The organism is Desulfonatronospira thiodismutans ASO3-1 (assembly GCF_000174435.1).
Classification (GTDB): domain Bacteria; phylum Desulfobacterota; class Desulfovibrionia; order Desulfovibrionales; family Desulfonatronovibrionaceae; genus Desulfonatronospira; species Desulfonatronospira thiodismutans.
In genome coordinates, this window is sequence record NZ_ACJN02000001.1 from 600161 (window position 1) to 657831 (window position 57671).

General features: G+C 50.6%; 47 protein-coding genes (1 of these 47 cut by a window edge). 30 read left to right on the plus strand and 17 right to left on the minus strand.

From position 1 onward, the window contains the following. The 7 genes from prfB to DTHIO_RS02820 form a co-directional block, all read left to right on the plus strand. The gene (prfB, locus tag DTHIO_RS02790) for a peptide chain release factor 2 (RefSeq protein ID WP_144311463.1) occupies positions 1-107 on the plus strand (it extends 998 nt beyond the left edge of the window). Within the gene, positions 1-107 belong to an annotated coding region that runs on past the window's edge; the region does not span the whole gene. Further along, on the plus strand, positions 100-948 hold the full coding sequence (locus DTHIO_RS02795) for a GGDEF domain-containing protein (protein WP_008868836.1): 849 nt from the start codon (positions 100-102) through the stop codon (positions 946-948). Before prfB ends, DTHIO_RS02795 begins: the two co-directional genes overlap by 8 nt. A 78-nt stretch (positions 949-1026) precedes the next feature. Further along, positions 1027-1845: a MinD/ParA family protein gene (locus tag DTHIO_RS02800; protein WP_008868837.1), complete on the plus strand. Its 819-nt coding sequence runs from the start codon at positions 1027-1029 to the stop codon at positions 1843-1845. Between the two features lie 117 nt (positions 1846-1962). After that, positions 1963-2238, plus strand: a complete 276-nt coding sequence (locus DTHIO_RS02805; protein ID WP_008868838.1) for an HU family DNA-binding protein — start codon at positions 1963-1965, stop codon at positions 2236-2238. A 209-nt stretch (positions 2239-2447) separates the two neighbouring features. Continuing rightward, positions 2448-3302 (plus strand): diaminopimelate epimerase, encoded by an 855-nt coding sequence (gene dapF / locus DTHIO_RS02810; RefSeq protein WP_008868839.1) that lies wholly within the window; start codon positions 2448-2450, stop codon positions 3300-3302. Positions 3303-3444: 142 nt separating this feature from the next. Then, on the plus strand, positions 3445-4323 hold the full coding sequence (gene dapA / locus DTHIO_RS02815; RefSeq protein WP_008868840.1) for a 4-hydroxy-tetrahydrodipicolinate synthase: 879 nt from the start codon (positions 3445-3447) through the stop codon (positions 4321-4323). Between the two features lie 10 nt (positions 4324-4333). After that, positions 4334-5356 (plus strand): alpha-hydroxy-acid oxidizing protein, encoded by a 1023-nt coding sequence (locus DTHIO_RS02820; protein WP_008868841.1) that lies wholly within the window; start codon positions 4334-4336, stop codon positions 5354-5356. A gap of 101 nt (positions 5357-5457) precedes the next feature. Here the strand turns inward: DTHIO_RS02820 and pyrR are convergent, their stop codons facing one another. Next, positions 5458-6006: a bifunctional pyr operon transcriptional regulator/uracil phosphoribosyltransferase PyrR gene (gene pyrR, locus DTHIO_RS02825; RefSeq protein ID WP_008868842.1), complete on the minus strand. Its 549-nt coding sequence runs from the start codon at positions 6004-6006 to the stop codon at positions 5458-5460. A gap of 332 nt (positions 6007-6338) precedes the next feature. Between pyrR and DTHIO_RS02830 the strand changes: the two genes are divergently transcribed. Further along, entirely contained in the window at positions 6339-8867 is a 2529-nt protein-coding gene (locus tag DTHIO_RS02830; protein ID WP_008868843.1) for a heavy metal translocating P-type ATPase, read from the plus strand. Positions 8868-9034: 167 nt separating this feature from the next. Beyond that, on the plus strand, positions 9035-9289 hold the full coding sequence (gene rbp, locus DTHIO_RS02835; RefSeq protein ID WP_008868844.1) for an RNA-binding regulator: 255 nt from the start codon (positions 9035-9037) through the stop codon (positions 9287-9289). Between the two features lie 111 nt (positions 9290-9400). On the opposite strand, the gene DTHIO_RS02840 is transcribed toward rbp, so the two are convergent. Continuing rightward, entirely contained in the window at positions 9401-9613 is a 213-nt protein-coding gene (locus DTHIO_RS02840; protein ID WP_008868845.1) for a hypothetical protein, read from the minus strand. A 210-nt stretch (positions 9614-9823) separates the two neighbouring features. On the opposite strand from DTHIO_RS02840, the gene DTHIO_RS02845 reads away from it, so the two are divergent. From DTHIO_RS02845 to rpsT, 9 genes are all read left to right on the plus strand, one after another. Beyond that, a complete protein-coding gene (locus tag DTHIO_RS02845; RefSeq protein WP_008868846.1) occupies positions 9824-10300 on the plus strand; it encodes a chemotaxis protein CheW in 477 nt (158 codons plus the stop codon). A gap of 30 nt (positions 10301-10330) precedes the next feature. Beyond that, on the plus strand, positions 10331-13765 hold the full coding sequence (gene mfd / locus DTHIO_RS02850) for a transcription-repair coupling factor (protein WP_008868847.1): 3435 nt from the start codon (positions 10331-10333) through the stop codon (positions 13763-13765). 18 nt (positions 13766-13783) lie between these two features. Further along, entirely contained in the window at positions 13784-14722 is a 939-nt protein-coding gene (locus DTHIO_RS02855) for a SurA N-terminal domain-containing protein (protein WP_008868848.1), read from the plus strand. A 289-nt stretch (positions 14723-15011) separates the two neighbouring features. After that, positions 15012-15992 (plus strand): SurA N-terminal domain-containing protein, encoded by a 981-nt coding sequence (locus DTHIO_RS02860; protein ID WP_008868849.1) that lies wholly within the window; start codon positions 15012-15014, stop codon positions 15990-15992. 23 nt (positions 15993-16015) lie between these two features. Further along, positions 16016-16909 (plus strand): helix-turn-helix domain-containing protein, encoded by an 894-nt coding sequence (locus DTHIO_RS02865; RefSeq protein WP_008868850.1) that lies wholly within the window; start codon positions 16016-16018, stop codon positions 16907-16909. Between the two features lie 19 nt (positions 16910-16928). Further along, positions 16929-17642, plus strand: coding sequence for a DNA repair protein RecO (recO, locus tag DTHIO_RS02870; protein WP_008868851.1), 714 nt, complete (start codon positions 16929-16931; stop codon positions 17640-17642). A 131-nt stretch (positions 17643-17773) separates the two neighbouring features. Continuing rightward, positions 17774-18643 (plus strand): glycine--tRNA ligase subunit alpha, encoded by an 870-nt coding sequence (locus tag DTHIO_RS02875; protein ID WP_008868852.1) that lies wholly within the window; start codon positions 17774-17776, stop codon positions 18641-18643. A 56-nt stretch (positions 18644-18699) separates the two neighbouring features. Further along, positions 18700-20787 (plus strand): glycine--tRNA ligase subunit beta, encoded by a 2088-nt coding sequence (gene glyS / locus DTHIO_RS02880; protein WP_008868853.1) that lies wholly within the window; start codon positions 18700-18702, stop codon positions 20785-20787. A 178-nt stretch (positions 20788-20965) separates the two neighbouring features. Beyond that, positions 20966-21238, plus strand: coding sequence for a 30S ribosomal protein S20 (gene rpsT / locus DTHIO_RS02885; RefSeq protein ID WP_008868854.1), 273 nt, complete (start codon positions 20966-20968; stop codon positions 21236-21238). A 279-nt stretch (positions 21239-21517) separates the two neighbouring features. Here the strand turns inward: rpsT and DTHIO_RS02890 are convergent, their stop codons facing one another. Beyond that, positions 21518-22360: a menaquinone biosynthesis protein gene (locus tag DTHIO_RS02890; protein WP_008868855.1), complete on the minus strand. Its 843-nt coding sequence runs from the start codon at positions 22358-22360 to the stop codon at positions 21518-21520. Between the two features lie 80 nt (positions 22361-22440). Here DTHIO_RS02890 and DTHIO_RS02895 point away from each other — a divergent pair, with 80 nt between their 5' ends. Beyond that, positions 22441-23070, plus strand: a complete 630-nt coding sequence (locus tag DTHIO_RS02895) for a lysophospholipid acyltransferase family protein (protein ID WP_008868856.1) — start codon at positions 22441-22443, stop codon at positions 23068-23070. A gap of 2 nt (positions 23071-23072) precedes the next feature. Here DTHIO_RS02895 and DTHIO_RS02900 read toward each other — a convergent pair whose 3' ends face one another. The 3 genes from DTHIO_RS02900 to folK form a co-directional block, all read right to left on the minus strand. Continuing rightward, positions 23073-25091 (minus strand): tetratricopeptide repeat protein, encoded by a 2019-nt coding sequence (locus DTHIO_RS02900; RefSeq protein ID WP_008868857.1) that lies wholly within the window; start codon positions 25089-25091, stop codon positions 23073-23075. Positions 25092-25561: 470 nt separating this feature from the next. Beyond that, positions 25562-25822, minus strand: a complete 261-nt coding sequence (locus DTHIO_RS02905) for a YHS domain-containing protein (RefSeq protein ID WP_008868858.1) — start codon at positions 25820-25822, stop codon at positions 25562-25564. Between the two features lie 24 nt (positions 25823-25846). Continuing rightward, positions 25847-26368: a 2-amino-4-hydroxy-6-hydroxymethyldihydropteridine diphosphokinase gene (folK, locus tag DTHIO_RS02910; RefSeq protein WP_008868859.1), complete on the minus strand. Its 522-nt coding sequence runs from the start codon at positions 26366-26368 to the stop codon at positions 25847-25849. 614 nt (positions 26369-26982) lie between these two features. On the opposite strand from folK, the gene xerD reads away from it, so the two are divergent. After that, entirely contained in the window at positions 26983-27915 is a 933-nt protein-coding gene (gene xerD, locus DTHIO_RS02915; RefSeq protein ID WP_008868860.1) for a site-specific tyrosine recombinase XerD, read from the plus strand. Beyond that, on the plus strand, positions 27899-30595 hold the full coding sequence (locus DTHIO_RS02920) for a CBS domain-containing protein (protein WP_008868861.1): 2697 nt from the start codon (positions 27899-27901) through the stop codon (positions 30593-30595). Before xerD ends, DTHIO_RS02920 begins: the two co-directional genes overlap by 17 nt. Before the next feature lie 27 nt (positions 30596-30622). Here DTHIO_RS02920 and DTHIO_RS02925 read toward each other — a convergent pair whose 3' ends face one another. Further along, on the minus strand, positions 30623-32263 hold the full coding sequence (locus tag DTHIO_RS02925; protein ID WP_008868862.1) for a glutamate synthase-related protein: 1641 nt from the start codon (positions 32261-32263) through the stop codon (positions 30623-30625). A 495-nt stretch (positions 32264-32758) separates the two neighbouring features. Between DTHIO_RS02925 and DTHIO_RS02930 the strand changes: the two genes are divergently transcribed. After that, entirely contained in the window at positions 32759-33112 is a 354-nt protein-coding gene (locus DTHIO_RS02930) for a hypothetical protein (RefSeq protein WP_144311425.1), read from the plus strand. Between the two features lie 56 nt (positions 33113-33168). Here DTHIO_RS02930 and tgt read toward each other — a convergent pair whose 3' ends face one another. From tgt to xseB, 4 genes are read right to left on the minus strand one after another with little or no spacing between them, the layout of a single operon-like run. Further along, complete coding sequence (tgt, locus tag DTHIO_RS02935; protein ID WP_008868864.1) at positions 33169-34293, minus strand: tRNA guanosine(34) transglycosylase Tgt; 1125 nt, start codon at positions 34291-34293, stop codon at positions 33169-33171. A 13-nt stretch (positions 34294-34306) separates the two neighbouring features. Then, on the minus strand, positions 34307-34948 hold the full coding sequence (nth, locus tag DTHIO_RS02940) for an endonuclease III (protein ID WP_008868865.1): 642 nt from the start codon (positions 34946-34948) through the stop codon (positions 34307-34309). Positions 34949-34964: 16 nt separating this feature from the next. Beyond that, positions 34965-35861 carry a polyprenyl synthetase family protein gene (locus tag DTHIO_RS02945; RefSeq protein WP_008868866.1) on the minus strand — a complete coding sequence of 299 codons (897 nt, stop codon included), beginning with the start codon at positions 35859-35861 and terminating at the stop codon, positions 34965-34967. Further along, complete coding sequence (gene xseB / locus DTHIO_RS02950) at positions 35845-36072, minus strand: exodeoxyribonuclease VII small subunit (protein WP_008868867.1); 228 nt, start codon at positions 36070-36072, stop codon at positions 35845-35847. Before xseB ends, DTHIO_RS02945 begins: the two co-directional genes overlap by 17 nt. Before the next feature lie 204 nt (positions 36073-36276). Here xseB and DTHIO_RS02955 point away from each other — a divergent pair, with 204 nt between their 5' ends. Continuing rightward, positions 36277-37686, plus strand: a complete 1410-nt coding sequence (locus DTHIO_RS02955; protein WP_244156296.1) for a tetratricopeptide repeat protein — start codon at positions 36277-36279, stop codon at positions 37684-37686. Between the two features lie 98 nt (positions 37687-37784). Here the strand turns inward: DTHIO_RS02955 and larC are convergent, their stop codons facing one another. Next, positions 37785-38948 carry a nickel pincer cofactor biosynthesis protein LarC gene (gene larC / locus DTHIO_RS02960; RefSeq protein ID WP_008868869.1) on the minus strand — a complete coding sequence of 388 codons (1164 nt, stop codon included), beginning with the start codon at positions 38946-38948 and terminating at the stop codon, positions 37785-37787. 57 nt (positions 38949-39005) lie between these two features. On the opposite strand from larC, the gene DTHIO_RS02965 reads away from it, so the two are divergent. The 4 genes from DTHIO_RS02965 (at position 39006) to DTHIO_RS02980 (ending at position 45169) form a co-directional block, all read left to right on the plus strand. Then, on the plus strand, positions 39006-39437 hold the full coding sequence (locus DTHIO_RS02965; protein WP_008868870.1) for a PspC domain-containing protein: 432 nt from the start codon (positions 39006-39008) through the stop codon (positions 39435-39437). A 613-nt stretch (positions 39438-40050) separates the two neighbouring features. Then, entirely contained in the window at positions 40051-41988 is a 1938-nt protein-coding gene (locus tag DTHIO_RS02970; RefSeq protein WP_008868871.1) for a DUF294 nucleotidyltransferase-like domain-containing protein, read from the plus strand. A gap of 354 nt (positions 41989-42342) precedes the next feature. Continuing rightward, a complete protein-coding gene (locus tag DTHIO_RS02975; protein WP_008868872.1) occupies positions 42343-43092 on the plus strand; it encodes a 3'-5' exonuclease in 750 nt (249 codons plus the stop codon). A 295-nt stretch (positions 43093-43387) separates the two neighbouring features. Then, complete coding sequence (locus DTHIO_RS02980; RefSeq protein ID WP_008868873.1) at positions 43388-45169, plus strand: sodium:solute symporter family protein; 1782 nt, start codon at positions 43388-43390, stop codon at positions 45167-45169. A 192-nt stretch (positions 45170-45361) separates the two neighbouring features. Here the strand turns inward: DTHIO_RS02980 and DTHIO_RS02985 are convergent, their stop codons facing one another. Next, positions 45362-46648 carry a M48 family metallopeptidase gene (locus tag DTHIO_RS02985; protein ID WP_008868874.1) on the minus strand — a complete coding sequence of 429 codons (1287 nt, stop codon included), beginning with the start codon at positions 46646-46648 and terminating at the stop codon, positions 45362-45364. A 179-nt stretch (positions 46649-46827) separates the two neighbouring features. On the opposite strand from DTHIO_RS02985, the gene DTHIO_RS02990 reads away from it, so the two are divergent. After that, positions 46828-48321, plus strand: a complete 1494-nt coding sequence (locus DTHIO_RS02990) for an ABC1 kinase family protein (RefSeq protein ID WP_244156326.1) — start codon at positions 46828-46830, stop codon at positions 48319-48321. Positions 48322-48813: 492 nt separating this feature from the next. Here the strand turns inward: DTHIO_RS02990 and DTHIO_RS02995 are convergent, their stop codons facing one another. The 4 genes from DTHIO_RS02995 to DTHIO_RS19445 all read right to left on the minus strand — a co-directional run bounded on the left by DTHIO_RS02995 (position 48814) and on the right by DTHIO_RS19445 (position 54737). Then, on the minus strand, positions 48814-49110 hold the full coding sequence (locus DTHIO_RS02995) for a HigA family addiction module antitoxin (protein ID WP_008868876.1): 297 nt from the start codon (positions 49108-49110) through the stop codon (positions 48814-48816). Between the two features lie 4 nt (positions 49111-49114). After that, positions 49115-49402, minus strand: coding sequence for a type II toxin-antitoxin system RelE/ParE family toxin (locus tag DTHIO_RS03000; RefSeq protein ID WP_008868877.1), 288 nt, complete (start codon positions 49400-49402; stop codon positions 49115-49117). 135 nt (positions 49403-49537) lie between these two features. Beyond that, positions 49538-50638: a hybrid sensor histidine kinase/response regulator gene (locus DTHIO_RS03005; protein ID WP_008868878.1), complete on the minus strand. Its 1101-nt coding sequence runs from the start codon at positions 50636-50638 to the stop codon at positions 49538-49540. Between the two features lie 271 nt (positions 50639-50909). After that, positions 50910-54737, minus strand: coding sequence for an ATP-binding protein (locus tag DTHIO_RS19445; protein WP_050775115.1), 3828 nt, complete (start codon positions 54735-54737; stop codon positions 50910-50912). A 715-nt stretch (positions 54738-55452) separates the two neighbouring features. Here DTHIO_RS19445 and DTHIO_RS03015 point away from each other — a divergent pair. Continuing rightward, entirely contained in the window at positions 55453-56217 is a 765-nt protein-coding gene (locus DTHIO_RS03015; protein ID WP_008868880.1) for a hypothetical protein, read from the plus strand. Between the two features lie 470 nt (positions 56218-56687). Further along, the gene (locus DTHIO_RS03020; protein WP_008868881.1) at positions 56688-57140 is read left to right on the plus strand and encodes a DIP1984 family protein; all 453 of its coding nucleotides are present in this window, start codon (positions 56688-56690) and stop codon (positions 57138-57140) included. Positions 57141-57671 lie beyond the last annotated feature (531 nt).

The window sequence follows — 57671 nt, forward strand, 5'->3', positions numbered from 1 at the left end:
TGGTAAAGGATCACAGGAACAACACCGAGATCTATGATGTGGACAGCGTCCTGGACGGAAACATCGACACCTTGATCCGCAACTATCTCCTGTACAGACATGGATAACCCCACTTTCAAGAGTAAGCAGGACCAGGAAAAACTCGTGCAGGAACTGCTGGAACTGGAAAACCTCCTGCGTAAACAGGGTGGAAACCACAACCCCGGGGAAACCAGGGGAAGGATCGCTCTGGTTCGATTGCTCGACGATCTTGACCAGGAAGATTTAGAGGAACTAAAGCTTAAATCCAGGGTAGACCCCGCATGGCTCACCCTGGCCCTGGACCAGGAAAAGTTCCCCGCCCTCATGGAGATGCAGAAAAACATCGAAAATCTCACCCGGGCCAGGGACAGGGATGCATTGACAGGATTGTACAATCGGGGTTTTTTTCAGCGGATACTGGACAGGGAAGTGGAAAGGGCCTTCAGGTTCAAGCTGCCCCTGACCCTGGCCATGATGGATATTGATGATTTCAAGAAAATAAACGATACCTGCGGACATCCTTGCGGAGACAGGGTTCTACAGGATCTGGGCGGTATTATTCAGCAGGAAATACGGGCTGCTGATTATGCCGCACGCATTGGCGGAGAGGAGTTTGCCCTGATTCTGCCCGGAACAGGCAGATATAAATCCGAGCCCTTGTTCTGGCGCATCATGGACAGTATCCGCAGCAGGCAGGTTGAATGCCCTCACAGCAGGCACAAGGTGAGCTATACCGTTTCCATTGGTGCTGCTACATACAGAGGGAAAACCGAAATCACGGCTGAAAGGCTGATTTCAGAAGTGGACAGGCAGCTGTACAAGGTCAAAGAGCATGGTAAGGATTCGATCAGCGCCGAGATATTCCAGGATGCAGTCAACGAAGAAGCCCTGGTACAAAAGGCTGAAAAGAATTTTTTGCTGGGATAACGTGGATACCTGCATAGTTGCTGTGCAGATCAGATTGTGCAGATCTGGCTGTTAAAAATTCAAGTAAAGGTTTAGGAAATGAAACATCAAAACAGGACTCTCAGTCTGTCCATCGTCAGCGGTAAGGGCGGGGTGGGCAAGACTAATCTTTCCCTGAATCTGGCATATGCTCTTTTTCAGACTGCTCAGAACACCCTGCTGGTGGACTGCGATCTGGGCCTGGCCAACCTGGATGTTATGCTGGGCATTTCTCCTGAAAAAAACCTTAACGATATATTAGACAAAGAAGCCAGGGCCGAAGATATTGTTTACAGTCTGGAAGACAACGGCCTGGGACTGATTCCAGCAGCTTCCGGAGTAACGGACATCCTGGATCTGGACGAGGACCAGCAGATGCAGATTATCCAGCGCATGGAAAACCTGCTTTACAAATACAATTTCCTGCTCCTGGACGTGGGTGCAGGCATCAGCAGGACGGTCCGGGCTTTTTGCCAGATGACCCACAAACAGGTGGTTATAATTACTCCAGAGCCCACTTCCCTTACCGACGGCTACGCCCTGATAAAGGTTCTGCACACAAGGCAGAAAATCGATGATTTTCATATCCTGGTGAATATGGTGGATTCTGAAAAAGAGGCCAGGCTGGGATTTGAAAGAATTAGAGCCGCCTGCGCCAAGTTTTTGCAGCTTGAAGTAGGGTATCTGGGTCAAGTACAGAATGACCCGGCTGTACTCGACTCTGTGCGCAAGCAGACTCCTTTTTTCAAGCTTTCTCCGCGGTCCAGGGCATCCAGGGATATCATGAACGTGGCCGAGAAGCTGACCCAGCTACGTTCTGATGCCATGGAGAGTATTGCTTCGGTTCCTCCCCTGCGCATGGGAGAACCGGTTACTTGAGTCAGGCACGTCTGACACGATAAAAATCTCTTGATTTTACTTTCAATGTAAGCATATATTTTCATTTGCATTCATGATTAATATAGGTCCTTTGAATTATAAAACAGGAGCCAAGCCATGAACAAAAGTGAACTGATCAAGCGTCTGGCTGAAGAAAGGGATCTTTCTTTAGAGGAAGCTACGGAAATTGTGACCATTTTTTTCGATTCCATGAAGGAAGCCCTTCAAAACGGCGACAGGGTGGAAATAAGAGGGTTTGGAAGTTTTAAAATCAAAGAGTATGATGGGTATCAGGGCAGAAATCCCAAGACCGGAAAACCAGTCAATGTCAGTCCCAAAAGACTGCCGTTTTTCAGGGCCGGAAAAGAACTAAAGGAGTATTTGAATACTTGAGGTCTTCACAGAAAATACCCGTCTCTTTTCTCCTGAACTTTCCTGTTGTTTTTAGTGTTCACCATGATGGGCTGTACCTGTAAAGCAGGTTTTTTCAAACCTTCCTGTCTGTCCGGTGGACATGAAAAAACAATCTTGTCAAACATCCACGCCATGTGCATGACAGGGCGTACACAATTTATTATAACCTTGCTTGAAATGAGATTTTCATGAAACCTTTATCCTCGAATATGCAGCAGTTTTTTAAAATGCAGGGCAGCGGAAACGACTTTATCCTGTGGGACAATACCTCCCTTAATCTCCCCGGAGAACTGATGTCCCGGTGGGCAGAGACCCTGTGCCCCCGGGGATTCGGCATAGGTGCGGACGGGATGATATTTCTGGATAATCCCCGCACCCAGGGGCACGATTTTGACTGGCATTTTTTCAACGCCGACGGTTCCCGGGCTGAAATGTGCGGCAACGGCTCCCGTTGCGCAGCCAGACTGGCGCACAGGCTGGGCCTGGCCGGCAGGGAGCAGGTTTTCGGAACTGATGCGGGAGCCGTACGGGCCCAGGTCAAAGACAAGGGTAAGGTCAGGGTGCAGTTGACTCCGGCTGAGAACCTGCAGCTGCACAGTATTTTAAACTTTGAGGAAAGCAGCCCGGTCAATTTACATTCGGTGAATACAGGGGTGCCGCATGCCGTGATCATATGCGATGATGTGCACAAGGTGAATGTGTCCGGGCTTGGCAGGATGGTCCGCATGCATCCGGACTTTGCACCTGCAGGTACCAATGTTAACTTTATTCAGGTCAAGGACAGGGGACACATTTATCTGCGCACTTATGAAAGGGGGGTGGAGGATGAAACTTTTGCCTGCGGGACCGGTGCTGCCGCCTCGGTCGTCGTTGCCTCAGCCCTGGGTCTGTGTGCAAATTCTGTTCAGGTGGTTACGTCGGGCAAAGAACACCTGAATATTGACCTGCAAGAACAAGGTGTTTTTCTGACCGGAAAGGCAGATTTCATTTACCAGGGGATGCTCTTCCTGGACACCTTCGGTTTGAAAATCCCAGGGGACTAACACTACAGAGAAACTTATAAAATACAGCATGGTATCTCTATTGGGGACAGTCCCCGGAGGTCAATAAATAAGTTTCGCTGTAGTGCTAAAAAAATCATTCAAGTCCTGAAATATAAAAATCATGTCAAACAAAGGAGGATGTATGCAGTTCCGTGGCGCTTATACTGCCCTGGTAACTCCATTTAAAAACAATCAGCTGGATGAAGAGGCTTATCGCAATCTCATCGAGTGGCAGCTGGAGCAGGGTATAGATGGTGTAGTCCCTTGCGGCACCACCGGAGAGTCCGCTACTCTCTCCCATGAAGAGCACAAGCGTACCATCAGCGTATGCGTGGACCAGGTCAAGGGGAGGGTGCCTGTAATAGCCGGCGCAGGCTCCAACTGCACCAGCGAAGCCGTTGATCTTACCAGGTATGCCAAGGAAGCAGGTGCTGATGCGGCCCTGCTCATCACTCCCTATTACAACAAACCCACTCCTGACGGTCTTCTGGCGCATTTCAAGACCATAGCCAGGGAAGTACCCATACCGTTTTTTATCTACAACGTACCTGGCAGGACCGGCCTGAACGTACTGCCGGATACCGTGGCCAGGATTTTCAGGGAAGTACCTGAAGCCGTGGGTATCAAAGAAGCCACCGGCAATCTGACCCAGGTCTCTTCAGTTATCGAGGAATGCGGGCCGGATTTTACTGTTCTTTCCGGGGAGGATTCCATCGTGCTGCCCCTTATGGCTGTGGGTGGACATGGAGTAATATCTGTCAGTTCCAACATCGTCCCCAATATGATGCACTCTCTGTGCAAGGCATATATGGACAACGATCAGGAAAAAGCCAAAAAGCTGCACCTTGAAATGGCTCCCCTTTGCCGGGCCATGTTTTTCGAGACAAATCCCATACCCGTAAAGACTTCCCTGGCCCTCATGAAAAAAATCGAGCTGGAACTAAGGCTGCCCCTGGTACCCATGCAGGAAAAAAACCAGGCCAGACTCAAGGAAGTCCTGCAGAACAAAAAACTGATTTAAGGAAGGCTTTATGAACTGGAATGACATCACCAAAGAGGCCAAGGAAAAACTGAAGGGATACTGCCGGGTCTGCCCGGTGTGCGACGGCCGCATGTGTGCCGGTGAAGTGCCCGGAATGGGCGGAATGGGCACAGGCGAAGCGTTCAAGGTAAATCTTAAAGCACTGGCCCGCTACCGGCTGAGAATGCGCGCGGTACACGGAGTAAAAAAACCGGACACAGGCATCAGGCTGTGGGGCAGGGATTTCAAGACTCCCATTATGGCCGCTCCCATGACCGGAACCACTTACAATATGGGCGGACAGATCACCGAACAGGAGTTTATCGATCATATAATTTCCGGAAGCATTGATTCCGGAAGCATCGGCTTTTCCGGGGACGGAGCAGACCCGGCCATGTTCGACAGCGGAGTCCAGGCCATAAAAAACAACCAGGGGCAGGGCATACCCATCATCAAGCCCAGGGCCCAGGAAGAGATAGTAAAACGTATCAGAAGCGCTGAAGAGGCCGGGGCCATGGCTGTCGGAGTGGATATTGACGGAGCAGGCTTAGTGACCATGGCCCTCAAGGGCCAGGCAGTGGGACCCAAGGACAAGCACGAAATAAAAGAACTGGTTCAGTCTACTGATCTTCCCTTTGTACTCAAGGGAATCATGACCATTGACGATGCCCTGGACGCTCTGGAAGCAGGGGTTTCAACCATAGTGGTCTCCAATCACGGGGGAAGGGTCCTGGATCATACCCCTGGGGCCGCAGAAGTTCTGCCGGAAATATCCGAAATGGTCAGAGGACGCATGACGATTATTGCTGACGGCGGTGTACGTTCGGGATCGGATGTAATAAAGCTTCTGGCCCTGGGCGCGGATGCCGTACTTGTAGGAAGGCCGCTTATCACCGGAGCGTTTGGAGGAGGAAAGGAAGGGGTGTCTTTCGTTTTAAACAAGTACACGCAGGAACTTATCCAGGCCATGCTTCTCACCGGTGTGCCGGATGTGGAAAAAGTATGCCCCAGGATTCTGGACCACCGGGATTAAGTCGCTTTACAAAACATCTGCAAAGAAATCATGGAACCAGGAAGGGCAAAAAGCTGGAAATGCCCTTCCTGGCAACCAGATTTTTTTCAAATCATTGCGCTTCACTCTAATTCATTTTCAGCCTCCTGCAGCATCACTCTGTCATCGCCGTCTCTTTCCCGAAGCACAACATCCACTTGTTCCTTTCTGGAGGTGTTCACTTTTTTGCCCACAAAGTCCGCATGGATGGGCAATTCCCGGTGGCCGCGGTCAATGAGCACCAGAAGCTTGATGCACCCGGGACGTCCGAAATCCAGAAGGGCATCCAGAGCGCTTCTAATGGTCCGTCCAGTGTACAGCACATCGTCCACTAGTATCAGGGTTTTTCCGTCCACGGAAAAAGGTATTTTTGTACTGTTTATTACCGGGGTTGAAGTCATTTTTGTCCAGTCATCCCGGTAAAGATTTATATCTAACTTGCCCAGTCTTATTTCCTGTCCGGTCTTTTCTTCAAGCATTTTCTGCATCCTTGCGGCCAGATCCACTCCCCTGCGCTGAATTCCAATGAGCGCCGGGGTTTCAGTGTCGGCTGTCTGTTCCCACACCTGGGAAGCAAGCCTCTCCAGAGTTTTCTGCATCTGCTTGGCGTTTAGAATTACTCGTGATACCATTCAGCCCCCCTATCAATATTCTTGCAGGGAAATCATTTATCTGGTAAAGATACCTGTTCCCGCAAGTTGCTACCTCTAAACTCTTACCTTGTACAGCTTCGGTTCGACGATGCGTATCTGTTTAGCGTTGTTAAGGAAAGCAGGGGACAGGCACCCCCGCACTTATTTTTAAACCTCTCAATTATCCTTCACAAAAATCAGTGCGGGGAGAGCCAGTCCCCATGCCACATGCAAATCGCTAAACAGATACGACGATACCATGTCTGCCGGACATGCTTCGGCCTTTGGAAAAAACAAATTGAAATATATCTGCATTCTTGATCGGGGTAAAGATGTCTGAAGACAAAAAAACTTTCGGGCTGGACAAGCCTCCGGAGTCTTTGAAAGAAAACTCCGGCAAAAATAACCCTCCGGTTATCCTGAAAATCACCGGCATGTCCTGTGCCTCCTGCGTACGCCGAGTGGAAAAGGCCCTTACAGATATTGAAGGGGTAAGAACCGCTGAAGTCAACCTTTCCACAGAAAAGGCCACTGTCTTCCTTGAAGACCGGGTTTCTCTTGCAGAGTTGACAGAGGCCGTGGAAAGTATCGGTTTTGGTGCTCAACCCGTGGACCAGCACCAGGCGGTTCTGGATATTGAGGGCATGACCTGTGCCTCCTGCGTGCGCCGGGTGGAAAAGGCCCTGTCTGATGTTCCCGGAGTGCTGCAGGCAGAAGTTAATTTTGCCTCTGAGCGTGCACTGATCACATATACCGGAGGTCCGGAAACACTTGCTTCCCTTCAGAAAGCAGTGGAAGAAAGCGGTTACAAGGTGGTCCATGCCGGCACAGAACAGAAAGAAAGCGAGGACAGGGAACGTGAGGTCCGGGAAAAACAGATGAAACGCCTGGTCAGGGATGTTGTTTCCGGGGCGGCGGTAACCACTGTTGTCCTTATAGGCAGTATTCCCCACATGATGCCCATGTGGTCGGACTGGGTGCCTGCTTTCTTAAGCAATGTATATGTTCTCCTGATTCTCTCCACCTACGTACAGTTTGTTGCCGGGTGGCGTTTTTACCAGGGTGCATATGGGGCATTGCGGCATCTGACCGCGGATATGAACGTCCTGGTGGCCATGGGCACCACCTCGGCCTGGCTTTACAGCGCGGCCATGACCCTTTTCCCCGGTTTTCTGACCAACCTGGGTTTTCCTTATCAGCTTTATTACGACGTGGCCACGGTCATCACCACTCTTATCCTTGTGGGCCGGCTCATGGAGGCCCGGGCCAAGGGACGCACTTCCGAAGCCATTCGCCGGCTCATGGGCATGCAGGCCCGCAGTGCAAGGGTAAGACGAAACGGTGAAGACATTGAAATACCAGTGGAAGAAGTGCAGCTGGGGGATGTTGTCCTGGTCCGCCCCGGAGAAAGGGTTCCTGTGGACGGGGAGATAACATCCGGTTCCTCCACTGTTGACGAATCCATGCTCACCGGGGAAAGCATGCCTGTGACCAAGAAGCCCGGCCATGAAGTCATAGGCGGAACCATAAACAAGGTGGGAAGCTTTCAGTTCAGGGCTACAAAGATCGGCCGGGATACTGCTCTGGCCAGGATAATCCAGCTGGTGGAACAGGCCCAGGGATCCAAGGCCCCTATTCAGAAGATGGTGGACCAAATAGCGGCATACTTTGTGCCCGCAGTTCTAAGTGTAGCACTTCTGAGCTTTGTTTTCTGGTCCATTTACGGGCCTGAACCGCAGTTGACCTTTGCCCTGACCACCTTTATCGCTGTGCTTATAATAGCCTGCCCCTGCGCCCTGGGTCTGGCCACTCCCACGGCCATAATGGTGGGTATGGGCAGAGGTGCTGAAAACGGCATTCTCATCAAGAACGCCGAGACATTGCAGCTTACGCACAAGCTGCAGACAGTGGTCCTGGACAAAACCGGCACACTTACCCGTGGTGAGCCCCAGGTCATGGACCTGCTGCCGGAACAGGGCACTGAAGCCCATGATCTTCTGCGCCTGGCGGCATCCGTTGAACAGGGATCTGAACACCCCTTAGGAGAGGCTGTTGTGCGTCATGCAAGGGAACAGGGCCTGAACCTGGGTTCTGCAGAATCCTTTGACGCTGTTCCAGGGCAGGGGATAAAGGCCTTTATGGAGGGCACAGAGATCCTTGCCGGCAATCTTCGCCTTATGCAGCAGTTCAAGGTTTCTACCGGCCCCTGGGAGGAAAGGGCCATGGAACTGGCCCACGAAGGCAAGACTCCCATGTACGTGGCCAGGGACGGAAAAATGGCCGGGATGATCGCCGTGGCCGATCCCCTGAAGGATACATCCAGGGAAGCGGTACAGGACATGCGCAAAATGGGCCTGGAAGTGATCATGCTCACCGGGGACAATCAAGCCACCGCCCGGGCCATAGGGCGGCAGCTGGACATTGACCGGGTCTTTGCCGAGGTCCTTCCTCAGGACAAGGCTGATTATGTGACCAGTCTGCAGCAGGAAGGCAGACGCGTGGCGATGGTCGGAGACGGCATCAACGATGCCCCGGCCCTGGCCAGTGCCGACGTGGGCATAGCCATTGGCACTGGCACGGACGTGGCCATGGAAACAGCGGACGTAACCCTCATAAGCGGCGACCTGCGCGGTGTGCCCACGGCCATCTCCCTTTCCAGGGCAACTACCAGGACAATCCGCCAGAATCTTTTCTGGGCCTTTATCTACAATATTGTCCTGATACCCGTTGCTGCCGGCGTATTGTATCCCTTTTACGGAATCATACTCAATCCCATGCTGGCCGGAGCGGCCATGGCCGTAAGTTCCGTATCGGTGGTAACCAACAGTCTAAGACTACGTTCCTTTAAGCCGCGAAAGTAAAGGAAAATATTTTTCTATGAGTTTTTTTGTCAAAAAAAACTTGCTTTCGAAAAATGCCTGGAATATAGAGGGGGGCAGTATCTTTCACCGGTTTTTGTGGGCGGGTCGGATGGTTTGCGGCCTGGACCGGTGATTTCCCTGTTTTACTTTTTCAGGAGCGTTATCTTATGACCAATCTGTATGTGGGCAACCTGCCCTGGAGCACTACTGAGGCCCAACTCCGCGATCTTTTTGCTGAATATGGAGAGGTAAGCTCGGCAAAGATCATTGAGGACCGCGAAACCGGCCGTTCCCGGGGGTTTGGTTTTGTGGAAATGGAAAACGGTGCTGACGAGGCCATTGAAAGTCTCAACGGGACTGATTTCGGAGGCCGCAACATCAAGGTCAATGTGGCCAAGCCCAAACGTGAAGCTCGCTTCTAAATTTTATTTGCAAGATAAGCCAAAAAAAACCATCCCGGGGACTCCCGGGATGGTTTTTCTTGTTTAAGATTAGGTTTGATATGGCAAATCAACAGCAGCAGCCTGCAAAATCTAAACGATTTTCATGCAGGTTCTTATCTGCAGTTCCTTGAGGATGACCTCTTCGTAATTAATGCGCGGTCCCGGCGTCTTATAGGCTTCATCGTCATTGAATCTGTCCAGAAACTGGCTTTCCTCCCAGAAATCCAGAAGTTCTTCGTCACCCAGAATCTTTACTTGTTCTTCCAGAGGATAATTGTCAGGATTGCGTAGAAAATAGGCCATTATTGAATGAACCCTCCCATACTTGAGTTTAAAAAAATATCTCTTACTCCTTGATAACAGATATTAACCACAAGCTGGTTTTTTGGCAACATATTTTGACTTGATAAAATAAAGAAAAAGATTTAGCGCTGTTAACCAGAAAATTCATTATTGATTCCTCTTATAGTTATTGCCGGAAACAATTATTAAGAACTTACGCAGGAGATAACCATGGAAAATCACACCCAGAAAAAGGATGCCGACCTGCTGCAGATGGTCACTTTCAATATCGGCGGCGAAGAATTCGGTGTGGAGATTCTCACGGTTCAGGAAATCATCAGGATGATGCAGATTACCAAGGTGCCCAAAGCCCCTGATTTTGTAGAAGGGGTGATCAACCTCAGAGGCAAGGTGATACCGGTGATAGACCTGCGCAAGAGATTCGGCCTGGACTCCAGGGGCCATGACAAGAACACCCGGATTGTCGTTGTGGAGATCAACAAAATGATCGTAGGCTTTATTGTCGATTCCGTCTCAGAAGTTCTGAGAATCCCTGCAGATACTGTCGAACCTCCGCCTCCGGTGGTGGCCGGACTTGATTCGGAATATATAAGCGGTGTAGGCAAGCTTGAAGACAGGTTGCTCATTTTGCTGGACCTGGACAGGCTGCTAAGCCGGGAAGAAAAAAAGGTCTTGAGTCAGGTTTAAGCAAAACCGGATTGTAATTCGGAATCAAGATTGTTTGTAGATCCCAGCTTAAAAGAGAAGCTTCTGGATTCAGGCCGGCAATCCAGGCATATCCATATCCACAAGGCAGGTCCGGCTACTCAGATCTATCTTGCCGAATACCTGCGCCGTCAGGGACACGATGCTGTGCTGGTGCTCCCTCCCAACTCTGATGTAAAGCAGTACATGCAACTGGCTGAGATATTCAGCCGGACTTCTATGGAAAAGGATAAATTCTGGGAGTCATCCTGGTTTTTCCTTCCTTCACCAGGGCATTCCAGCAGACCTGCATGGGGCAGGATATGGGCCTCAATGTTCGGGCTTATGCAGCAAAAGGGCAAAGCAGCCGTTTTGACTGCGGATTCCATGCTGAACTATCTTCCGCCTCCTGACGTGGTCCGGGACGTGTTCCTTCTGCTTATGACCGGTGAGGAAACAAATCCTGGAGACATACTGGATAAGCTCGTTGAATGGGGTTATGTCAGGGTTTTTATGGTCACATCACCGGGAGAGGTGTCCCAGAGGGGAGATATTCTGGATATTTATGCCCCTGGTTATCCTCATCCCCTGCGCCTTGAATTCTTTGGAAACCACCTGGAAAGCATCCGAACCTTTGAGCCTGTATCTCAAAGGTCCATCCGCCAGCTTGAAGAATGCCTGATACTGCCCGTATCCCCGAGTCCAATGGAGGACCACCTGGTAAAACAGGCCAGGGACAAGGCGGATTATCTCAAGTCTACCGGTGAAATCAGCAGAGAACTTCGCCAGAGGCTGGAGTTCAAGCTGGAGGAAAAAGATCCGTTTTATCCTGCCGGTCTTTTCTATTCCAGTCCGGGGGAAATTTCGGAATTCCTGCCAGAGGATGCTCATTTTTTTCTGGTGGACACCGCGCGTCTTAGAACATCTCTCGAAGAAGAGGAATGGAAGCTCAAACAGTGGGCCGAAGCCGAGGGGTGGCCTGAAAAGCTTTTTTTTCAGCCTGAAGTCCGGGCCAGGACCATGTGGCACAACAGGCGGCAGGTGGTGTTTGAAAGGCTGGTTATGGGTCAGAAATCCAGGGGTGTTGATCTTGGTGAAAAAGAGATAAACAGCTTCTCGGATATTTTCTGGAAACCCCAGGACAACCGCAGGCCCTGGCCTGCATTTCTGCAGGCCCTGAAGGAATGGAAAAGGACAGCCAATCAGGTAATACTGAATTTCAATACGGCCAAGTCCAGGGACAAGTTCCTGGATGTAATCCAAAAGGAGGATATTGAACTAAAGACTTCTTTTGACCCTGAAGTCCGGGGACTTTACGCCGTGGTGGCGGGAACCGGCACCGGCATGCACATGTCCTGGAATCATATCTACATTCTGGGAGAGGACGTACTGCAGCCCGGAACCAGGCAGCGTACTGGCCCCACGGGAAGGTTCAAGGGCATTGCCAGGGTTGAGGATATTGAGCCCGGGGACATGCTGGTGCATCGTGATTACGGGCTGGGGCGGTTCGGCGGGCTGGAAAGGATAAGCACCGATACCCAGGCCAGTGATTACCTGGTTCTGTACTATGCCAATGATGACAAACTGTATGTCCCGGTGGACAGGTTTTCCCTGGTCCAGAAATACAAGGGACCGGACGGGGCGGACCCTGCCCTGGACAAGCTGGGAGGGGCCAACTGGAGCAAAACCAAGAACCGGGTGCGCAAGGCCATTCAAAAAATCGCCAAAGACCTGGTGGACATGTATGCCCAGCGCAAGGTGGTCAAGGGGTATTCCTACAGCCCCCCCGAAGAACTTTACCAGGAGTTTGCCAATACCTTTGGTTTCCAGGAGACCCCGGACCAGGAGCAGGCCATCCGGGAAGTCATGCAGGATATGGAGAGCGATGAACCCATGGATCGCCTGGTTTGCGGAGATGTGGGCTTCGGCAAGACCGAGGTGGCCATGCGGGCGGCCTTTAGAGCGGTTCAGGACGGCAAGCAGGTGGCCCTTTTATGTCCCACAACCGTACTGGCTGAACAGCATTATCAAAATTTTGTGCAGCGTATGCAGGATTTTGCCATAAATGTGCGCATGCTCAGCCGTTTTGTTCCCCGCAATCGGCAGAAAATCATCCTGGAGGGAGCCAGAAAAGGTGAGGTGGATATACTTATAGGTACACACCGAATTTTGTCCCAGGATGTGATTCTGCCCAGACTTTCTCTGATGATTCTGGACGAGGAGCAAAGATTCGGGGTCAGGCACAAGGAAAAACTAAAACAGTACCGGCAAAATATTGATGTCTTGACCCTGACCGCCACCCCCATCCCCAGGACCCTGCAGCTGTCCGTATCCGGAATTCGCACCTTGAGCGTAATTGAGACCCCTCCCCTGGACCGCAAGCCGGTGGAGAGCTCAATAATTGAAAGGGACAGGGATTTCCTGCGGCATGCCCTGCAAAGGGAACTGGACCGGCAGGGACAGGTGTTCTGGGTTTACAACCGGGTGCAGGGTCTGGAAAGCGTCATGGAGTATGTCCAGGATCTGATGCCCGAGGCCAGAGTGGACATGGCCCACGGTCAGATGCCCGAGCGCATCCTGGAGGAGAACATGCACAGATTCTGGCATCACGAAATCGATATACTTGTCTGTACTGCCATAATCGAGTCCGGGCTGGACTTTCCCCGGGCCAATACCCTGATTGTTGACCAGGCCCATATGTTCGGCCTCGGCCAGCTCTACCAGCTGCGAGGTAGGGTAGGCAGGTCGCAGGAGCAGGCTTATGCCTATTTCATTGTGCCCTCGGTCAGGGAGCTGGGAGAAAAATCCAGAAAACGCATGCAGATCATCCTGGATATGGATTACTTAGGCGCTGGTTTTCAGGTGGCCATGGAAGATTTAAGACTCAGGGGTGCAGGGAATATCCTGGGTGAAGTTCAGTCCGGTCAGATCGGAAAAGTTGGTCTGGACCTTTTTCTGGAGATGATGCAGGAAGAAGTAGGCAAGCTGAAAGGAGACACTTCTTACGGTTCCAGGGACCTGGAAATCAACATTGGTTTTTCGGCTTATATTCCAGAGGATTATATCCCCGATGCTGCAGAGAGGCTCAAATATTACCGCATGCTTTCAGGCGGCGCTCAACAGCAGGACTTTGACCAGCTCTCTCAGGAACTCCAGGATCTGTTTGGAAAACTGCCTGAAGAGTTGCATAATTTCATCAATGTGTTAAAAATAAAGCACGCCCTGAAAGCTCTGGGGCCACAGAAAGCGGATTTTATGGAAAACAGGCTGAGCATTGAATGGTCGGCGGAGACAGGTGAGCTGAACCCTGAAAAGCTGGTGCAGTGGATAGAAAAAAACAGCAGCATCGCCAGGCTTGTGCCGCCATCTAAGCTGGAGATCCGTTTGAACAGGGATTCAAATGTTCTGAACTTCCTCTATGAACTGCAGGATATTGTTCAGGATTTGACCGATCATCTTAAATCATGAGATAAGCACATTATATACATGCGCCACTGTTTTTTTGTCACTGCCCTTGTTTTTCTGGCTGTTCTGGCTTGGGGTTGCTCCCCGGACTCCCCCGAGGAAGGGGTGGTTGCCACAGTAAATGGTCAGCCCATATACCTGGATGAAGTGGAGTCCGGGTATGATGCCGATTATTTCAAATGGTCCAGGGGAGTGCCGCCTGATTTGAAGGAAATCAAATCATCCTATGGCAGAGTGCTGCTGGACCTGGTGGTTCAGAAGTTGATAGAACAGGAACTCAATTCTTCAGGGCATGCAGTTGATCCCGGGGAGGTGGCAAAAATCGAGCGGGAGATAAGACAGGATTATCCCGATGGAGGATTTGAAGAGGTGCTTATTGAGGAACATATAGATCTTGAATTCTGGAGAGCCAGTATTCTTAAGGATCTGATGTGGGACAAGTTCAAGAAGGAAGTATTAAGGCCCCGGATCAGCCTTGATGTGGAAGATGTCAAGGAATACTATCACTACCATATTGAAGATTTTTATATTCCGGAAAGAATTGTTTTTCTGCACCTTTCCTCCGGTAAAGAAGACAAGCTGCAGGAAGTCCTTGACACTTTCCAGGAAAGCGAAGACATATCCCGCATCCGGGAAAAATATCCTCAGGTCAATGTGGGGGAGTATGAAATGCGGGTGGACAGATTGCCTCTGGGACTGCAGGATGAATTGACCGGCCTGCAGAAGGGAGAAAAAAGCCAAATCCAGAAAAACAGGCAGGGACTTTATTACCGGGTGATGGTCATGGACCGCAAGGACAGCAAGCTTTTAAAGCCACACCAGGTATATGATATCATTGAAGAAAACCTGGTGCAGGAAAAAATGCACAAGGTTTTTTACAACTGGCTTGAAACAACCGTGGACGAGTCGGATATCAAGATAAATGCCAGGCTGCTGGAAACCGCTTTTATGGAAAATTAGCCGGAAAGGCTGCATCTGACTCAAGACTCTTTCTGAATCAAGGTAAGTTTTCACGGGGTACTCAGTTGTAGTTCCCGGCACCAGGCCCATGCCCGTGATCCCGGACAAAGATTTGCTCATGCCCGGAATAAAACAGTCCCGGTAACAGGCACCCAAGCCTCGCCTTCTGAAAATATTTCCTGCCATGCTTTCCTGCCGCGTGTCTCAGCGTGGTCAGCGTGGTTCTTGTTTTTGTGACAGGGATGCAAAATTAAATATTTGACACAACACTCTAATAAAGCGGCAACGTATGGTAAAAACAAATAAATCACTTTCATGCAGGGCGTATTTCTTTTTCAACAGATCACTTATACTGCTGGCGGCTGTATTGTTGGTCCTTGTTTCCTTCAGACCGGCTGAAGCTTCATCGGTAAACAGGATAGTGGCTCATGTAAATGGAGAAAGCATCACCCTTTTTGATCTGGAAAAAAGGGTGGAAATGTTTCTGGGTCTCTTCGAGGATATTTCCCTGGATGAACTGCCGCCGGTGCAGCAGGAAGAAACCAGAAGACATGTTCTGGAGCAGATGATAAATGACATTCTCATGCGCCAGGAGGCTGAAAGATACCAGATCGAGGTCCGGAACCGGGAAATCCAGGAACATATAGAAAGGGTGAAGCAGAACAACAACATGAACCAGGAAGAGTTTGAGCAGCATCTGCGTGCTCAGGGGCTCAGTCTGGAGGATTACAAGGATCAGATCAGGGACTCCATGCTCAGGCAGAGGGTCATGAACATCATGGTCCAGAGAAAAACCGTGGTCACCAGTGACCGCATCAAGGAATACTACGAGGACAATATCCAGGATTTTAAAAAGGAAAGAAAAGTCCATCTCAAAGTCCTGGTGGTACCCCGGGTGGAAGAGGCGGAAACCCTGCTGGATAAGATCAAAGAGGGTGAATACCAGTTTGCTGAAGCGGCTGAAAATTATTCCCAGGGTCCGGGGGCTTCGGAAGGCGGAGACATCGGTATGGTCCGCTGGGACAGGATGAGGCCTGAATGGAGAGAAGCCCTGAAGAACATGGAGGCCGGTGAAATCAGTGAACCCTTTGCAATGCAGGGGCAGGGCGTTTTGCTCCGTGTCGAGGAGATACATGATGAGGGAGCTGTTCCCTTAGAAGAGGTCGAAGAAGAGATTCGCGACGAACTCTTTGATAAAATGCTGGAAAAAAGATTTGATGAATATATCCAGGGACTGCGGGACAGGGCAGTAATAGATATCCGCTATTAGCCCGGCATCCCTTGGGAGAAATTATGGAAATGCAAGAGCTTGGCAGAAAGCTGTACGAAGAAAGAACTCGCCGGGGTTTGAGCCTGGAACAGGTCCAGGATGAAACCAAGATCAGTCTGAACTTTTTAAAGGCGCTGGAAGACGGGGACGTGGAGCAGCTGCCTCACCCGGTTTATGCCAAGGGCTTCATGCAGAACTATGCAAGGTTTCTGGGCCTGGACTGGCAAAGCATGGGGGAAGAGTTCTCCAAGATATACCATGCTGAAGAAGAAACTGAAAGCCTGGAAGAACTGCCCACGGTCCTTAAGGAACAAAAAGAGGCCAGGCTTTTTTCCTACACTGTCAAGGCATCAGTGATTATTCTGGCTTTGGTTATCATTGTCGGTTTCGGATGGTTTTTGTATTCTTCCTTCCAGGAAGAGCCTGCTCAAGAGGAACAGGCCGAACTGGCTGAAGAAATCCCCGAATACGATCATGTCCAGGAAGAGCCCCTGGAAGACGATATCCTGGAAGACAGGGCCGTCACTCCGGAAGAACCGGAAATTCCCGGAGACGCTGTACCGCAAGAAGATGTTTTGCTCCGGGAGGACGTAGATGAGCTTCAACCCCGGGTAACCCAGCTGGATCTGGAGGCCTTTGCAGTTGAGCCGGATGAGCCCGAGGAAGAAGAAATTCCTGACACAGTGCTGGTGCATATCGAGGCGCATGAAGAATGCTGGCTCATGTATGAGACCGATGACGAAAGCCGGGATCATTTTCTGCGTCCCGGTGACAGTATCGAGGTGGAATATACTGGCAGTATGAGTCTCAGGCTTGGCAACGCCGGCGGGGTAAGCATAAGTCTTAACGGCGAACCCTATGATCTTGACGCCGCCTCCGGCGAGGTAAAGACCCTGGAATTCAACGACACCCCTTAACAGCTTTCCGACTGTACCCATGTCGTTTTCGGAAAAAGTCCTTGTTTTGCGCACCGGGAGGTTCAAGGAGCATGACCTCTGGGTGCGCTTTCTGTCCCCGACCCGGGGGGTGCAGACAGGTTTTGCCTTCGGGGGGTGCCGCAGCAGAAGACGCTTCTGCGGGTGTCTGGACAGTCTGAACCTGGTCTTGTTCACCATTGGGTACAGTTCCGGTAAAAGATACCTGACCCTGCAGGAGGGAACCCTTGTCAGCGGGTTTCAGGAACTCAAGAACCAGCGTGACAAACTGGGGATGGCTGTAAACTGCCTGCGTTTTGTACAGAAAATCTGCCCCGAGGGTGATGATTCTTCCCGGATATATCCCCTGATCCTGGAAGTACTGGAAGTAATGGAGAACCATCCCGACATTCCCATATTTTTTCCGCTTCTGTTCAAAGCCAGGGCCGCATTTATCCACGGCTACGAACCGGTGCCGGCTGAATGCGCTGTTTGCGGACTCGGCGCAGAAAATATGCACCTGGGCTTTTTTTCCTTCAGTGATGGGCGAGTATTCTGCCCAGGCTGCATACGGGACCAAAAGGGAACTATTAAGACCGGAAGAGAGTCTCTTTTGTTTCTGGACAGGCTGCGAACATCCGGTCCAGGACAATGGCTCGATTGGAACCCGGAACCCGAGGTACTCCAGGACTGTTTCCGGGTAATTGATGCCTATGTCCAGTACCATCTGGACTAAATCTTTGCAAAACCGGAACAGTCCCACCCAAGCAACTTTTTACCCTGAAAGCTGCTTGCCTGCGCTGTGCGCAAAGTTTTGCTTTAGTGTACTTTTTTCATAGAATTATCATAACCAAACGGGAGACGTGGATGCATTTTCAGGATGTAATGCTCAATCTTCAGCGCTTCTGGAGCGATTACGGCTGTGTTTTGCACCAGCCGTACGATGTCGAGGTGGGTGCCGGGACATTCAATCCGGCTACTTTCCTGGCGGTAATTGGCCCTGAGCCCTGGAAAACCGCCTATGTTGAGCCTTCCAGGCGACCCACGGACGGAAGATACGGGGAAAATCCCAACCGGCTTCAGCACTATTACCAGTTCCAGGTGATACTAAAGCCCTCGCCGCGGGATATTCAGGATATATATTTAAAAAGCCTGGAGGCCCTGGGAATCGTGCCCCGGGAGCATGACATCCGTTTTGTGGAGGACGACTGGGAATCCCCGACCCTGGGTGCCTGGGGCCTGGGATGGGAAGTCTGGCTAAACGGCATGGAGATAACCCAGTTCACCTATTTTCAGCAGGTGGGGGGGATTGACCTGGATCCCGTAAGCGTGGAACTCACCTATGGACTGGAAAGGATCTGCATGTATCTGCAGGAGGTGGAATCTGTCTTTGACCTGGCCTGGAACCAGGAACTCACCTACGGCGATATTCACCTGCAGGGGGAAAGGGAACATTCCAGGTACAATTTTGAACTGAGCAACGCCGAGATGCTTCTGGGTCATTTCAACAATTTTGAACAGGAATGCATGAAGCTCTGTGAAAATAAACAGGTCATGCCCGCCTATGATTACTGTCTGAAATGCTCTCATACCTTCAATCTTCTTGAGGCCAGGGGGGCTTTGTCCATCACCGAAAGGACCGGGTATATAGGCAGGGTGCGCAACCTGGCCTCCAGGGTGGCTGCACTGTACCAGGAACAGCGCCAGGAAATGGGGCATCCATTGATGAACCGATAGCTGTGGTATTTTGTTTCATGACTATAAAGTTAAAGTTAAACTTGAGGAAATAGCAGATGCCTGATTTTGTACTGGAAATTGGATTCGAGGAAATGCCGGCCCGTTTTTTGAAGCAAATCACCATTGATTTCAGGCAGTCCCTGGACAAAGAACTGGAGACTCAAATGCTGGATCACGGACAGGTCCGGACCTGGTCCACGCCAAGAAGGCTTTGTGCTTATGTTTCGGGTCTTTCCGAAGTTCAGACCAGCAAGGAAGAGATTGTCACCGGCCCCCCGGTTGCCGTGGGGCTGGATGAACAGGGCGGGTACACCAAAGCTGGACAGGGGTTTGCACGCTCCCAGCAGGTGGATGTTCAGGAACTGATGATTCAGGAGACTGAAAAAGGACGCTACCTGGCTGTACAAAAAAAAGTCGGGGGCGCTCAGACCCGCGATATACTGCCGCAGATATGCACAGAAGCTGTCAACAGCCTGGGGTTTCCCAAAAAGATGCGCTGGTGGGACCGCTTTACCTTCGGTCGTCCCATCAGGTGGATCCTGGCCAAAATGGATGAGCAGGTAATTAATTTTCAGATAGCCGATGTAAAATCCGCGGATATGACTTACGGCCACAGGGTGCTTGGCCCGGGGCCATTCAGGGTGGATCAGGCAAAGGATTATTTCCGCATTATCAGGGAAGAGGCTGGAGTGATTCTGGACTTTCAGGAAAGAAAGGACATTATCACCAGTGAAGCCTCCAACCTGGCCCGGGAGATACAGGGCAAAGTTGTGGAAAACGAAAAACTTGCCAGTGAGAATGCCAATCTGGCCGAATTTCCCGGGCCTGTCCTGGGGAGTTTTGATCCAGGCTACTTAGAACTGCCCCGGGAAGTCCTTCTTACCAGCATGGAATCCCATCAGAAAAGTTTCGGTGTGGTGGACGATGAAGATCGGCTCCTGCCCAGTTTTGTGGCGGTCATAAACAACAGGCCCGACAGCAGGGGGCTTATCCGGAAAGGATGGGAAAGGGTCCTGAAGGCCCGCCTTGAGGATGCAAGGTTCTTCTGGAACTCGGACAAGGCCGCGTCTTTTGATGAATGGATGCAGAAGCTGGAAAAGGTCGTTTTCATGGCTCCTCTTGGTTCCATGGGGGAAAAGTCCAGACGCCTGGAGCGCATCAGCGGCTTTCTTTGCGACAGGCTGCAGTCTGCGGACAAGAAGGATGTTCAAAAGGCCGCCTTTATCTGCAAAGCGGACCTGGTTTCGGAAATGGTGGGGGAGTTTGCCGACCTGCAGGGCATCATGGGCGGCATTTACGCCAGCCATGCCGGGTATAACGATAATGTGGCCAGGGCTGTATACGAACATTACCTGCCCCTGGGCCCGGATTCGGATACACCTTCCACTCCCGAAGGAGCCCTGGTTTCCCTGGCGGACAAGATGGATAACCTGGTGGGCTGCTTCGGCCTGGACATGCTTCCCACCGGGGCGGCAGATCCGTATGCTCTGCGCAGGCAGGCCCTGGGGGTTATCCGGATTATAATCAAGCATGGCCTGCGCCTGGATATTGAAGAACTTATTTCCTTTACAGCCAAAAGCTATACCGGGGCAACCTGGAAACAGGACCCGGAACAGGCGCTGGAAAAACTTATGCAGTTTTTCGCCACAAGGCTCAAGGCCTACTGGCAGGGCCAGGGCTTTCAGGGAAAACTGGTTGATGCAGTGCTCCAGAGCGGATTTTCAGACATCTATGCAGCCCAGGGGCGTCTTGATGCCATCAGGGAGTTCAGCCTGGATGAAAATTTTGAGGCCGCGGTTTTGACCTATAAGCGCGTGGACAATATTATCCGCAAGCAGGCCGGAGACGCCGGGGTGAGTCTGAAGCAGGATTATGACCCCGGCCTGCTGCAGGAAGACCCTGAAATAAAACTGGACCGGGCTATCCGGGAAATCATGAACGACTGGGACACTTTGTGGCAAAATGAGGACTTCAGTTCACTGTTTAACAAGCTTAATGCGTTGAGACCCAGCGTGGATGACTTTTTTGACCATGTCATGGTCATGTGCCAGGACGAAAAGCTGAGACAGAACAGGCTTGGCCTCCTTAACTTTCTGTCCCTAAAGTTCAAGAAGCTGGCGGATTTTTCAGCCCTGCAGGTTTAAATAATAATTAATCTGCCAGGGTGCAGGCTGAATTTTTTGTCCACCGAAAAATGGTTTGCTGACCCAAATTGCTTCTTGACACAGACCAGGCATCAGGGCTAATAAATTAAGTTTGTCAACATCTGGCTATCAAAGCTTATTATAAATTAACTACAATAAATATCAGGAGGATTCGACTTTGCCCAACATTAGATCCGCAGCCAAGAGACACAGGCAGAATCTCAAAGCCAGGGAAAGAAACAAGGCTGTAAAGACCCGCATCAAAAACGTGACCAAGGCTGTTCACCAGGCAGTAAACCAGCAGGATGCGGATCAGGCTTCCCGGGCCATCCAGAAGGCAGCTTCCACTCTGGACAAGGCAGCCCAGAAGAGGGTCATCCACTGGAAAAAAGCCGCCCGCAAGATTTCCAGGCTCAACAGAATGGTCAATACGCTACAAAGTACCCACTGATTTAATCCAGCACCTTTTTCTACCCCGGGGGTACATTCCCTCTGAACCCCCGGGGTAAAAGTCGGACCGGCTTCTCATCTTCCCAACTGTTCACAGGTTTGATTCGTTCTTCTCTTACCCCGTTTTTTACGCAACCTGTCTTGATGCGCCTGCAAAAAGTCGGATTGCGAGCAATTTAGCAATAAAACAAGCTCATAACTCTTTGTTTTTATTGACTCCTGACCCCTGTCTCCTGACCCCTGCAACTGCAAAAAGGACTTCTTGCAGTTGCATCTGTCTTCAGCCTTCAAAAAAATCCAGGGCAGGCATGCCAGGAATTTCGTCCATGTCGCTCAGGTATCTGCCAAAGGCAGCCAGGGCCGCTTTATGTTCCTGTTCCAGCCCGTAATCCATTTTTTGCCAGTAGTCGGTGATCTGCTCCGGGGTAAACTCTGTGCCTGGGTAAAGCATGCTCAATTCATGGTATCTGCCCGGCATCGCCCGTCTGGCCTGCAGAAGCTCCCGGGCCAGGCGGGCGAGAACACTTCTCTGCCTGCCCTGCAGATCGCGCCTTAATATCCACAGGGCAAAAACAAAAGGCAGACCGGTCATTTTGTTCCATTCCCCGGCCAGGTCCAGGACATGCATATTTTGATGCGCATTGAGAAAAATACTCAGGGCATGATCCCCGATTTCCAGAAATGGTTTCCCTGTAGACAGGCCCTGGCCTGGATCCAGCATTCTCCATCTGGGAGAGGGAAGCTTCCAGTGGTAATGCCAGAGGATTTTCAAAAGAGCCCGGGATGTATCCGAGGCCCGGGTAAGAAAAATCTCCCCGTTTTGCCCTGCATACCTTTCAAGTTGGTCAAAAGGGAAGGGCAGGCAGAAAATAACGCTTTGCACCTGAGACGCGGCGCTGATGCCAAGATCCGGCAGGAGCAGGTAGTCCTCTGCCCTGTACAGATATTCAATGGAAGAAGAAGGGGAGACGTGAATATCTTTGCGGGCCAGGGCCTGGTTGAGCATTGCAGGATGGCCGCTGACGAAGCTCACATCTGTGCAAAGGCTGTTGTTTATGCTGTGAAACAGGGGCCAGATATTGAGATAGTCTATGCGGCCCACTTTTAGCTGGGAATTGTTCATTAACCTTAAACCGCCATATTTTCTGATTGTCTGTGGATTCAATCTTGCCTTAACCGGCCTGAGTCCATAAAATAGCTTTCATGCGCAATATCTATGTAAAGATGACACCTCTGCTGACCTTTTTTGCCGTGGGCTGGTCCATGAGCATCCGGTATAAAAGGGTCAATTTCGAAAAAATCCAGGATCTGCGTAACCGGAAAAAACCCATAGTCTTTGCCATATATCACAACGAACTCTTCCCTTTGTGCTACCTGCACCGCAACGAAGGCATCATCGCCGTGGTCAGTGCAAGCAGGGACGGAGAAATCCTGGCCAGGGTCCTGCACAGCATGGGATTCAACCTGGCCCGGGGGTCCAGCTCCAGGCAGGGGATGAAGGCCATGCTGGCGGCAATGCGCCAGATGCATACAAAGGGCAGGGATGCCGTCCTCACCGTGGACGGCCCCCGGGGTCCCAGGCACGAGGTAAAGCCGGGGATTGTCTACCTGGCTTCCAGGATAGGGGCTCATATCGTGCCTGTCCGGGTAAGGATGAGCACCAGGCATGAGTTCTCCGGGTCCTGGGACCGGTTCAAGCTTCCCTGGCTCTGGTCAGGCTGCGAGGTTGTATACGGTCGTCCGTATAAATTGTCCTCGAAAATGGGTTCCAGTGAAATCACACAAGAGGCTCTGGAACTTAAACATAAGCTGGGCCTGCTTTCATCTACCTAAACTCAAAACAGAAACATCCCGTCTGCATCAGACTTCTGCCTGGATTCTACGGAATCAAGCCTCTGTTCAGCAGCCTTTTTCTGGCTATCACGCCCGGCATTCCGGATAACCTTTTCAAACATCCTGGCGGCCACGCTGTACATTTCTCTTTGTTCGTAAATCAGCCCGGCCCGGTACATGGCGGTAACAGCCCATATATTTTCCTCTGGAAACTCCCATGCCAGCCGCAGATATTTATCCAGGGCATCTTCCAGGCGTCCCTGGTGCTGGGCGCCTTCTCCCAGCCAGAACAGAATCTCTGCCTGGATGCCTTTCTCAAAGTCCTCTCTTTGCTCCCACATGGAGGATAGGATCTCTTCCGCCTCAGACCACCGTCCCTTTTCCTGGATCATCAGGGCCAGGTTCAACCTGCGCTGAGGTTCAAGTCGCTGGGGATCCCTGCTTAAAAGGACCTGGTAGGTTTGCAGGGATTCTTCTTCGCGGCCCATATCCATTAGAATACCTGCCTTGGCCTCCAGAACGTCCAGCTGCTTATCCCCCTGGGCAAACTCCTGGGAAATCTGCTCCAGGTATCTCCAGGCCAGTTCCTTGTGTCCCTGTTCATAGGCATCCTGGGCCAGGAAAAGATATGCTGACTGGCCGGCCTGGGCGCTGGGAAACAAAAAAGCCAGGTTGCGGGCGGCTTCGGTATCATCCTGGCCCTGAAACTTTTCCTCCCAGAACAGGTAGTTAATGCTGTAATCCAGGGGGTAGGAATCTTTAAGGATCTGAAGGTCTTCCTGGTCGTCCCCCCAGAAATCCGCAGAGAACCTTTTTTCGATATTCATGCCCGCGGCATTTAAAAGCTCTTTGAAAAAAGGATACTGATTGCCCGGGAGGTCATTAAGATGCTGGTATTCACCGGTTAAAAGGGCGGCGCTCAGATGCAGGGTAAAGGGCAGATTGACGTCTTTGTCAAGAAGGTCTTTCCAGACGTTTTCAGCCTGCTCAAAGTCCTGATTCTGCAGCGTGAAGATGAACTCAAGAGAGGTCAGACCGGCCCTGACTTCCTGTGGAAGCAGGGCGGATGTAAGCTCCTGTCTGACGGATTTCAGGGCTTCAGACTCGGACCTGTCCTTGATACGGCTCAAAAAAGACGGCCATGAGCCCTGATCCGGTGTGCCAAGCTCAAAACTGTTCAGGGCGTACTCCTGCAGGTTCAGGGCGAATATATCCTTGAACCCGCGGCTTTTGGGATGCTTGAGGTCCCCGGACCACCGGCTGAAGGACTCTGTCTGCAGAAAATCTCCAAGGTTTTTCCAGAAATTGCGCAGGTCCCGGTCCTGAATATCCTGCAGATTTCTGTCCGCCATAGACCAGTGCCCCATGCTCCAGGCCGCCAGGACCTGTGAAACCTTTTTTCTATCAGAAGACGATACCCTGTCCAGGGCAGGGTCCTGGGAAACGTCCTGTGCAGCCTCGGAAAACGGGCCCGCCACTTCCTCCCAGAAGCTTTCCTCCGGCCAGGCCTTGCTTCCCAGGCTAAGAGCCTGAAGCATGATCTGTTTGCGTCCCTGGCTTATATCGTCCACAGACAGGGAGGAAAAGTACCATCTTTTCCAGACTGCCTGCCAGAGGAAAGAAAGTCCCTGTTCCTGATGCATAAGTTCGGCAGTCCTGTCCTTTCCCAGGTAATCCGAGCTTTGCACTGCATGCAGGACAGCCTGGTCAAAGTCTTCTTTCTGGCGGTGACTCCTGGACTGTAAAAAGAGGAGCCGACCCTTGTAGTCATCCCGGTCCTGAGCCTCGATCCGCCCAAGGACTTCCAGGGCCTGGCCTGGATCGCCCATTTCCAGCAGGGCTTCGGCGTATTCAAGCTTTTCCGGGGTGCCGGGAGATGCCTGCAAAAGGTTGTGGGCATAGATATCCAACGCGCCGTATTCCTTGAGCCATTCCAGGTATTCATCCTGGTTGTCCCATCTTTCTGCACCGGCTTGAAGGGGAAACAGGGCCAGGCAAAGGGTTAAAATAATGCGTTTCATAGTTCTTCCATGAGGATTAAAGGATTAAAGAATCAACTTGCACTTAGGAAATAAGTAATAATAACCTATACGTTGTCTTATCCAGCACTCACTTTTGAATACTATTATTTACTTGGCAATTCTCCATAGTCAAAAGTGAGTGCTGGATTGAAAAAACCCTGTAAAGATTATTTCTACTTACCGCCTAAGGATTAAACGGGGGGTGACCCCTCAACAACTGCTGATAATTTTATAGCCTCCCAAGGAGTCAGGTCAACATTCAAATCACCCTCAGCCAAAGCCGGTCTTTTTCTCAGTCATAAAAGCTACGGACACATAGGTGGGGTGCAACATATCGATTTTATTGCCAATCCTCTCTTATTCATATAATAAAAGTTTACATAATTTACATTATGAGACAAAAGTGCAGGGCAAAAAAGGGGGGTTGCCGGCTTCAGGCAACCCCCCTTTTTTGATCAATTTCCCCAGAACTATGAATCGGGCTTGATCTTTTTCAGATATTTATCCCGGCAATCGTAGCTGCAGAAGCAATAAACCTGTCCGTCCTTCTTGATGCGCACATCGCTGTCCTTGTCCACGTATGTCCCGCAGACAGGATCCTTGACCATGATCCCGGATGCGGCCAGCTTTTCCTTTTCCTTTAACTGAGCGTCTTTCTTTTTTTTCTGATCATTGGTCAACAGCTTGTACAGAATAAAAAGCACCACAGCTATTACTATGAATTTCATCATGGCAATTATCCCTGAAGTTACGGTTTATGTTTGAAATATCTTATGCCCTTCTAACCTGAATTCAAGCCCCTGTAGCAGCCTTGCTGCCACTTGTCCGTCCGGGAGCACCAGTTCAGGGAATATCTCCAGAAGCGGAATCAGAACAAAGGCCCTGGACCCCAGACCGTGATGAGGAAGGATCAGCCCTTCTTCGTTTATTTCCATGCCTGCAAACAGAAGTATGTCCAGGTCAATGACCCGGGGTCCGTTTCGCGGTCCCGGAATACGCCCCATGTTTTTTTCCAGTTCTTTTAAGGCTGCCAGAAGATCCAGCGGCTGCCAGGAATCACCACAGCGCATCCACATGACCTGGTTGGCGAACCAGGGTTGATCTTTCATCCCCTGAGGCTCTGTCAGGTAGACAGATGATTTTTTCACCAGAGAAAGTCCTGGCAGATCTGTCAGTAATTGCGCGGCCCTTTCCAGGTTGTCCGCTGGATTTCCCATATTGGAACCCAGGCTGATAAATATATCCTGCATAAACTCTGAACAGTCAGAATATTTCATTTAATATCTTGTAGTTATTATATTTGTCTGCATTTTTTCAGAAGATTCAGGGCAAGCTTGCAGACGAATACAATTATTTCAACATGTTACTGTTACACAAGAAAAAGCAGACGCACATTTATTGAAGTGATGCTCAAGGACTTATTCGACCTCCACATCCGTAACCATTCAGGGGGCACTCAGTTGTGGTTCTGGCCATTGCGCCAAGGTCTGGGGACTGTCCCCGCTAAGTACTATCTTTGAAGGATCGTATCTGTTTAGCGCTTTTAAGGAAAGCAGGGGACAGGCACTCCGGGACCCACTTGAGCATCATTTTGTGCTTAAAACATCTCATTTTTTGGGACAAGTGGGTCCCGGAAGAGCCAGTCCCCATGCCACATGCAAAGCGCTAAACAGATACGAAGGATCACACAACTTAGCGTTTGTCATATTTTAATTGTGCAGGAAAGGTGTCGCGGGGACTGTCCCCTGGCCGTTGCGGCACCTCCTGAAGGGTTACCCACATCCCGTGCATTAAAAACCTATATTTTTCCTCTTGAAGGTGCAAGCCCGGAAAGGTAAGCTGGATTCGATAATTACTTACGAACTTTCATATTTTCCGGAGTAAACCTTCATTGTCCATTCTCGCCCAAGAGCACCCTCATGCCCGGTCCTTTCTGGAGCATGCCCTGGTCATCAAGGGACTGGCCCATCAGACCGTGGCAGCGTACACCGAGGACCTGTCCACCTTTCTGGAATTTTTGCAGGAAAAAGGCAAGGATGTCTTAGATATAAATGACCAGGTGCTCTTGGTATATCTCATGTTTCTGCGCCGCAAAGGACTTCAGAGCCGCAGCCTGGCCAGGCATATGGCCAGCCTGCGCGGGTTTTACGCTTATCTGCATGAACAGGGGCTCTTGAAGGATAACCCGGCTGAAATGCTTGAAAATCCCAAGCTGCCGCAGCTGCTTCCCAGGGTTCTGTCCATCCCGGAAGTGGAGAGCATCCTATCCCAACCTTCCACAGGGGACAAGCTCGGAGCCAGGGACAAAACCATGCTGGAGATGCTTTATGCAGCCGGACTAAGGGTATCTGAACTGATAAACCTCAAGGTCCTGGACTTCGACCCCCAGGCGGGTATAATCAGGGTGTGGGGCAAAGGTGCCCGGGAACGCCTGGTGCCTTTGCACTTCAGCTGTATGCAGTGGCTGGATTTTTACCTACAGCACTGGCGCAGCTCTTTCTCACCCCGGGTGGACAAGGTTTTTATCAATCGCTCAGGAAAGGCCCTGTCCAGACAGGGCGTATGGAAGATAATCAAGAAATACACCGTGATGGCCGGGATTAAAAAAGATGTTTCCCCGCATACCCTGCGCCACTCCTTTGCCACTCATCTGCTGGAGGGAGGAGCCGACCTGCGCACTGTCCAGGTACTTCTGGGACATTCCGACATAACAGCCACCGAGATATACACCCATGTCCAGAGCGACAGGCTCAAGTCCGCTCACGATTTTTTTCATCCCAGGTCAAAAAATACAGGAAAGCCGGTTCATGCAGAAAAAAGATAAACTCAAGGCTCCAACGGTAATAACCTGTCATGTGAACGCCGATTTTGATGCCCTTTCTTCCATGATTGCAGCCAGCAAGATGTACCCGGAAGCAGTACTCATCTTTCCCGGCAGCCAGGAGAAAAATCTGAAAAATTTTTTCATCCAGAGTGCTACCTACCTGTACAATTTCAAATCCTTCAAGGACATCGATCCGGAGTCGGTACAAAGGCTGGTGGTGGTGGACACCAGGCAGAAATCCAGGGTCAGGCACGTGGAACAGCTTCTGGATAAAGAAGATTTAAGCATTCACCTGTACGACCATCACCCGGACTCGGAAGAAGACCTCAAGGGAGACCTGGAAGAGGTGCACCCGTGGGGATCCACCATCTCCGTTATTTCCAGGTTGCTCAAGGATCAGCAGATCCAGCTTACCGATGATGAAGCCACGATAATGGGTCTGGGGGTATACGAGGATACCGGCTGTTTCACCTTCAGGTCCACCACTACCCATGATTTTTCAGCCGCTTCATGGCTGCTCTCCCAGGGCATGGATCTCAATGTGGTCTCGGATCTGATCACCCGTGACCTGAGCGCCGAACAGGTCTCCATACTCAATTCCATGCTGGAGGCGGCCACAACGCACAAAATTAAGGGGATCGACGTGGTGGTCACGGAAATCTCCCTGGATCATTATGTAGGTGATTTTGCCCTCCTGGCCCACAAGCTCCTGGATATGGAAAACATTCGGGTTCTTTTCGCCCTGGGGCGCATGCACGACCGGGTGCACCTGGTGGCCAGAAGCAGGACCGCTGATGTGGATGTAGGTCAGATATGCTCTTCCATGGGAGGCGGCGGACACTCTTTTGCCGCCTCGGCCAACCTCAAGCATAAGACCCTGACCCAGGTCAAGGACGAACTGTTCGGTCTGCTCTATTCCCAGATCAACCCCCAGATACTTGTTTCGGATCTCATGTCCAGGCCTGCGGTAACCATAGAAGAGAATAAAAGCATCAACCTGGCCTCTGAGGTCATGACCCGTTTCGGGCTCAAGGCCATCCCCGTAACTGACAAAAATGGCCGGGAATGTGTGGGCATACTGGAGCATCAGCTGGCCGACAAGGCCATCGGTCACGGCCTGGGAGAAATTCCCCTGAGCGAGTACATGATCTCCAATGTTTTCAGTTTGACTCCCGGCGATGACATTTACCAGGTGATGGAAATCATCATCGGTCAGAGACAACGCCTCATTCCGGTAATGGAGAATGGTGCAATCACCGGGGTGGTGACCCGGACAGATTTGATCAACAATCTCATTAATGAACCGGCCCGCATCCCCGAGTCTTTGCTTCCGGAAAAAAAGCGGGAACGCAACATTAGACGCATGCTCAAAGAAAGGCTGCCCGGGGAAATATATTCCCTGCTCAAGTCCGCCGGCCACCAGGCCCGGGATATGGGATACCAGGTCTACTGCGTGGGAGGATTCGTGCGCGACATTCTCCTGGGCAGGTCAAATCTGGACGTAGACCTGGTGGTTGAAGGGGATGGAATAAAATTCGCCAGAGCCCTGGCCGAAAAACTGGATGCCCGGGTAAGAGAGCACCAGAAATTCAGAACGGCAGTGATTATCTGCGCTGACGGCCGGAAAATTGACGTAGCCACCGCCAGGCTGGAATATTACGAGCATCCGGCGGCCCTGCCCATGGTGGAACTGTCCTCCATCAAAATGGACCTGTACCGTCGTGATTTCAGCATAAACGCCCTGGCCGTACACTTAAACCCCCAGAATATGGGCAGGCTGGTTGATTTTTTCGGCGGACAGAGGGATTTAAAAGACAAGGTCATCCGGGTGCTGCATTCTCTCAGCTTTGTGGAGGATCCCACCAGGATTGTCAGGGCTATCCGCTTCGAACAACGATTCGGCTTCAGAATCGGGGCCCAGACGGAAAAACTTATTAAAAACGCCCTGGAGTTGAACATATTCCATCAGCTTTCCGGGAGCAGGATTTTCCACGAACTGCAGATGATTTTTGAAGAGGACACCCCCCTGCCCTGCCTCATCAGGATGGAAAATTACGGGCTTTTGAAGCATATCCACCCCATGCTCAAGCTCAGTTCCAATGTAAAGAACATCCTGACCGAGACGGAAAAAGTCATAAACTGGTTCCAGCTTCTTTACCTGGAGGAAAAGATTGACAAGTGGATTCTTTATATGCTCGGCCTGTTGAATCATATAAATGAGGTCCAGGCCGGCATCATCATGCAGCGCTTCAATTTTTCCCAGAAAAAAACCAGGCATATCTTTTCCCTGCGCTCCCAGATAAACAGTGCCATGAGCAGTATTTCCGCCTGGCATCAGGACCAGGGCAAGCTGAGTTCGCTTTATTTTATATTAAACCCCCTGCCCCTGGAAGGGCTTCTTTTCCTCATGGCCAGAGTGCAAAAGGAGGAATTGCGCAAATACGTATCCCATTACATTACCCATCTGCGGGACATCCAGCCCCAGATCTCAGGCAGGGATCTAAAAAAAATGGGGCTTACCCCCGGTCCGGAATTCGGCCGCATCCTGAAGGAACTTAAAGCGGCACAGATTGACGGGGTGGCATGCGACAGGCAGGAACAAAAGGAATGGGTAAGACAGAAAATAGCTGAACAGTCTCTTCAAGGAGGCAAGGAAAAAAGGGCATCCGGGAAGAATTGACTCCCGGATGCCCCTCTACCTGGTCCCTCAGGAATTGAGGATTTCTTTGGCTGTGTTGTCCTGGGCCTCGGTAATAAACGGCAGCCCGGTTTCCATGGCTGTCTCCCGGTTGCCCGCGGCCAGGTCGCCGCGGTCGATTTCTGACAGGGCGAATTTCCTGGAGCCGGCCATAAACTGCTGCAGCCCTGCCTTGAGCTTGTCCGCCATGGTCCAGAAGGCGATGGCTCCAAAGGGTATATCTGCCATTTCATCCTTGCCTACCTTCTTCTGGACATCATAGTAGCCAGCAAAAACCTCCTCCGGAGAAGATCCGAAATCGGAAACGGTCTTGGGAAGCTTATCCCAGTTCCCACCGATTTTTTCTTTTTTCTCCGGCTGGAGTACTCCCTGGATGTTGCTTCCCAGGAATCCGGATATCATAAGAGCCCTGCCCATGCACACCAGCTTGCTGTAAGGGGCGCCCAGGGCTATGGCTTTGAAAATATGGTCCTCCTGGGCAAAACCTCCGGCAAAGGACATGTCCGGGACGTTCTCCCCTTTTTCGTCCAGGATCCGGGCATATTCGTAGGCCTTGGAATGCAGAAGTATGGACGGGACTCCCCAGGACTGCATCATATGCCAGGGGCTCATACCGGTTCCCCCGCCGGCTCCGTCGATGGTCAGCAGGTCGATGTTGTTTTCCCCGGCCAGTTTGATGGCCATGGCCAGGGCCTCCATACCGTAGGCCCCGGTTTTCAGAGTGATGCCTCTGATTCCCAGTCCACGCAGGTACTCTACGGTGGCCTTGAAGTTGCTGCGGATGTCTTCATATTTTTCAAAATCGGTAAATCCCAGGCGGCTGTGCCGGGCAAATGCCTTGATGGAGCCTCTCTTGAATGCTTCCTGCACTTCGCTCAGTTCCGGGTCTGGATCCACCACGTAACCTCTTTTCTTGAGAAAAAGGGCCTGTTCCAGACTGAAGACCTCGATTTCTCCACCGATATCCTTGGCCCCCTGCCCCCACTTGAGCTCTATCAGGACTTTGTCTCCACCGTATTTTTCGGCCACATAGTCAGCCACACGGTTGCGGCCGTCCTCAACATTCAACTGGACCAGCACAGCCCCATGGCCGTCAAAATAACGCATGTAGGTCTGTATTCGACGATCCAGTTCAGGGGCGTCCACAATACGCCCGTTTTTCATCCTGGAATTGCGGTCCACTCCTACCACATTTTCCCCGATGACAATGGGGACACCTACCAGGGAGCAGCCCACTGCAAAGGAGTCCCAGTAGGTCTCCGCAATCTTGGTGGACCCCAGGGCTCCGGTCATGATGGGCATTCTGGCCTGGATTTTCTTTGTTCTGCCAAATGAAGTGCTTACGTCTGCACCGGGAAAAGTGCAATTATCCGGATCATTGCTTACGCCCTGAGGAAGACCGCTTGATCCGTAGTTGTATCCCTGGATGCGCAGGGAATTGTAAGATACCCCCACGTGAGTGGTGTTGTCCGCTCCGGCGGTTACTTTTCCATAATCCCTGGGATAGAGCACTTCCCGGCCCTTGAGGCTGGCAAGCCAGGTTTCGCATTTTCCTGCACAGTCCGCCCTGCAGAGTGTACACAGCCCGGACTCGGCTGGACTGCCCCGGTTGACAGTACCCAAAACGTCATTTGACTTGGAAGCTTTCACTATAACAACCCTCCTTGAATTTTTTCATCTTAAATGTGAGGTAGCATTGGATAACAGAGTTTACGTATGAATTCAGCCTGCACTGCAGGCACAAAGCTCTGCTCCGGCCCGACGAGACAGTCCTTTATCAAAGGGGGCGAGATTACTCAATGGCCAAAACCAAATTTATAGTTACATTTTTGTAAAACTATTTTTATGTCAGAGACGTATGCAGCAAAATAAACTGGCTCAACCAGTCCTTCCTGATCAGAAAAACATGTCTGAGGACCGGGGGGCACTTCAAATCCCCCTTTTCAGCGCTGCAGGGCTTGCATTTTTTGCCGCATTGAATAGGATGCTTTTTTCACGCACAAATCTTTACAAGGTTCTCTCAGGCAAAATCAATATTAAACACTTAAACAATTCACAATGGTTTTAACTTTACTCAAGATTTCACGGGAAGCCGTTCAACCTGTTTTTGATGCGGATGAGATGAGGTTCTGCTGGAAGGTGAACATGCAGCAGTATCTGGATGGGCAGGGAAGACTGGACCCTTTTCTGCCCAGGTCTTCATTTATCATGGCCGATTATTTCGGCAGGATTGTCTGGGTGGCCACAAGGGATGCCACTTTCGGGCCGGTATTCACAGAAATAGGCTGCCGCAGAAGACCGCACAGGTATCCATGCAGGGGGAGACTGGAGATAATCTACGTGGACTACCTCTGTAACGGGCAGATTTACTGGCGTTGCTCCTCCTGCAGCGACAAGGGGATAATAATCGGATGGGAGGGCTCGTGCTGGGACATGATGGCCAGGGAGCCCGGGCATGTGCTTTCCAGGGCCGAGGAGAAACCCGGGCGGGATTTCTGACCCGGCAAGACATCTTATATAGATGCTTGCAATAAATTGCAGGCGACCCCGCAAAATCACCCCTCCTGCTCTTTTTCCACATTTCTGTACCTTGAAATCAACTGTGCAAACCTCTTTTCCTGTATAGCCGACCTTGCCTTCCGAGCCAGGTTTATGAAAAAACGCAGATTGTGTATGGTATTGAGTCTGAAGGACAGGAGTTCCCCGGCCATGTACAGGTGCCTCAGGTAAGCCCTGGAAAAATTCATACAGGTATAACAGTCGCATCCGGGGTCCAGGGCTGTTTCATCGTTTCGATACCTGGCCTGCTTAATGTTTACTTTTCCAGATGATGTGAAAAGAGTTCCGTTGCGGGCATTTCTGGTGGGCAGGACGCAATCGAACATATCCAGGCCGGCGTTGATGCCTTCCAGGATGTCCAGAGGCTTGCCCACTCCCATGAGGTACCTGGGTCTGTCCCTTGGAAGCAAAGGGGCTGTAAAATATACAGTATCCAGCATCTCCTGCTTGGTTTCCCCTACGCTGACCCCGCCTATGGCGTATCCGTCCATGGGAATCTCGCAGGTCCGGGCAGCGCTTTCCCGGCGCAGGTCCATAAAAAAACCGCCCTGCACTATTGCAAACATTAATTGCTTCCCGGTTTCTCCGGAATAAAAATCCCGGCTTTTCCAGGCCCACTGGACTGTCCGGTGCATGGAATTTCTGGTATATTCCAGGTCTGCACCGTAGGGAACGCATTCGTCCAGGACCATCATTATGTCCGAGCCGATATTCTTTTGTATCCTGATGACCTTTTCCGGAGTAAAAAAATGCCTGGAGCCGTCCAGGTGGGATTTAAACTCCACCCCTTCAGGCGTAATTTTTCTAAGATCCGACAGGCTGAAAACCTGAAAACCTCCCGAATCAGTAAGGATGGGGCCTTTCCAGTTCATGAAGCGGTGCAGCCCGCCCATTTGAGCAAGAAGTTCATCACCGGGGCGCAAATACAGGTGGTAGGTATTGCCCAGAATCATCCCGGCCCCCATATTGTCCAGGTCCATGGGACAGAGACTCTTTACACTTCCCTGGGTACCCACGGGCATAAAAACAGGCGTAGGCACTTCTCCGTGCAGGGTCTGCAGACATCCGCACCTGGCCTGACCATCGGTATGCTCCAGCCTGAAACGGCCGATACTGTTCATGCAGCACACTCCATTATATGGAAATAAATTTCGGGCAGATCTCAAAAAGCGGGCATTCGCCGCACAGTGGCTTCCTTGCCCGGCATGTTTCCCGGCCCAGAAGCACCAGCATGTGATTTAGATCCCCCCAGTCATCCTGCTCAAATTGAGACATGAGATCCTTTTCAATTTTTCCGGGATCCTGTGACCGGGTCAACCCCAGGCGGCGGGCTGTCCTTTTTACGTGGGTGTCCACGGCCACTCCGGCATTAATGCCGTATGCACCGTAAAGGACTATATTGGCGGTTTTGCTGGCCACTCCGGGCAGGCTCATAAGATCTTCCATGTCCGCCGGAACCCGGCCCTGGAATCTTCTATTTATGATTTCGCCTGCCTGTATAATGTTTCTGGACTTGGTCCGGAAGAAGCCTGCCGGCCTGATTACCTCCTGGACCTCCTGCGGGTCGGCCATGGAAAGGGACTTTGGGTCAGGCCATCTGGAAAAAAGCCCGGGAGTGATTTTGTTCACCTGGACATCGGTACACTGGGCGGACAGGATGGTGGCCACCAGAAGTTCCCAGGGACTTTGCCATTTAAGGGCGGTTGCCGGGGCCGGGTAACTTTTCCTGAGCCTTTTAACCACTTCCCGGGGCAAAAAAATTCTGGTTTTTTTCATGGGGACCGACTAGGGTTCAACTTGCCCTGTCCACAATATACTGGGCCAGTCTGTATAGAAAGTCCCTGCCCTGCCCCTGGTAATCCCTCAGGCACGTCTTTGCCTCGTCAGCTGCTGTCTGGGCCAGTTCCCGGCTTTTTTCCAGCCCCAGAAACCTGGGGTAGGTGGATTTATTTACCGACTCGTCGCTTCCCACAGGTTTGCCCAGGGATTTTTCATCGCCTGTCACATCCAGGATATCATCTACGATCTGAAAGGCCAGGCCGATGTTGCTGCCATAATTGTATGCGTTCAAGGTGTCCCTTCCATTTTCGGGATCTGAACCGGCAAGTATGGCTCCGCTGCAGCATGCAGCTCTCAGCAGAGCCCCGGTCTTCATGGCATGCATGCCCTTTAGATCCACGAGCTCCATGCTTTCCCGGCCGGTGGCGCGCATGTCAATGCACTGCCCCCCTACCATGCCGGCGGGACCGGCCGCCTGGGCCACAGTGCCGGCGGCAGCCAGGACGTTTTCCGCCGGGAACGAGGTCTTGAGCATCATGGCGAAGGCCTGGGTCAAAAGGCCGTCCCCGGCCAGAATGGCCAGGGCTTCGCCGAATTTCTTGTGGCTGGTGGGTTTGCCCCGCCTCAGGTCGTCATTGTCCATTGCCGGCAGGTCATCGTGTACCAGGGAGTAGGTGTGGATCATCTCCAGACCAGATGCAAAGGGCAGTATATCTTTTGTGCATGCCCCGGTCATCTCTCCCCAGGCCAGGCATAGAACAGGTCTGACCCTTTTTCCCCCGGCCATGAGGCTGTACTCCATGGCTTGCTGCAGTTCACCGGGAACCCCTTCAAACTGCAGACAGCTTTCAAGGTAATCTTCTATCTCCTTTGCCCTGGAGGCCAGTTCCTGTTTAAACTCCCTGTTCATCATTTCCTCTCGGTGTCTGCGCATCCTCGGCTAAAACAGTGATCTCGTGCCGGGCTTTTTCCAGTTGTTCCCGGCATGTCCTGGTTATTTCCATACCCTCTTTGAAAAGCTGCACGCCTTTTTCCAGGGGCAGGTCCTTTTTTTCCAGCTCCTGTACAATCTTTTGCAGCCTCTGCATCTTTTTGTCGAAGTCTCCCTGCTTAGCGGGCATATAAATATCCTGGTGTTCAGTTGAAGTTTGACAACCTTACAAGACAACAAGTCCAGACGCGCACAGCCGGCATCAGGAGCCTCCTGAGCGGTTAGGCGGTTTAAATGCAGGCCTTAACGTGTCTTAAGGGTTTGACACCCCATCCCTCTTTAATTATGACCCATGAAACCAAACATACTTGGTAAGTATGCATTTGCAGGCCGCATGCCACGGCATAAGGACTGCCGCACCAGCATCTCTGCATTTGCAGCAAGGGTAAACAGCATGGATGAAAACAAAAAAAAGCTCACTATTTACGAAAAAATTGTCAAGTTTTTTCTTACGGACGGAAAGGGCTGTATCATAGCCGTAAGCCAGGACTCCCTGCTTATCAAGGCTGTCAAAGCCATGTACAAGGCCCTGGGAATCGACGCCAACTCTTTTTTCCACAAACAGAACCTGGAAAAAGCCGGGGCTGACGCCAAGTCATTGTTGACACGCTTCAACCAGGTGGTTTTCTTAGTGGAATCTTCAACAGACGGTGCCAGCAATGTTTTAAATATCAAAAATTTCAAGAACATACTGGGGCACAAGTGCAAGGTCATTGTCATGACCTCCGAGACTGATCGCAGCAATATCATTCAAATGTACGAAATGGGCGCGGACAACGTCATAGTCAAACCCGTATCCGTCAATTCTTTGATACAGAAAATAGCTCTGACTCTCAATCCCAACAATGAACTGGCCCAAAAGGTGGACGAGGCCAAAGCCCTGCTTATGGAAAATCATCTGGACCAGGCGGAGAATGTGGTCCAGGAAATCATAAATCAAAAGCCCGACAGCGCTATAGCCTATATCCTCAAAGGAGACATAGCCAAGAAAAGAAAGAATTTTGAGGCCGCGGAGAAATTTTACATCCAGGCTTCGGGTACCAGCAAGATGTACCTGGAACCCCTGAAAAAACTCGCCCGGCTTTACTCGGAAATGAACAACCTGGAGAAAAAGCTGGAGTACCTGAAAAAGCTGGACAAGCTTTCTCCCCTGAATCATGAACGTAAAATAGATCTTGGTGATACTTACCTGCGTATGGACAACGAAGAAGAAGCAAAGGCCAATTTCGACCAGGCCATAAGGCAGGTACAGAAGCAGGCCAGAGACTTGATCAGCTCCACCATCATGCAGATCGCAAGGAAAGTCCGGGATGAACGCCCGGACCTGAGTTCCCAGTACGTGGCCAAGGCCATAGAACACAAGGGCAGCGCCCTGAGCAGAGAAGACATATGGATGTTCAACGAGATCGGGATAAGCCTCAGGCAGCAGGGCAAATGGGAGGAAGCTATTGGATACTACAGTCAGGGCCTCAAGATTGCACCCATGGACGGTGGTCTGTATTACAATGTAGGCATGGCCTATGCCCAGGGCAAACAGTACTACAAGGCCCTGGAAAACTTCCAGAAGGCTGTGGAAGTCAGCCCGGAGTTAGTGGACCAGTATTCCAGCGTTGCGTTTAATATGGCCAAGGTTTACCAGGCACTGAACAGACCCGGCGATGCGGTGAAGTATCTTAAAAAAGCACTGGAAGTGGACCCGGAAAACCAGAGTGCACAAAACCTTCTGGCAAAGCTGACCAGCTGAAACTCTTTGTTTTTACTGACCTCTGACTTCTGCCACGCGTCCTGCCACGCGCCTCGCGTGGTCAGCGTGGTCAGCGTGACAAAACTGACTTTTTGCAGTCACATCTTTTCAGCATCCCCTTCTCCTGAAAGCCGGATCTGTACCACTGACTCTTTGCATTTGTCTGCCAGGCCTGAAAGATCATTCATTTCCGGTCGCACATAAGTCCTGCCGTCAAAAAATACTTCCTTGGCCTGGATACTCTGGTTTTTAATCTTAACTTGTGTGCTTCTTCGCGGCAGAAAAATGCGCTCCTGCAGCTGGACCCTCAGCCCCAGGGTGAGCGAATGCCTGAAAAAAGCTTCCTGAATACTTTTTAACTCATGAGGTCTGCACATGACCTGCACCTGGCATCCGGGACGGTTTTTTTTCATTGTCCCGGGCAGGTGGATCACATCCAGAGCTCCGGCCTGCATTATATTTTCCAGTAAAAACCCCAGTTCTTCTCCTGTAAGATGGTCTATGTTTGTGGTAAGCACCCAGACTTTATCCTGGCCGTATTTATCAGGGTTTTCCTCCATCTCTGCCAGGAAGATACGCAGACCGTTGAAACCCGCCTGTTTTTCACCGAAGCCTGTGCCTGACTTTTTAAGTATTCCCGGAAAACCTGTAGTGTATTCCTGCACCAGTTGATCCAGAATCAAGGCACCGGTGGGGGTAATAATTTCCCAGTCATACCCGGAGGGCTTTATCTTCTTGTTCTCAAGGAGCACAGCCGTAGCCGGAGCAGGCAGGGGTAGCTCCCCGTGAGCGGTCTGAACCTTTCCACTGAACCAGGGAACGGACGAAGCCCACACGCGACTGACACCCAGGCTTTCCAGCCCCCAGAAAGCCCCGACAATATCCATGAGAGTGTCCAGGGCCCCTACTTCGTGAAAATGTACCTTATCCACATCCATGCCGTGTACAAAGGCTTCCACCCGGGCAAGGCGCTCAAAGGCATGCCTTGAACCTGATTTTACAGACTCTGAAACAGGCAGTCTCTCCAGCAGGTCATGAATATCGCGCATAAGTCTCAATGGCTGGTCTGACTCCCAGCTGAAATCAGCCCTTTTGCCTGTGATACCGTTTCTGGAGTCTCCGGCGAATTTCATCTTGACTCCCAGTTCCAGGCTGTTAAAGGCTTCTTCAAGAGGGGTGAAATCCACCCCAAGGTCTGAAAGAGCCGAGACAAACATATCTCCGCTGATTCCGCACTCCAGGTCCAGGTAAAGTAAAGACATGGCCTCTCCGTGATTTGAATTGACTGTTGACGATAAGCAGCTTGCTGAATTTAAAAGATGATAACGATACAAAAAAATTTACAAGACGCCCTTCTGGCAGGTGTGCTGGCAGGACTGGCTCATCACTGGCAAGTCAGCAGGTCCCTGTTGCGCATCCTGTTTTTCCTGGCGTTTGTTTTATTGAATTTTATGCCCTTTATGGGCTTGTGGGCCTCCATGGCTCCGGTGCTTCTGTATGTTCTTTTGTGGCTGGCCATGCCTGAGCCATCCGGTGAGCTTACTGAAAAGGAGCAGGAAGAAAAAGCCGCCAGGACCAAAACATTTTACAATTACACCATGCTCGGGGTTGTGCTCAACCTGGCTCCTTTTCTGTTTCTGGCCCTTTTCAACCCGGACCAGCTGTTCATTTTGCTTCTGAGCGTACCTGCGCTTTTTCTCCTTTTGCCTGCCACACTTTTTATCATAACCGGGATAATAAAGGCATCATAGGCCTGTCTGCTGAAGAGGCATGCCCGGTCAACAGGTGAGCGGTCAAAACTGACCGTTGAACGGCTGACTGCATGGAGTGTGCATTGCCGCTCTTTTCAGGCATCCTTACATCCCTTTTAACTCCGTTTATCTAAAACAGGATGCAGGTCAAAATAGACTGTCTGTATTGTTCATAACATATCAGGCACGCAAACCCTGGTGAACAGCAGCACTTTTGACGCAACCCGGAGGGAAAAACGTGCCGCATTAAAACCAGCTCAATCAATCAAAAGTTGTTCCGGCAATGGGTTGATCGTAACCATTCAGAGTGTCCTGGGTATTGATTGCTGGCACAAGGCCTGGGGACTGTCCCTCGCTGTGTTGGTCTGTGCAGGATCACGGTATTTTGCGCTTGTAATTCTGGTGATTGTGAAGGCAAGGTGTCGCGGGGACTGTCCCCAGTCACGGTCCCCAGTCACGCCAGAGGCGTGATTCCGGCACCCCCATGAATGGTTATGGTTGATCAACCCCCTGCTGTTGAATTGCTACTTAATTTTCGTGGTGTTTCTGTGCCAGAAGCCTTTTTTCGACTGTAGCGCCGTATCTTTTAATTAAATCAATTCAAGAGAACAAGATGTTTGGACAGAAAAAAGAAGGCCTGCAGGCCCATGACCCGGATATGGTGGTGGACTTTCTCCAGGGTGTCCTCCCCTTTAAGGATCTGGAGCACAGTACTCTGGTAAACCTGGCCAAGAACGCCAATGTGGATTTTTATCCCAAAGGCACCAGGGTTCTTACCCAGGATGTGTCTGAAGTAAATTATGTTTACTTGATCCAGAAAGGAGGTGTCAAAATTTATCTCCAGGACCAGGCCGGGGAGATAAGCCTCAAGGACTACCGTGGAGAGGGCTCGGTTTTTGGGGCACTGGCGGTGATCCGGGGATCAAGGTCCAGCATGACCGTAGAGGCTGTGGAGGATACTTTCTGCTTTCTTTTCCCCAAAAAGTCCTTTCTGGAGCTTTTAAAAACCCATCCAGGATTTGCCCAGCATTATCTCAAGGTTTTTTCCAGGGATTATGTTCAGAAGTCTCTTGATGAACTGCGCAAGGAAAGACTCACCCCCAAAACCGAAGGTTCGCTGTATCTTTTTACGGTAAAGGTTAATGACGTCATCCGCAGAAAACCGGAAATCATCACCCCTGTCCAGAGTGTGCAGCAGGCTGCTCAACGCATGTCTGATCTGGGCATAGGGTCTTTGCTTATCAGGAACGAATACGGAAAAGTTTCCGGGATCATCACGGACAAGGATATACGCTCCAAGGTCGTGGCTAAGGGTCTGCCCTACTCCACAGAAGTGGAAAAGGTTATGAGTTCGCCGATAAAAACCATATCAGCCCAAAGGGTCTGCTTTGATGCCCTCCTGGACATGATGAGCAACCGCATTCACCACCTGGCGGTGCAGGACGAAGACAGGATCATCGGAGTAATTACAAGTCACGACATCCTGGTTCTCCAGGGTGAATCCCCTGTTTATCTTTTCAAGGAGATAATGCACCAGAACAGGATTGAAAGGCTTTACGAGCTGTCCCTGAAAGTCCCCCTGGTGGTCCGTCCTCTCATTGAAGAAGGGGCCAAGGCCAACAATATCACCAGGATGATCACCATCCTCAACGACCTGATACTCACAAGGCTTCTGACACTTCTCCAGGAACAGCTGGGGCCGCCTCCGGTACCTTTCTGCTGGCTGCTCATGGGCAGCGAAGGGCGCAAGGAGCAGACCTTCCGCACAGACCAGGACAATGCCCTGGTCTACCAGGATCCAGAAAATGAAGAGCAGAAACAAAAGGCGGAAAAATATTTCGAGACCTTCGGAGAGGAAGCCATAAATCACCTGGTTAAATGCGGCTATCCTCTGTGCCAGGGAGGCAACATGGCCTCCAACCCCAAGTGGCGGCAACCCCTTTCCGTGTGGAAGCAGTATTTCTCCAGATGGGTAAACAGGCCCGAGCCCCAGGAGGTCCTCAATTCAACCATATTTTTTGATTTTCGCCCGGCCTACGGTGATATGGTGCTGGGCCAGGAGCTCAAGGACGAGCTGCAAAGCCTGGTAAAAGGCAAGGACATGTTCCTGCGCTACCTGGCCCAGGACTGTTTTCGCACCAAACCCCCTCTTAGTTTTTTCAAAAACTTCATTGTGGACCGCGATGGAGAACATAAAAACCGCCTGGATCTGAAAGCCAGGGGGCTGGTACCCTTCTGGGATTTTGCCCGGGTCATGGCTTTGAAGCATGGAATAATGGAAACCAACACTCTGGAAAGACTGGAGATGCTTGACCGGGAAGGGCATATGCCTCACAACCTGTTTGTGCGGGCCAGGGAATCCTATGAATTTCAGATGCAGCTTAGATTCGTAAACCAGCTAAAGCTCATGGAGGCAGGTGAACAGCCGCACAATTATATTGACCCTGCAGAATTAAGCGACCTGGAAAAACAGACCCTCAAGGGGGCCTTTTCGGTCATCAGCAACCTGCAGAGCTTTCTTAAAGAAACCTTCAAGCTGAACATGGGTTGATGGTAAACATTCAGAGTGTCCCCGGTGTTCATTTATGGCCGGCTTAGGCATTACCCTGAATGGTTACGGTTGATCAAGGCCACTACATCTCCTGGATAATATTTCCGTAACCATTCAGGGGGACCTCGGTGGTGGCTGATGGCACAAGGCCAGGGGACTGTCCCCGCTAAGTTATGATTATGATGCTTCACAAAATTTTGCGTCTGTACTTTTCAGTTGTGCAGTAAAAGTGTCGCGGGGACTGTCCCCTGGCCGGTATCTGTCCCCTGAATGGTTACATATTTCCAGTGCATTTTTTTCCTGCAGGCTGCTGATCCCTATACCCGGACGTACAGCAATTAAAAGAGGCATAATATGGCTTCGTTGAACCTACTTACTCAAAATATCCTGTCAGGATTTGCCTGGCCCTTCAGCAGAGAAGACAGCCGGCCTGCTCATCCCCTGCTGGCCCGGAGCAAAGAATATTTCGATGCCCTGGATCAAAGCAGGCCCCTGAATGAGTACGATTTTGTGGTTCTGGATACGGAACTTACAGGCTTAAACGTCAAAAAAGACGAGATAGTTACCATAGGAGCTCTGCGCATAAGCGAAATGCGCATAGACATGGAACAGAGCTTTTACTTCTGTGCCTGTCCCACCAGGGACGTTCCCAAGCAAAGCATAGTTATTCACGGAATTACTCCTTCAGAGGCCCAGAAGGCCCCTCCACTCAAAGAAGCCCTGCAGGGTCTGCTGGATTTCTGCGGAAACTCCATAATAGTCGGTCACAATATCAACCTGGATATAAGTGTAATCAACAGGGAACTGAAAAAAGAATTCGGAGGAGAACTTCACAATCCCTGCATTGACACCATGCGTCTGGCCAGGCAGTACCGTGAAGGCCAGTGGACGGGCGCTTATGAATGCTACGAGGAATATTCCTATAACCTGAGGAAACTGAGCCGGGAATTCGGGCTGCCGCTGTTTACTGAGCACAATGCCTTTACCGATGCCCTGCAGACGGCATACCTGTTCATCTATCTGGTGCACAAGATGCAGGTCAATGCTGCCTGGACCTTGAAAGACCTGTGCAGGGCGGGCTGTATCAGGCGACGCTTTTTCTAAAACAGGACAGGCAAAACATTCACAAGGACCAGGAAAGGCGGGAAGAGCGTTTTATTCTCCCTGCTCTTCCTGGTCATCTATTTGTAACCATTCAGGGGGTCCTCGATGGTGACTAACGGCCCAAGACCAGGGGACTGTACCCGCTAAGTTCTAATTATGCAGTTTCACAAAATTTCGCGTCTGAACTTTTTGTATTGTGCAGGAAAAGTGTCGCGGGGACTGCCCCCCTGTGCCCCCTGAATGGTTACATCTATTTTATTTACAGACAAGTTATACTAAAAGGAGGTTAAGGAGGATGGAGATCGACACAACGTGGGTATGGGTTTTTCTTTCCCTGTACATTATTTACTGTTTTTCCTGGGGCTTGAAGGGTTTTTTCACGGAAAAAACCTCCTACGGCTATTCCATAGGCGGACGCCAGATCCCCATGATTGCCTTTCTCATGGCCGCAACAGCAGCTTCCTTCAGCGGCTGGACCACTATCGGCCATCCGGGGCTCATCTGGCAGTACGGGCTTGCTTATGGCTTTGTATCCTTTTATGCCCTGACCATACCATTGACAGGGTCCTTTTTCGCCAAAAGGGCCTGGCTCATGGGCAAGAGATACGGTTTCGTCACCCCGGGAGACATGTACGCCTATTATTACAACCGGGAAGGAGTACGCTGGCTTGCAGTGCTCACGGCCATTCTTTTCGGGATTTTTTATGCAGCCATCCAGCTCATGGCTGCAGGCGCCCTCTTTCACTGGGTGACCGGCTTCCCTCTTTCCTGGGGAGCCATTCTCATGGCCTTTATTGTCTGGTTCTACGTGGTCACCGGAGGTCTTAAGGCCAGCACCTGGGTGGGCGTGGTCCAGTTTATCCTGCTCATGGTGGCCATGTTGACTGTTGGAGCTTATGTCCTGGTCCATTTCGGTGGCTGGAGCCATATGAGTCAGGAAATACAAAACATGCCGGACAAATTTCTGGAAATACCAAGCATAATGGAATTCACTGTGGGACAGGAGAAATGGACAGCCCTGATGATTCTTACCTACCTCTTCTCTCTCATGGGTATTCAGTCTTCACCGGCCTTTACCATGTGGCAGTTCGCCAACAAGAATCCCAGGCCTTTCGCCTGGCAGCAGGTTTTCATGTCCGCATTCCTGGTGGGCTTCGCCATGTTTTTCTTTACTGCCTTTCAGGGACTGGGAGGCCAGATTCTGGACATGCAGGGCCTCATTGATCCGGCCAGGGATTCAGACGTTGTGCCTATGCTCATGGCCAAGTTTCTTCCGCCCTTTGTGCTGGGCATCTGCTTTATCGGACTCATCGCGGCCATGCACTCCACGGCAGCCCCGTACATAGGCACTGCCGGTTCCATGCTGCTGCGCGATGTCTGGTGGCTCAAAATCAGAAACAAACAGGGCGGCCATGCCGAGCAGATCTGGATGAACCGCCTTTTTGTGACCATTCTGACCATACTGGCCCTGATTGTGGGGCTGACCTCCCAGGCGGCTCTGGTTATCCTGGGGGCCCTGGCCACAGCCCTGGGTTTTATCATGTACATCCCTCTCATGGGCACCCTTTGGGGATTCCGCTGGCCTTCCATTGGAACGGTTCTGGGAATCCTGGCCGGGCTTATAGCAGTATTCATCACCTATTACGTCTTCCCCAATCCCCTGACCATTCACTGCGCGGCCTGGGGTATAGGAACCGGGCTGCTGGTTGCCTACCTGAGCAGGTTTCTGGGAGGAACCGACAACCAGGCTACCATGGACAGGCAGAAAGAAGTACGCTCCTGGCTGGACAACATTGAAGAGCCAGGCCCCAGAGGCAGAACCTGGCGTAACTCAATGAAATACATTATACCCGTGTGGTTTCTCTTTGCCGCCGGTCCCCTGGCCATGATGAGCAACTGGGGTCTTTTTTCCTTTGCCGGCTTTCCTGCGGCCTGGTCATGGCAGATAGTCTGGTGGATCCTGGGGATTATCATGATGTGGGCTCTGTGCTTCAAGGCGGAAATGGCCACCATTACCAATGACCAGATCCGTCGGGCTGAAACGGAATCCAAAATTGTTGTCCACGAGGTGACCTGATCCAACTGGCTGAAACTGACAGACCGTCCCCGGGTTCCATAATCCCGGTGCCCGGGGACGAATTTATTATCATAACCACCAAGGAGATATAACAATGAAATCAGAAGATATCTGGTTGATCGCAGTACTGGTTTTCATCCTTTTATGGCTGGTGCTTCTGGGCACGGGCGCCCTGGGATGAACCCAGCTGAATCAGGCAGGCGGCGGTGCTTTTTCTTTTCCCTCTGCCGCCTGCTCCAGGGCACCTATACGCTCCATCAGAGTCGGGTGCGAGTAGTAAAAACCACTGTATAAAGGATGCGGGGTCAGGTTGGCCAGGTTTTCTGTACCCAGCCTGGTCAACGCCCTGATCATGGGTTGCACGTCTCCCAGTTGCTTTGCAGCAAAACTGTCAGCCTGGTATTCGTGTTTCCTGGATAGAGCACCCATCAAAGGACTGAGCCAGAAAGCAACCACCCCGGCCAGCAGAGCAAAAAGCAGGAGTGCAGGGCCCGGACCTGCATGCTCCGGCTGAAATCCGAAAGCCTGGATGAAGGCCGGGGTTTCAAGCAGCCAGGCAGCCAGGGCGAAGCCGGCCAGGAACATGGCTGCGGAAATAGCCAGCATTCTTGGCACATGCCCTTTTTTGTAGTGACCTATCTCATGGGCCAGCACTGCCTCGAGTTCCCGGGGTTCAAGCTGCTCAATCAGTGTATCAAAAAATACGATACGCCTGAACCTGCCGAAGCCGGTGAAAAAGGCGTTGGAATGCCCGGACCGTTTGCTTCCGTCCATGACCTGGATGGTTCTGGCCTTGAACCCTGCCCTGTCGGCAAGATTCATGAGCCTTTGCCTGAGTTCCTCATCAGGCAACGGAGTCAGCCTGTTGAAAAGGGGCAGAATAAGCATGGGGTAAAGGACCATCATCACCAGCTGAAACAAAGAGACCAGTGCGAAGGCCCATACCCACCACAGGCTGCCTGCCATGATTATCAGCCAGATAATCAGGCTTAAAAGCGGTACGGTGATAACCAGAGCAATGACCAGGCTTTTGAACTGGTCTGAAATCCACAGCCCCATGGTGCTTTTGTTGAATCCAAATCGTTCTTCCAGCCTGAAGCTGGAATAAAAATCCAGGGGGAGTCCTGCAAGGAAAAAGACGACATATACGGCTGCCAAAAAAAGGCTTTCATTCAGGATATGCAACTCGCTGCCGGATTCAAATAAATTGTGATAAAACCAGGGAACAATCCCGGAAAAAAGAAGCACCGCCAGTATAACTGTACCATACCATATGCTCCAGAGCTCAAACCTGTTTTTGGCCAGGGTGTAATCTACTGACTTGTCATAAGTCTCCCGGTCCATTACTCTGAACACCGATTCAGGAGGATGGTGCCTCAAGCTCAGGACCCGGGTACGGTTCAATACGGCCAGCACGGTCTGCCAGCAGGCCCTTGCCGCCAGCAGAGCAGCTGCACCCAGAAATATAATTGTCTGCAAACTTTTCTCCTTATATCCTGCAAGTAACCCTGCAACGACACTTAGAAAATGGGTTGCTTGTGACTACCTGATAAATATGCAACAGTTGATAAAAATAATCAATCCCGTGTACTGATGGCAATATGCTTGAGCACTACTCGCCAAAACGCGTTTTGAAAACGTTTCGCTTTCTCCTGACTGTGTTCTTGATTTTCAGGCAGAAGCAAAGTCTTCTGGGCATTAAGCCCCTGGAACCGGGAGATCTGAAAGCAGTCATTCTTGAGCTGGGAGTCAGCTTTATAAAACTTGCCCAGGTTCTGGCAACAAGGGCTGATTTTTTCACAGAGGACTATCTAAGACAATTACGCGCCATTCATGATGAAGTAGAGCCCATGCCTGAAAAAGATCTGAGCAGTATGCTTTCCAGGGCCTATAGCCGGGAGTTCCCTTTTGCCTCGTTTGATCGCCATCCCCTGGCCAGCGCTTCCATCGGGCAGGTGCACCAGGCTGAATTAAAAGACGGTACTCGGGTGGCTGTGAAAATCAGACGTCTGGACATAGAAAAAAAAGTCCGTATCGATGCAGGCCTCCTCAAATTTTTTCTCAAGGTTTTCCAGCCGTTTTTCACCAGCCATACCAGAAATTCCCTGCAGGCGGTTCTGAATGAATTCTCGGCAATGCTGCTCAAGGAAGTGGACATGGCCATGGAACTGGACAACCTGCGCAAGTTCAAAGAAACTTATGAAAATGAAACCATTTCAATGCCGGAGTACTATCCCAAATACTGCAGTCATGATGCACTGGTCATGAGCTTTGAAAGCGGCCTGCGCGTCGACGACAAGGCCGGAATACAGCAGCGCGGGATTGCCTTTAAAAAGGTCATGGAAAACCTTATTTCCTGGTACGCCAGCCAGATGCTGGTCAAGGGACTGTTTCACGCTGATCCGCATCCCGGCAATATTCTGGTACAGGACGATGCTTCCTTGACCATTCTGGACTTCGGAATGGTCAAACGCCTGCCCAATTCCACCAGGGTGGCCATGATTGAACTGGTCAAGTCTGCTCATGAGCGCGACTTCGAGATGTTTGCCTCAGCCTGTGAACGTATGGGGCTTGTGACATCCACGGCTTCCCCTGATGAAATACGTGAATTGGCTGAACGTATGTTTGATATCTTCAGCAACGTCAACCTCAGCGCAGCCAATATGCAGGCACTGGCTTTTGAAGTCCTGGACTCCATGAAGGATTTTCCCTTCAAGCTGCCCCAGGAAGTGGTTTATGTCATGCGGGCCAGCACCCTGATAGAAGGCCTGGGCACAACATACATAGAAAATTTCAACGGCATAAAGGATATTCTCCCGGTCCTTCAAAACAGGCTGCCTGAGGCCCTGGGCATGGAAGAAGGGTTCGCATCGGTTGCCAGAAGAGAAATAACCGCCCTGCCTTTTACCATAAGCAGGTTCAAATCAGTTCTTACGGATATGAGTGACGGAAACTTGAATGTACGTCTGTCGCGTAAGACACTGGAAGCGCTGGATGAACATATCCGGGCATTGCTGCGCCCTCTGGGGGTCGGTCTGGTGCTTTTGGCCGGTTCTTTTTTCATTCTTTTTCTGGAGTTCCACCTGAGCCGCGTTCTGGCAGGATTTGTTTTCCTTGTGGGAGCTTTCAAGATATGGAGTACGCTCAGGTAGGTTTTGTACATAACTCACTGATATGTTGTGCACTCAAACATAACTGATTTTTGACCCCGGGGACAGGCAATAAAATTTCATTAACCATTCAAGGGGGTACCGGAATCAAGCCTCTGGCGTGACTGGGAACAGTCCCCGCGACACCTTGCCTTCAGAATCACCAAAATTACAAGCGCAAAATTCCGTGATCCTGCACAGACCTAAACAGCGAGAGACAGTCCCCAGGCCTTGTGCCAGTAATCAAGCACCGAGGACCCCCTGAATGGTACTTCAATCTCTTATATCTGTGTCAATTTGCCTGCCCGGTGAAATAGACGAAGTCTCAGCGCAGCGGATTTCACTGGGTGTGATCTGTGGGCAAAAAACTCTTTTTTTATCTGGGTTGCGGGCACAGGCCAGCGTGAGAAGAAGCTTTTACTGTCAATAACGAGCCGGCCCTATTTCTTATTGTACCACAGTGTCTCAGGTTAAACAGAAGCTGCCATAGAATGTCTATGCAGCGTAGGTCTTAACTTCAAGATCCAGCCGGTCGCCAAGTCTCTTACGTGCTTCTTCCAGATTAAAATCTTCTTGCAAACCCAGCCAAAATTTCTCGGAGTTTCCAAAATATCGAGCTAATCTGATAGCTGTGTCAGCCGATATGGATCTCTTGCCGTGGACAATTTCGTTGATGCGACGTGGAGGAACGCTCAAAGAGCGAGCAAGTCTATTTTGGCTTATGCCAAGAGGTAGAAGAAATTCCTCCAGTAGAATTTCTCCGGGATGAATATTGGGCAATCGCTGATTCATATCATCACTCCTTATGATAATCGATGATTTCGACATTGTATGCATCACCTTCTCCCCATTCAAAACATATTCGCCATTGATCATTAATCCGAATGCTGTATTGATGATGTTTTTTTCCTTTCAGTTTTTCCAGGCGATTACCCGGAGGAATGCGCAGATCGTTTATATTTTGGGCGTTGTTGATCATCCGGAGTTTTCTTCGAGCAATGCGCTGGATATCCTGGGGCAAGCGTGTCGACCCTTGGCCATTCCAGACCCTCTTGGTTTCTTTGTCCTGTATTGAGCGGATCATTATAAATTTTTTAATGCCGCGCGTTATAGACTGTCAAGAGATGATGTCGCAAGAGGGTCAAAATACACGTCTCCTGCCAGCATTTCAACCGGACGAGTACACTTAACCTGTTACCATTTAACTATTCAGCACATACTAACTGACACCCGGCAGAAAAACACATATAGTTGTCTGCCCCGGAGTAGATGTATCCAGTTCAATGTCTCCCTGCAAAGCTCTGGCCGCCAGTCTGGATGAATAGCTCCCCAGTCCGGTGCCGCCGACCTTGCCCTGGGTGACAAATTTATCAAAAAAGTTGTCACGGATATCTTGCGGAACTTCGCCTTTGTTTTCTATGTAAACGCACGTCCTGGGACCGGTAAAGATGCTGATGCTGACCACCTGGCCTCGTGGTGAGGCCTCGATGGCATTTTTGTAGATATTATCAAAAATAGAGCGGCAGAGCAGATCTTCACTCAGGATGTTGACCTGGTCCTGGGAATCAGGTTGATTTCCGTTCACAAGAAGTCTGCATGAAACCCCGTACTGTTTAGCCAGCTGACTCAATTCAGAGGTTGTGTTTCTTAGAAGCGCCAGAATATCCAGTTTCTCCAGCACAGGTTCATAATCACCATACTCGATTTTCAAAAGAGTCAGGGACATGTTGATCATGTCCAGCATCCGCCTGCCTTGTTCATTCATCAGCTGCAGGGTTTCCCGCTGCTCTGTTGTGAGATTGTCATCCATGAGCAGGATATCCGGCAGTCCTGTCATGGCTGTAAGAGGACTTTTGAGGTCGTGGCGCATGATATGCTCAACCTCATCGCGCATGCGCGCTGCCTCCATCAGGGACTTGTTCTGGGCGGCAAGGCGTTGCCGGGCCTGGTACAGATCAAGGTGAGTCCTGACCCTCTGCTTGAGTACGGCTGGATTGATGGGCTTGGTAATGTAGTCTACAGCTCCCAGCTTAAGGCCCCGGGTTTCATCATCGGGACAGTCCATTGAAGTCAGAAAAATTATGGGGATATGAGCAGTTTTCTGGTTTTCCTTGAAACGGGCACAGGTTTCAAATCCGTCCATGCCGGGCATCACCACATCCATCAAAACAAGATCCGGTCTGGTTGTATCGGCGATCCTGCCGGCGGACTCTCCGTTCAAGGCAAAAAGAACTTCATGTTCATCTTCAAAGATATCAGCAATCAGCTGGACAATATTGGCATCATCGTCCACCACCAGAATCCTGGCTCCTTGTTCCATAGCACCTGCTCCTTACAAGTTATCTTAATGAACATGTATCTGTGGTAACCATTAACACTACAGCTAAACTTATTTATTGACCTCCGGGGACTGGCTCTTTTGCCGCCGAATTTTCGAAGCATTTGCAAATTTGCAACCGGCAAAAGTGCCTGTCCCCAGTTTAGACAGGTTGAAAAATTTTATAAGTTTCGCTGTAGTGTTAAGGGTACGTCGGAAACGGCCTGGGGACTGGAAGTACAACTGAGTACCCCCTGGATACTTAAATGTGAAGTCAGTCAGCCGGATCCCGGTTACGGCCAAGCTCAGCCTCAAGCTCGTCAAGGCTTTTTATAGCGCCCTGATAGTCCAGTATCTCCAGGCTCTGTGCCAGGCGTAAAACCTGGCTGTCCCCTACTATATCCCGCAACTGTTCCTGGACTGCGGCAAAACTTTTACGGGCTTTTAGACTGTTGAACTCAAGCTGGTGGCGCAGTTCGTCAAGGGCGTGTTTCAATTCCGGAGTCAAAACCCCTGGTTTTCGATCCTCCCGGCCTTCCTGCCGGGTTTCAACTTCAGGCAATGATCCGGACAGGCTTTCTGCAGCAGCCAGGGCCGGGTGCAAAGAATTTTCCAGTGTCTTTAAAAGCTCTTGCTGGTTGTCAGATCCCTCGGTTTGCAGGACCATTTCCAGGTCTCTGGCTGCTTCCATTAGTTGCGCTGCTTCTAAGGTAGCGGCCGAACCTTTTAGAGAATGGGCCAGGATGCGGGCCTCTGAGAGCTTTTCAGCCTGGAGCAGACTACGCAGGCGCTCAGCAGCACCGGCGTACTCACGGCCAAAGGACTTGATCAGCCTGCGCAGCAGTTCTGGGTTGTCATTGCACCGCTTTAAAGCCGCTGATATATCAAAAGGCGGCAGGCTGGAAGGAAGAGGAGTCTGAAAGGCAGTTGATGCTTTCTGGGCTACCTGGCTGCTGGATTTATCACTCTGACTTGTGTTTTCTGCCCCATGACTTCTGTCCTCGGGCATCCAGCGCAGCAACATGTTCTTAAGTACCTCTGGTTCAATGGGTTTGGTCAAGTGATCGTCCATGCCTGCATTAAGACTCTTGTCCCGGTCACCGGCCATGGCATGAGCAGTCATGGCGATGATGGGAATTCCGGGATTCAGGGGTTCAGGGACTAAGGAACTGAAAGATTCATGGATTCCCTCTGCAACCTCCGAGGTCTGACCCATCTTTTCTGTCCTGTGATCCATGCTTCTTATGCGCCGCGTAGCTTCGTATCCATCCATTCCAGGCATCTGAATGTCCATCAGAATAAGATCAAAAGGCTCCTGGACGGCCCGCTTAAATCCTTCAAGGCCGTCACAGGCAACCTCGACGTTGATACCCAGATCTGTCATCAGTTCATAAGCAAGCTCGCGGTTCGAGCGGTTGTCCTCCACCACGAGCACCCGCCGTCCAGAGAGGCTCTTCCGGGTGGAACCGCGGTGTGATTCCGTCTGGGACTGATGTTGCTCCAGTTCACAGGTCTTTTCCATGTGAACCGTGAAGCTGAAGGTACTTCCCTCTCCGGGCTGACTCTGAACCTGAATACTGCCTCCCATCATCTCCACAAGCTGTTTGCTGATGGATAGACCCAGCCCGGTGCCGCCGAACCTGCGGGTAATGGAAGAATCAGCCTGGAAAAAAGCATCGAACAGACGCGAAGCCTGGTCCTGGTCCATGCCCTGGCCCGAATCACGTACTGAAAACATCAGGCATACCTGGTTATACCCCTTTGCCGGCAAACATTCAGGGATGGCTTCGTGAGCAGTATTTGAGGTACCAGGTGACACGCTGACCACAATTTCTCCGTGGCTGGTAAACTTGATGGCATTGCTTATCAGGTTGGTCAGAACCTGGCTCAGGCGCATGGAATCACCTTTGAGACTAAGGGGAGTATCAGGATCCAGCTGAAATGTCAGTTTCAGTTGCTTCTCCTCGGCCTGAAAATCGAATATAGAGGACAGCCTGGATAAAACGTCTTTCAGGTTGAATGGTACATGCTCCAGTTCCAGTTTATTGGCCTCGATTTTGGAAAAGTCCAGAATGTCGTTGATGATGCCCAGCAGGGATCTGGCTGCACCGTCAATCCGGGTCAGATAGGAATGCTGCCTGCGGTCAAGGCCTGAGCGCAGAGCCAGGTGGGATATGCCTATAATGGCATTCATGGGTGTGCGGATCTCATGGCTCATATTGGCCAGGAATTCGCTTTTGGCCTGGGTGGCCGCCTCGGCCTGCTCCTTGGCCTGCAGGAGATCACGCTCAAAGCTGTTTCTAATTAATGCATCACCCAGGATATTACCCAGAATCTGGAGCAGTTGCACATGTTCTTCATTTATCAGCCTTTTGGAGCTGACCGATTCAAACCCGAAAGTGCCAAGGATTTTATCATTGCGCAATATGGGCATAACCAGCATGGATTTTACATCTTGAGCCTCTAAGAGTTGTTTTTCCGGACCTTCAGGCAGTTGTTCCACATCAGGAACAAACAACATTTTCCGTTCATTGAAAATCTCTAAATTCGCAGGCAGTTCTTCCAGGGAAACATCCTGCATGGCCGCATTAACCGACTCTATGCCCGGAGCGCACCATTCATGGGTATTAGACATGTACAGCCCGTCCTCGGAAAATTTGAAGACAAAGGTTCTGTCTACATTTAAAAACTGTCCACAACGTCTGATCATGTTGTTGACTTTGCCATCGATATTTTCCCAGGTGGCATTGATAAAATCCGTTGAAACCTCGGTTACCAGTTCCTGGAGGTCATTTTTCAGGCGCACTGATTCCTCCAGATGCTTACGCTGAGTTATGTCCTCCACCGTGGCGATGACTTCTGTGGGTGAAGTACCCGGATTGACCGGATTGCATATCATTCGCAGGTAAGAGGTCTTGCCCCCGGTAATGGAAGTATACAAGCCTTCGAATACCGTCTGTTCGCCGCCCATGGCCCTCTGAATTATATCATCAATGGGGCTGGGGGACTCAGCGGCTGAGTTTAATCCGATAAGCTTTTCCCGGGTTGAGCCCATGAGCTCTACAAACTGATCGTTGCATTTTACGATGATCCCGGAGGCATCTAAGTAAAACATGCCCTGTGGAGAATTTTCAAAAATAATCCTGTGAGTCTCTTCACTCTCAGATACCTTCTGAACGGCCATACGCAGTTCTTCATTGGAATTTTTCAGGGAATTGCGCAGTCTTCTGAGCCTGTAATTCCACAGGACAATCCCCAGAAGTATCACAATGCCCCCTCCGGAGACCCTGTAAAGCAGTTCGTAGTTGAAGGACTGCTCTAATATAATGTTTACATGTTCGTTTACAATGCTGTCGCGCTCCCTCGGAGTTATGGTCTCGATGGCCTTGCTCAGGATGTCGCGCAGTTCGGGCATGTCTTTGAGCACGCCCATGCGCAGCCGGTTTATGTAGTGGTCCTGGGGAGGCTGTCCTGAAATCTTCAGGTTGAACCAGCCGTCCCTTCGGATGGTGAAGGCCGCGATGGTCAGTGAACGCAGCGTCATGTCGGCTTCACCCTGGGAGACCATGCGGTAGCATTCGTTCTCGTCGTCCACAGTGATAATATCCAGATTGGGATAGTCCTGGCGCAGATACTCCTCCATGGACGTGCCATGAGGCAGAACTACGGTCCGGTCCACCAGTTCGGCTGGATCCGCAATATAGTCGTGCTCATTGCGGGTGATGAAGACGTTGGGATTGGTGAATAAGGGCTCGGTAAAGGTCAGCCACTCCTCCCGGTCCGGAGTCTGGTTCAGGAAAGGAATGAGCATGCACCCGCCTTCTCTCGAGACTTCCAGGGTTTCCCCCCAGTCTTTTGTAGGCACAATAACAAAGGGAATATCAAGTCTCTGAGAAACAATGTCCACAAGATCCGCGGCAATGCCGGTAAAGTTGCCCTGATCATCCACAAGCTCGTATGGCTCCCAGTCCGGGTCAATGCACATGGTGATCTTCCCCAGATCATCCAGGTAGGCCTGCTCTTCAGGTGTAAGTTCTACATTTTGAGCATGAACACTCCAGGGTAAAAGTAATAAAATGATCAGGCAAAAAAACTTTATCACTATTTTTTTCCTTGGTAAGTGATTCTTTCCTGGCATATTGTGGGATAAAAATTCTTAATGACTAATCCCCAGACTTGCAAGCCTTTCCCGCCTCATATTGAAAATCATTCCAGGACATTTTTACCGGTAAACGCACGCTGGAGTTGCGTTAATCTCATAGTAGTGTTCAACGTAAAAGTTTAGCCATTTGCATGTGGCATGGGGACTGGCTCTCCCCGCACTTATTTTAAAACCTGTCAATCTTCCTTTAGAAAAATAAGTGTGGGGGTGCCTGTCCCCTGCTTTCCTTAAAAAAGCTAAACTGTTACTGTTCAATAGATATGCAGTTCATGGGTAAGACCGGTCAGACCATCTTTTAAAGCACAGGTCCGGATCTTTCCCGTAACCATTCAGGGGGGGGGTGACGGAATCGGCCTCCTGAATGGTTACTCTCAATATTTCCGGACAATTTCTTTGTAGCCAAATTCACACCATAATGGTCTCTTTATTCCCTGGCATCTCCGCTTTCCTGAAAAGGCACTTTACAGCAATAAGCAGTTCGGTTAGACCGTTTACACCACAATAAAAACAGAGCCCTTTTACGATTTTGTGGACCACCAAGTGTCACAGCTGGCCCGGATTTTCGACAGTCGTTTGCCTGGATAAAGGGCAATGGGGTAAATGTACCTATGGCTTGTTTGCAGTATTTTGATTTTTTACCAGGGAGCATTGGAATATGGATAAAGACCGGATAAAAGAACTTGCTGAAAATCCGGATTTTATACCTGGAATCTATAACTATTGCGATCGGTGGTGCGAAAGATGTGCCTTTACCTCCAGATGTATGAACTTTGCCGTGGAGAAGGAGTTCTTTCAGGAACAAGAGAGTTCGGATGAGATGAACGCCGCTTTCTGGGAGACCATATCCAGCACTTTTGAAGTGACCATAAGCATGCTTTATGATCTGGCCCAGGAACGGGGGATTGACCTGGATGCAGTCGGAGAGGACCAGGACGCAGGGCATGAACTGGCTATGCAAAGAGCCAGGGAGCATATCTGCACCATTCTTGCAAAAAAGTATAGGGAGATGGCCAAAGAATGGCTGGAGAGTTCGGAGGTCTGGACACAAGATGTGGCGGTCAAAATCCCTGGTGTTATTTCAGCCGGGGAGGCTCCTGGACTGCAGGAATCCAAAGAGATTATATCCTGGTATCTGTTCTTGATTGAGGCCAAGATCGTGCGGGCCTTGCACGGCAAGGCTGAAGAAGAGGAATGCGAACTGGAAAGCTATGATCGAGATGCAGACGGTTCAGCCAAGGTGGCCTTGATGGGCATTGACCGTTCTCTGGCTGCATGGGGTGTGGTTCATGCGAACATAGTCCGCGACAGGCAGGGTGTGCAGGATATACTGTTCTGCCTGGATCGTTTGCGCCGGAAAATGGAAACTGTCTTTCCTCAGGCCCGAAGTTTTGTTCGGCCTGGTTTTGACGATGGTCAGTAATGGATGGTGATCATTTGCAAATTAAGGGCTGGCCTGTTCTGTAGCGTACGGATGGGTGCTGTGACATGACAACATGCGGGCAAGGTTAGTCACAGACATATCGATTCCAAAGAACATTTATATTCATAGATGCACCTGCAAAAAGTCGGGGAATGCAAAATTCAGGAACAAACCAATTCTGTAACCATTTGTTTTTACTGATCTCTGTCACTTGTCTCCTGACTCCTGCGACTGCAAATAAGACTTTTTGCAGTCGCGTCTTCATACCTGTCAGTGCGTTGCCATGTAGCATGGGGACTGGCTCTCCCCGTACTTATTTTTTAAATAGGCTGAAATGCCCTGTAGCAAAAACAAGTGCGTCGGGATACTTGTCCCCGCTTTCCTTAAAATCCCTGACATGATACCATATTTCTTTGGCTCGCACTTTGAATATTCTGGTGATTTTCCTGCGTAGAGAGGAGGTAAGGAAGATGAAGCTTGCAGAATTGCTCAATGAAAGAAAGAATGTAAAAGAAGAAATCAAGAAGGTTAAAGAACGACTGTATCTCTCGGCAAAAATGCAGGAGGGTGATACGGTTCCGGTTGAGCCTCCAGAGGATCTGAAGAATGAACTGATTAGGCTTTATGAGCGACTCAATGAATTAATTATTTTAATCAATAAGACCAATATGACTACAATGGAAAGCGGCAAGAGTCTTATGGAACTTATTGCTGAACGTGACAAGAATACGGGTATTGCCGAGATCCTTCATAGATTAGCTGATAGCGCAACGCCTAAGTCCGAAAGGTTTTCCAGAAATGAGATCCGGTTTATACCGGCTGTGGATGTCAAAGCGATTCGTAAGGAGGCCGATAGTTATGCACGAATTGCACGCGAGATAGATAATCAGATTCAGGCAGCGAATTGGAATATAGAGATTTGATCAGGACTTAGCTGGTAGCTTGGAAAAGTGTCGGGGATGCACCCTGGCAGTTCATGACTGCTAAGGGCCCAACTGATAATTGGGACATCGAGGTTCAATTCCTCTTTTATTGTAACAGATGATTGTTACAAAAGTAGGTGAGAAACCGTATTAATGTTATTGTCACAACCAGCATCCAGGCAGTTAACCTAGTGAGGGAGGGCACGGGGAGTTTTAAGATCCTGATGAATGATAAGAAGTTGCTCTGCGGTGAACGGTTTGATTGCCTGGACAGCATCATAACCCGCAGCAATAAGGACATGGCAAACATGTTGCTGAATAATCTGGTCAATATAGAGGCGCAGGCTATCAGACATGTGATTTTCTAATGACAGACTGATGAAAGAGGAACTTTGATCCCAAAAAAGGTATCCTGATGCAATTTTAAGGTCCTAACACTACAGCGAAACTTATTTATTGACCTCCGGGGACTGGCTCTTTTGCCGCCGAATTTTCGAAGCATTTGCAAATTTGCAACCGGCAAAAGTGCCT

Coding starts and splice junctions, on each gene's coding strand:
- DTHIO_RS02795 (WP_008868836.1), top strand. CDS start 100: ATGGATAACCCCACTTTCAAGAGTAAGCAGGACCAGGAAAAACTCGTG.
- DTHIO_RS02800 (WP_008868837.1), top strand. CDS start 1,027: ATGAAACATCAAAACAGGACTCTCAGTCTGTCCATCGTCAGCGGTAAG.
- DTHIO_RS02805 (WP_008868838.1), top strand. CDS start 1,963: ATGAACAAAAGTGAACTGATCAAGCGTCTGGCTGAAGAAAGGGATCTT.
- dapF (WP_008868839.1), top strand. CDS start 2,448: ATGAAACCTTTATCCTCGAATATGCAGCAGTTTTTTAAAATGCAGGGC.
- dapA (WP_008868840.1), top strand. CDS start 3,445: ATGCAGTTCCGTGGCGCTTATACTGCCCTGGTAACTCCATTTAAAAAC.
- DTHIO_RS02820 (WP_008868841.1), top strand. CDS start 4,334: ATGAACTGGAATGACATCACCAAAGAGGCCAAGGAAAAACTGAAGGGA.
- pyrR (WP_008868842.1), bottom strand. CDS start 6,006: ATGGTATCACGAGTAATTCTAAACGCCAAGCAGATGCAGAAAACTCTG.
- DTHIO_RS02830 (WP_008868843.1), top strand. CDS start 6,339: ATGTCTGAAGACAAAAAAACTTTCGGGCTGGACAAGCCTCCGGAGTCT.
- rbp (WP_008868844.1), top strand. CDS start 9,035: ATGACCAATCTGTATGTGGGCAACCTGCCCTGGAGCACTACTGAGGCC.
- DTHIO_RS02840 (WP_008868845.1), bottom strand. CDS start 9,613: ATGGCCTATTTTCTACGCAATCCTGACAATTATCCTCTGGAAGAACAA.
- DTHIO_RS02845 (WP_008868846.1), top strand. CDS start 9,824: ATGGAAAATCACACCCAGAAAAAGGATGCCGACCTGCTGCAGATGGTC.
- DTHIO_RS02855 (WP_008868848.1), top strand. CDS start 13,784: ATGCGCCACTGTTTTTTTGTCACTGCCCTTGTTTTTCTGGCTGTTCTG.
- DTHIO_RS02860 (WP_008868849.1), top strand. CDS start 15,012: ATGGTAAAAACAAATAAATCACTTTCATGCAGGGCGTATTTCTTTTTC.
- DTHIO_RS02865 (WP_008868850.1), top strand. CDS start 16,016: ATGGAAATGCAAGAGCTTGGCAGAAAGCTGTACGAAGAAAGAACTCGC.
- recO (WP_008868851.1), top strand. CDS start 16,929: ATGTCGTTTTCGGAAAAAGTCCTTGTTTTGCGCACCGGGAGGTTCAAG.
- DTHIO_RS02875 (WP_008868852.1), top strand. CDS start 17,774: ATGCATTTTCAGGATGTAATGCTCAATCTTCAGCGCTTCTGGAGCGAT.
- glyS (WP_008868853.1), top strand. CDS start 18,700: ATGCCTGATTTTGTACTGGAAATTGGATTCGAGGAAATGCCGGCCCGT.
- DTHIO_RS02890 (WP_008868855.1), bottom strand. CDS start 22,360: ATGAACAATTCCCAGCTAAAAGTGGGCCGCATAGACTATCTCAATATC.
- DTHIO_RS02895 (WP_008868856.1), top strand. CDS start 22,441: ATGCGCAATATCTATGTAAAGATGACACCTCTGCTGACCTTTTTTGCC.
- DTHIO_RS02900 (WP_008868857.1), bottom strand. CDS start 25,091: ATGAAACGCATTATTTTAACCCTTTGCCTGGCCCTGTTTCCCCTTCAA.
- DTHIO_RS02905 (WP_008868858.1), bottom strand. CDS start 25,822: ATGATGAAATTCATAGTAATAGCTGTGGTGCTTTTTATTCTGTACAAG.
- folK (WP_008868859.1), bottom strand. CDS start 26,368: ATGAAATATTCTGACTGTTCAGAGTTTATGCAGGATATATTTATCAGC.
- DTHIO_RS02920 (WP_008868861.1), top strand. CDS start 27,899: ATGCAGAAAAAAGATAAACTCAAGGCTCCAACGGTAATAACCTGTCAT.
- DTHIO_RS02930 (WP_144311425.1), top strand. CDS start 32,759: ATGCAGCAGTATCTGGATGGGCAGGGAAGACTGGACCCTTTTCTGCCC.
- tgt (WP_008868864.1), bottom strand. CDS start 34,293: ATGAACAGTATCGGCCGTTTCAGGCTGGAGCATACCGATGGTCAGGCC.
- nth (WP_008868865.1), bottom strand. CDS start 34,948: ATGAAAAAAACCAGAATTTTTTTGCCCCGGGAAGTGGTTAAAAGGCTC.
- DTHIO_RS02945 (WP_008868866.1), bottom strand. CDS start 35,861: ATGAACAGGGAGTTTAAACAGGAACTGGCCTCCAGGGCAAAGGAGATA.
- xseB (WP_008868867.1), bottom strand. CDS start 36,072: ATGCCCGCTAAGCAGGGAGACTTCGACAAAAAGATGCAGAGGCTGCAA.
- DTHIO_RS02955 (WP_244156296.1), top strand. CDS start 36,277: ATGCCACGGCATAAGGACTGCCGCACCAGCATCTCTGCATTTGCAGCA.
- larC (WP_008868869.1), bottom strand. CDS start 38,948: ATGTCTTTACTTTACCTGGACCTGGAGTGCGGAATCAGCGGAGATATG.
- DTHIO_RS02965 (WP_008868870.1), top strand. CDS start 39,006: ATGATAACGATACAAAAAAATTTACAAGACGCCCTTCTGGCAGGTGTG.
- DTHIO_RS02970 (WP_008868871.1), top strand. CDS start 40,051: ATGTTTGGACAGAAAAAAGAAGGCCTGCAGGCCCATGACCCGGATATG.
- DTHIO_RS02975 (WP_008868872.1), top strand. CDS start 42,343: ATGGCTTCGTTGAACCTACTTACTCAAAATATCCTGTCAGGATTTGCC.
- DTHIO_RS02980 (WP_008868873.1), top strand. CDS start 43,388: ATGGAGATCGACACAACGTGGGTATGGGTTTTTCTTTCCCTGTACATT.
- DTHIO_RS02995 (WP_008868876.1), bottom strand. CDS start 49,110: ATGAATCAGCGATTGCCCAATATTCATCCCGGAGAAATTCTACTGGAG.
- DTHIO_RS03000 (WP_008868877.1), bottom strand. CDS start 49,402: ATGATCCGCTCAATACAGGACAAAGAAACCAAGAGGGTCTGGAATGGC.
- DTHIO_RS03005 (WP_008868878.1), bottom strand. CDS start 50,638: ATGGAACAAGGAGCCAGGATTCTGGTGGTGGACGATGATGCCAATATT.
- DTHIO_RS03015 (WP_008868880.1), top strand. CDS start 55,453: ATGGATAAAGACCGGATAAAAGAACTTGCTGAAAATCCGGATTTTATA.
- DTHIO_RS03020 (WP_008868881.1), top strand. CDS start 56,688: ATGAAGCTTGCAGAATTGCTCAATGAAAGAAAGAATGTAAAAGAAGAA.